Source organism: Pseudomonas sp. R1-18, from assembly GCF_051132095.1.
Classification (GTDB): domain Bacteria; phylum Pseudomonadota; class Gammaproteobacteria; order Pseudomonadales; family Pseudomonadaceae; genus Aquipseudomonas.
Window position 1 is genome coordinate 4,588,747 of the sequence record NZ_CP071658.1, and the last position, 57,671, is coordinate 4,646,417.

The 57,671-nt window shown below is 61.1% G+C and carries 47 protein-coding genes and 1 tRNA gene (2 of these 48 only partly in view); 31 read left to right on the plus strand and 17 right to left on the minus strand.

Features of this window, described 5'->3' with window-relative positions; all coding sequences use genetic code 11:
* The 7 genes from J3P77_RS20815 to J3P77_RS20845 form a co-directional block, all read left to right on the plus strand.
* Window positions 1-1,253: the 3' portion of a glycogen/starch/alpha-glucan phosphorylase gene (locus J3P77_RS20815; protein WP_434678453.1), read on the plus strand. The gene continues 1,198 nt to the left of window position 1, outside the view; 1,253 of the gene's 2,451 nt are visible here — the last part of the coding sequence; its start codon lies off the left edge, out of view; it ends in the stop codon at window positions 1,251-1,253.
* Window positions 1,254-1,596: 343 nt separating this feature from the next.
* On the plus strand, window positions 1,597-4,464 hold the full coding sequence (locus J3P77_RS20820; protein WP_434678454.1) for a DUF2339 domain-containing protein: 2,868 nt from the start codon (window positions 1,597-1,599) through the stop codon (window positions 4,462-4,464).
* Between the two features lie 29 nt (window positions 4,465-4,493).
* Window positions 4,494-5,852 (plus strand): DUF3999 domain-containing protein, encoded by a 1,359-nt coding sequence (locus tag J3P77_RS20825; RefSeq protein ID WP_434682088.1) that lies wholly within the window; start codon window positions 4,494-4,496, stop codon window positions 5,850-5,852.
* Window positions 5,853-5,997: 145 nt separating this feature from the next.
* Complete coding sequence (locus tag J3P77_RS20830; protein ID WP_434678455.1) at window positions 5,998-7,008, plus strand: class 1 fructose-bisphosphatase; 1,011 nt, start codon at window positions 5,998-6,000, stop codon at window positions 7,006-7,008.
* Window positions 7,009-7,011: 3 nt separating this feature from the next.
* Window positions 7,012-7,614 (plus strand): DUF924 family protein, encoded by a 603-nt coding sequence (locus J3P77_RS20835; RefSeq protein WP_434678456.1) that lies wholly within the window; start codon window positions 7,012-7,014, stop codon window positions 7,612-7,614.
* 132 nt (window positions 7,615-7,746) lie between these two features.
* Window positions 7,747-8,004, plus strand: coding sequence for an outer membrane protein assembly factor BamE domain-containing protein (gene bamE, locus J3P77_RS20840; protein ID WP_434678457.1), 258 nt, complete (start codon window positions 7,747-7,749; stop codon window positions 8,002-8,004).
* 2 nt (window positions 8,005-8,006) lie between these two features.
* Window positions 8,007-8,576, plus strand: a complete 570-nt coding sequence (locus J3P77_RS20845) for a lipocalin family protein (protein WP_434678458.1) — start codon at window positions 8,007-8,009, stop codon at window positions 8,574-8,576.
* Window positions 8,577-9,026: 450 nt separating this feature from the next.
* Here the strand turns inward: J3P77_RS20845 and J3P77_RS20850 are convergent, their stop codons facing one another.
* Window positions 9,027-10,388 carry a formimidoylglutamate deiminase gene (locus J3P77_RS20850; RefSeq protein ID WP_434678459.1) on the minus strand — a complete coding sequence of 454 codons (1,362 nt, stop codon included), beginning with the start codon at window positions 10,386-10,388 and terminating at the stop codon, window positions 9,027-9,029.
* Between the two features lie 187 nt (window positions 10,389-10,575).
* Between J3P77_RS20850 and hutC the strand changes: the two genes are divergently transcribed.
* From hutC to hutG, 15 genes are all read left to right on the plus strand, one after another.
* Entirely contained in the window at window positions 10,576-11,286 is a 711-nt protein-coding gene (gene hutC / locus J3P77_RS20855; RefSeq protein WP_434682089.1) for a histidine utilization repressor, read from the plus strand.
* On the plus strand, window positions 11,283-11,879 hold the full coding sequence (locus J3P77_RS20860) for a HutD/Ves family protein (RefSeq protein WP_434678460.1): 597 nt from the start codon (window positions 11,283-11,285) through the stop codon (window positions 11,877-11,879). The genes hutC and J3P77_RS20860 overlap by 4 nt, the downstream gene beginning before the upstream one ends.
* Before the next feature lie 50 nt (window positions 11,880-11,929).
* Complete coding sequence (gene nhaA, locus J3P77_RS20865; RefSeq protein WP_434678461.1) at window positions 11,930-13,105, plus strand: Na+/H+ antiporter NhaA; 1,176 nt, start codon at window positions 11,930-11,932, stop codon at window positions 13,103-13,105.
* A gap of 104 nt (window positions 13,106-13,209) precedes the next feature.
* Window positions 13,210-13,743 (plus strand): DUF3455 domain-containing protein, encoded by a 534-nt coding sequence (locus tag J3P77_RS20870; RefSeq protein ID WP_434678462.1) that lies wholly within the window; start codon window positions 13,210-13,212, stop codon window positions 13,741-13,743.
* A 100-nt stretch (window positions 13,744-13,843) separates the two neighbouring features.
* Window positions 13,844-14,401, plus strand: a complete 558-nt coding sequence (locus tag J3P77_RS20875) for a sigma-70 family RNA polymerase sigma factor (protein ID WP_434678463.1) — start codon at window positions 13,844-13,846, stop codon at window positions 14,399-14,401.
* Entirely contained in the window at window positions 14,398-15,102 is a 705-nt protein-coding gene (locus J3P77_RS20880) for an anti-sigma factor (RefSeq protein WP_434678464.1), read from the plus strand. The genes J3P77_RS20875 and J3P77_RS20880 overlap by 4 nt, the downstream gene beginning before the upstream one ends.
* Before the next feature lie 411 nt (window positions 15,103-15,513).
* On the plus strand, window positions 15,514-17,211 hold the full coding sequence (gene hutU, locus J3P77_RS20885) for a urocanate hydratase (RefSeq protein WP_434678465.1): 1,698 nt from the start codon (window positions 15,514-15,516) through the stop codon (window positions 17,209-17,211).
* 80 nt (window positions 17,212-17,291) lie between these two features.
* Window positions 17,292-18,260: an ABC transporter substrate-binding protein gene (locus J3P77_RS20890; protein WP_434678466.1), complete on the plus strand. Its 969-nt coding sequence runs from the start codon at window positions 17,292-17,294 to the stop codon at window positions 18,258-18,260.
* A 72-nt stretch (window positions 18,261-18,332) separates the two neighbouring features.
* On the plus strand, window positions 18,333-19,184 hold the full coding sequence (locus tag J3P77_RS20895) for an ABC transporter permease (protein WP_434678467.1): 852 nt from the start codon (window positions 18,333-18,335) through the stop codon (window positions 19,182-19,184).
* The gene (locus tag J3P77_RS20900) at window positions 19,181-20,011 is read left to right on the plus strand and encodes a quaternary amine ABC transporter ATP-binding protein (protein ID WP_434682091.1); all 831 of its coding nucleotides are present in this window, start codon (window positions 19,181-19,183) and stop codon (window positions 20,009-20,011) included. Before J3P77_RS20895 ends, J3P77_RS20900 begins: the two co-directional genes overlap by 4 nt.
* A 12-nt stretch (window positions 20,012-20,023) precedes the next feature.
* Complete coding sequence (gene hutH / locus J3P77_RS20905) at window positions 20,024-21,643, plus strand: histidine ammonia-lyase (RefSeq protein WP_434678468.1); 1,620 nt, start codon at window positions 20,024-20,026, stop codon at window positions 21,641-21,643.
* Between the two features lie 23 nt (window positions 21,644-21,666).
* The gene (gene hutH / locus J3P77_RS20910) at window positions 21,667-23,190 is read left to right on the plus strand and encodes a histidine ammonia-lyase (protein WP_434682092.1); all 1,524 of its coding nucleotides are present in this window, start codon (window positions 21,667-21,669) and stop codon (window positions 23,188-23,190) included.
* A 103-nt stretch (window positions 23,191-23,293) separates the two neighbouring features.
* Complete coding sequence (locus J3P77_RS20915) at window positions 23,294-24,670, plus strand: amino acid permease (RefSeq protein WP_434678469.1); 1,377 nt, start codon at window positions 23,294-23,296, stop codon at window positions 24,668-24,670.
* 15 nt (window positions 24,671-24,685) lie between these two features.
* Window positions 24,686-25,891, plus strand: a complete 1,206-nt coding sequence (hutI, locus tag J3P77_RS20920) for an imidazolonepropionase (RefSeq protein WP_434678470.1) — start codon at window positions 24,686-24,688, stop codon at window positions 25,889-25,891.
* Window positions 25,892-25,901: 10 nt separating this feature from the next.
* The gene (hutG, locus tag J3P77_RS20925) at window positions 25,902-26,705 is read left to right on the plus strand and encodes an N-formylglutamate deformylase (protein WP_434678471.1); all 804 of its coding nucleotides are present in this window, start codon (window positions 25,902-25,904) and stop codon (window positions 26,703-26,705) included.
* A 61-nt stretch (window positions 26,706-26,766) separates the two neighbouring features.
* Here the strand turns inward: hutG and J3P77_RS20930 are convergent, their stop codons facing one another.
* Complete coding sequence (locus tag J3P77_RS20930; protein WP_434678472.1) at window positions 26,767-29,010, minus strand: heavy metal translocating P-type ATPase; 2,244 nt, start codon at window positions 29,008-29,010, stop codon at window positions 26,767-26,769.
* Between the two features lie 83 nt (window positions 29,011-29,093).
* Here J3P77_RS20930 and cadR point away from each other — a divergent pair, with 83 nt between their 5' ends.
* The 3 genes from cadR to J3P77_RS20945 all read left to right on the plus strand — a co-directional run bounded on the left by cadR (window position 29,094) and on the right by J3P77_RS20945 (window position 32,049).
* Window positions 29,094-29,540 (plus strand): Cd(II)/Pb(II)-responsive transcriptional regulator, encoded by a 447-nt coding sequence (cadR, locus tag J3P77_RS20935; RefSeq protein WP_434678473.1) that lies wholly within the window; start codon window positions 29,094-29,096, stop codon window positions 29,538-29,540.
* Window positions 29,541-29,640: 100 nt separating this feature from the next.
* Window positions 29,641-30,690: a LacI family DNA-binding transcriptional regulator gene (locus J3P77_RS20940; protein ID WP_434678474.1), complete on the plus strand. Its 1,050-nt coding sequence runs from the start codon at window positions 29,641-29,643 to the stop codon at window positions 30,688-30,690.
* A gap of 198 nt (window positions 30,691-30,888) precedes the next feature.
* Window positions 30,889-32,049, plus strand: coding sequence for an L-talarate/galactarate dehydratase (locus J3P77_RS20945; RefSeq protein ID WP_434678475.1), 1,161 nt, complete (start codon window positions 30,889-30,891; stop codon window positions 32,047-32,049).
* 72 nt (window positions 32,050-32,121) lie between these two features.
* On the opposite strand, the gene J3P77_RS20950 is transcribed toward J3P77_RS20945, so the two are convergent.
* Together J3P77_RS20950 and lgt are read right to left on the minus strand one after the other, a co-directional pair.
* Window positions 32,122-33,093, minus strand: coding sequence for a thymidylate synthase (locus J3P77_RS20950; protein WP_434678476.1), 972 nt, complete (start codon window positions 33,091-33,093; stop codon window positions 32,122-32,124).
* Window positions 33,094-33,143: 50 nt separating this feature from the next.
* Window positions 33,144-33,956, minus strand: coding sequence for a prolipoprotein diacylglyceryl transferase (gene lgt, locus J3P77_RS20955; protein ID WP_434678477.1), 813 nt, complete (start codon window positions 33,954-33,956; stop codon window positions 33,144-33,146).
* A 236-nt stretch (window positions 33,957-34,192) separates the two neighbouring features.
* On the opposite strand from lgt, the gene J3P77_RS20960 reads away from it, so the two are divergent.
* Window positions 34,193-34,939: an NRDE family protein gene (locus J3P77_RS20960; protein ID WP_434678478.1), complete on the plus strand. Its 747-nt coding sequence runs from the start codon at window positions 34,193-34,195 to the stop codon at window positions 34,937-34,939.
* Window positions 34,940-34,983: 44 nt separating this feature from the next.
* On the opposite strand, the gene J3P77_RS20965 is transcribed toward J3P77_RS20960, so the two are convergent.
* From J3P77_RS20965 to dibA, 6 genes are all read right to left on the minus strand, one after another.
* The gene (locus J3P77_RS20965; RefSeq protein WP_434678479.1) at window positions 34,984-35,973 is read right to left on the minus strand and encodes a sulfate/molybdate ABC transporter ATP-binding protein; all 990 of its coding nucleotides are present in this window, start codon (window positions 35,971-35,973) and stop codon (window positions 34,984-34,986) included.
* Between the two features lie 3 nt (window positions 35,974-35,976).
* Entirely contained in the window at window positions 35,977-36,849 is an 873-nt protein-coding gene (gene cysW, locus J3P77_RS20970; RefSeq protein ID WP_434678480.1) for a sulfate ABC transporter permease subunit CysW, read from the minus strand.
* Between the two features lie 10 nt (window positions 36,850-36,859).
* Window positions 36,860-37,681 carry a sulfate ABC transporter permease subunit CysT gene (gene cysT / locus J3P77_RS20975; RefSeq protein ID WP_434678481.1) on the minus strand — a complete coding sequence of 274 codons (822 nt, stop codon included), beginning with the start codon at window positions 37,679-37,681 and terminating at the stop codon, window positions 36,860-36,862.
* A gap of 247 nt (window positions 37,682-37,928) precedes the next feature.
* Window positions 37,929-38,936, minus strand: coding sequence for a sulfate ABC transporter substrate-binding protein (locus J3P77_RS20980; RefSeq protein WP_434678482.1), 1,008 nt, complete (start codon window positions 38,934-38,936; stop codon window positions 37,929-37,931).
* Between the two features lie 143 nt (window positions 38,937-39,079).
* Complete coding sequence (gene oscA, locus J3P77_RS20985) at window positions 39,080-39,262, minus strand: sulfur starvation response protein OscA (protein ID WP_434678483.1); 183 nt, start codon at window positions 39,260-39,262, stop codon at window positions 39,080-39,082.
* A gap of 283 nt (window positions 39,263-39,545) precedes the next feature.
* A complete protein-coding gene (gene dibA, locus J3P77_RS20990; protein ID WP_434678484.1) occupies window positions 39,546-41,477 on the minus strand; it encodes a phosphodiesterase DibA in 1,932 nt (643 codons plus the stop codon).
* Window positions 41,478-41,633: 156 nt separating this feature from the next.
* On the opposite strand from dibA, the gene desA reads away from it, so the two are divergent.
* Together desA and J3P77_RS21000 are read left to right on the plus strand one after the other, a co-directional pair.
* Window positions 41,634-42,818, plus strand: coding sequence for a delta-9 fatty acid desaturase DesA (desA, locus tag J3P77_RS20995; protein WP_434678485.1), 1,185 nt, complete (start codon window positions 41,634-41,636; stop codon window positions 42,816-42,818).
* 147 nt (window positions 42,819-42,965) lie between these two features.
* Window positions 42,966-43,961 carry a GGDEF domain-containing protein gene (locus tag J3P77_RS21000; RefSeq protein ID WP_434678486.1) on the plus strand — a complete coding sequence of 332 codons (996 nt, stop codon included), beginning with the start codon at window positions 42,966-42,968 and terminating at the stop codon, window positions 43,959-43,961.
* A 225-nt stretch (window positions 43,962-44,186) separates the two neighbouring features.
* Here the strand turns inward: J3P77_RS21000 and J3P77_RS21005 are convergent, their stop codons facing one another.
* The 3 genes from J3P77_RS21005 to gabD form a co-directional block, all read right to left on the minus strand.
* On the minus strand, window positions 44,187-45,536 hold the full coding sequence (locus J3P77_RS21005) for an HDOD domain-containing protein (protein ID WP_434678487.1): 1,350 nt from the start codon (window positions 45,534-45,536) through the stop codon (window positions 44,187-44,189).
* A gap of 159 nt (window positions 45,537-45,695) precedes the next feature.
* Window positions 45,696-46,976, minus strand: coding sequence for a 4-aminobutyrate--2-oxoglutarate transaminase (gene gabT, locus J3P77_RS21010; RefSeq protein ID WP_434678488.1), 1,281 nt, complete (start codon window positions 46,974-46,976; stop codon window positions 45,696-45,698).
* A 183-nt stretch (window positions 46,977-47,159) separates the two neighbouring features.
* Window positions 47,160-48,602 carry an NADP-dependent succinate-semialdehyde dehydrogenase gene (gene gabD, locus J3P77_RS21015; protein WP_434678489.1) on the minus strand — a complete coding sequence of 481 codons (1,443 nt, stop codon included), beginning with the start codon at window positions 48,600-48,602 and terminating at the stop codon, window positions 47,160-47,162.
* 330 nt (window positions 48,603-48,932) lie between these two features.
* Between gabD and J3P77_RS21020 the strand changes: the two genes are divergently transcribed.
* Both J3P77_RS21020 and J3P77_RS21025 read left to right on the plus strand, forming a co-directional pair.
* Window positions 48,933-49,009: transfer RNA gene (locus J3P77_RS21020), tRNA-Arg, on the plus strand.
* Window positions 49,010-49,243: 234 nt separating this feature from the next.
* Window positions 49,244-49,687 (plus strand): GFA family protein, encoded by a 444-nt coding sequence (locus J3P77_RS21025; protein ID WP_434678490.1) that lies wholly within the window; start codon window positions 49,244-49,246, stop codon window positions 49,685-49,687.
* A 293-nt stretch (window positions 49,688-49,980) separates the two neighbouring features.
* Here J3P77_RS21025 and J3P77_RS21030 read toward each other — a convergent pair whose 3' ends face one another.
* The 3 genes from J3P77_RS21030 to J3P77_RS21040 form a co-directional block, all read right to left on the minus strand.
* Complete coding sequence (locus tag J3P77_RS21030; protein ID WP_434678491.1) at window positions 49,981-51,501, minus strand: tripartite tricarboxylate transporter permease; 1,521 nt, start codon at window positions 51,499-51,501, stop codon at window positions 49,981-49,983.
* Between the two features lie 11 nt (window positions 51,502-51,512).
* A complete protein-coding gene (locus J3P77_RS21035) occupies window positions 51,513-52,004 on the minus strand; it encodes a tripartite tricarboxylate transporter TctB family protein (protein WP_434678492.1) in 492 nt (163 codons plus the stop codon).
* 63 nt (window positions 52,005-52,067) lie between these two features.
* Entirely contained in the window at window positions 52,068-53,042 is a 975-nt protein-coding gene (locus tag J3P77_RS21040; protein ID WP_434678493.1) for a tripartite tricarboxylate transporter substrate binding protein, read from the minus strand.
* Window positions 53,043-53,623: 581 nt separating this feature from the next.
* On the opposite strand from J3P77_RS21040, the gene J3P77_RS21045 reads away from it, so the two are divergent.
* On the plus strand, window positions 53,624-55,042 hold the full coding sequence (locus tag J3P77_RS21045) for an FAD-binding oxidoreductase (RefSeq protein WP_434678494.1): 1,419 nt from the start codon (window positions 53,624-53,626) through the stop codon (window positions 55,040-55,042).
* A gap of 82 nt (window positions 55,043-55,124) precedes the next feature.
* Here the strand turns inward: J3P77_RS21045 and J3P77_RS21050 are convergent, their stop codons facing one another.
* Window positions 55,125-57,671: the 3' portion of a hypothetical protein gene (locus J3P77_RS21050; RefSeq protein ID WP_434678495.1), read on the minus strand. The gene runs 336 nt beyond the window's last position; only the last 2,547 of its 2,883 coding nucleotides appear in the window; its start codon lies beyond the right edge, outside the window — the gene reads right to left on this strand; its stop codon occupies window positions 55,125-55,127.

Genomic DNA, 57,671 nt, shown 5'->3' on the forward strand with positions numbered 1-57,671 from the left:
GCGCCAAGGGCATCCACGATTTCGACGTGCTGCGTGCCGTGTCGCTGATCGAAGAAGACAACGGACGCCGCGTGCGCATGGGCAACCTCGCTTTCCTCGGATCGCACAGCATCAACGGGGTGTCCGCGCTCCATACTCAGCTGATGCGCAAGACGGTATTCGCCGAGCTGCACAAGCTGTATCCCGAGCGGATCAACAATAAAACCAACGGCATTACCTTCCGCCGCTGGCTGTTCCAGGCCAACCCGCGGCTGACCCAGATGCTCGTCGAGTCGTTAGGCGAGGACGTGCTGGACAATGCCGAGACACGGCTGGTCGAACTGGAGCCTTTCGCCGACAAGAGCTCGTTCCGCAAACAGTTTGCTGACCAGCGCTTGCACAGCAAGCGCGCGCTGGCGGCGATCATTCATGAGCGCCTGGGCATCGTGGTCAACCCGGCGGCCATGTTCGACGTGCAGGTCAAACGCATCCATGAGTACAAGCGTCAGCTGCTGAACCTGTTCCACACCATCGCGCTGTATCAGGCGATCCGTGCCGAGCCGGGTACCGACTGGGTGCCACGGGTGAAGATCTTTGCCGGCAAGGCGGCGGCCAGTTATCACTCGGCCAAGCTGATCATCAAACTGGCGAACGACATCGCCCGCACGGTCAACAATGACCCGACGGTGCGCGGTCTGCTCAAAGTGGTTTTCCTGCCCAACTACAACGTCAGCCTCGCGGAAAGCATCATCCCGGCGGCGGACCTTTCCGAGCAGATTTCGACTGCGGGTCTGGAAGCCTCGGGTACCAGCAACATGAAATTCGGCCTGAACGGCGCGCTCACCATTGGCACACTGGACGGCGCCAACGTGGAGATGAGCGAACAGGTCGGACTGGAGCACATGTTCATCTTCGGCATGACATCGCAGCAAGTCGAAGCGCGCAAACAGGCCGGTGATTTCAGTGCGCTGGCCGACGTTGCGGCTTCGCCACGCCTCAACGATGTGCTGATGGCGATTCGTGGCGGCGTGTTCTCGCCGGATGACCCGAATCGTTATGTCGGGCTGGTCGATCAGTTGATGGCCTACGACCGTTTCCTGGTCTGCGCCGACTTCGATTCGTACTGGGCGGCGCAGGCCAAGGTCGAAGAACGCTGGCACGATTCCAAGGAATGGTGGCGCTCGGCGGTCCTCAACACCGCCCGCATGGGCTGGTTCTCGTCCGACCGCACGATTCGCGAATACGCCGGGGAAATCTGGAAGGCGCTGGACTGAGGGCTTTTTGACCAAGGCTAGCGTCCAAGGGACTTGGGGGACCTTGGTCGCGAAGAGACCGGCCTTGGCGTCAGATATCTCGCGTTGTTGCCGCCGCCTTCGCCAGCAAGCTGGCTCCCACATGTTCTGGGTACAACTTGAATCTGTGGGAGCCAGCTTGCTGGCGAAGAGGCCTGAACAGTCACAGCCTATGTGACGGCGGGCTGCTGTCGCGGGCAAGCGCGCTCCTACGGCAAAAACACCGCAGCAAAATGACCTGCCCGGCACCCATCTGTTTCCCGTTTCAACACCCCTATATACTGCGCACCGATAAACCTTCACACATCGAAAAGGATGTCGTCGCGTGCTATGGATTTGTCTGGTGGTGGGCGGAGCTGTGCTGGGTTACTCGTTCAGCTACGACGAGTGGGAAGGCACGCTCGTTGGCGCCGCCTTCGGTTGGGCGATGTGCACCGGCATCCGTCTTTACACCCTGCGCAAGCGCTCGCTTGAACAGGCACAAGAGCTGGAAGCGACCCGCAAAACCGTGGAATCGCTGCAACAGCGCCTGACGCTTCTTGAATACCCACCTGTCTCGAATATCCAGCCGACAACGCCTGCGCAGGACGCAGCGCCGCTGCCGGCAGATCCTGTCGTGGTGACGGCGCAGACCGACGGCCCCGAGCTGATCTGGGATTTGCCGGACGAGGAGCCAGCAGCCACCTCGACCACAGAACCTGCCTGGCCTTCGAGCAATGCTTCCGGCCAGCCTCGGCCCACGCCCGAAGCCGCCGCTCCCAATCTGGTCGACAGGGCGATAACGGGTGCCAGAAACTGGCTGCTCGGCGGCAATACGGTCTTGCGAGTCGGCGTGGTCCTGCTGTTTCTCGGCCTGGCCTTCCTGCTGCGTTACGCCACAGAGGGCATGGTCGTGCCGCTTGAAGCCCGCTATGCGGCAGTCGCGGCCTGCGCGCTGGGCTTGCTCGGGGCTGGCTGGTGGCTGCGGCACCGCAACGGCCAATACGCGCTGATGATCCAGGGCGCTGGAGTCGGCGTGCTGTACCTGACGGTGTTCGCGGCGATGAAGCTGCATCCGCTGCTCGATCCGTCCATGGGTTTCGCCCTGCTGGTGGCCGTCACTGCATTTTCCGCGATTCTGGCCGTAACCCAGAACTCTCTGGCCCTCGCGTGTGCGGGCGCGCTCGGCGGTTTTGCGGCGCCGTTGCTGGCGTCGACCGGTGAAGGCAGCCATGTTGCGCTGTTCAGTTATTTTGCCCTGCTCAATGCTGGTATTTTTGCCATCGCCTGGTTCAAGGCGTGGCGCGTGCTGAACCTGATCGGTTTCTTCGGCACCTTCGGCATCGGCTTCGCGTGGGGGCTCAACAGCTACACACCCGCCATGTTCTGGAGCACCGAGCCTTTCCTGATTCTGTTTCTCCTGATGTACCTGGCCATCGGCCTACTGTTCGCGCGGCGCAAGTTGCTGGAGCCAGACACCGCTGCCGCTGACGATAACGACGAAACGCTGTTACGCCGCGCGGCGCGCCAAGGAGATTACGTCGACGGCACGTTGCTGTTCGGCACGCCCATTGTCGGTTTCGGCCTGCAATACGCAGTGGTGGAACACCTTGAGTTCGGCGCGGCATTCAGTGCGCTGGGGCTGGGCCTGATTTACATGGCCGTGGCACGCTGGCTGGCGGCACGAGCGCCCGGACGCGCTTCGCTGCTGATGGAAGCCTGTCTGGCATTGGGCGTTGTATTCGCCACGCTGGCGATTCCGCTGGGCCTGGGCTCGCAATGGACGACTTGCGCCTGGGCTGTCGAAGGCGCGGCCGTGTTCTGGCTGGGCATCCGCCAGCAGCGCGTGCTGGCGCGAGGTTTCGGCCTGTTGCTGCAACTGGGAGCCGGCGTGACGCTGCTCGGCGAACTGGACCTGTCCTACAGCTCGCTGTGGGCAAACGGCGATTACTGGACGCCGATGATCATGGCAATCGCCGCGCTGACCAGCGCGTGGTGTATTCATCGATTCAAGGGGCTGACGCTCGTCGACGCGGGTCTGGCGACAGCGCTGCTGCTGGTCTGGGGCGCGGCGTGGTGGGCGTTTTCCCTGGTCTGCAGCGTGCTGCTGTTCGTGCCGGACCCGATTCAACCAACGCTGCTGCTGATCGCCGCCGCAGCCAGTGCCGCGCTTTGGGCTGCCATCTCGCTTCGCCTGCGCTGGTCTGACCTGGCAGTGCTTTGCACCGCTCTGACGCCTGTTGCGGGAATGTTGCTGATCGGTTCGCTGCGTATCGATTACCACCCCGCCGAACATTGGGGCTGGCTGGGCTGGATCGCCGTAATCGCCGTGCATCTGCTGACGTTGCGCAAGCTGGCGGCGCTGCTGCCGACGATTGCCAACAGTCTGGCCCATGTCCTGGGCTGCTGGTTGATCATTGCCGTGCTGGCGCTGGAGTTGCGCTTCGGTCTGATGGAGCTGTCCGAACATCACAACGCCTGGCGCTGGCTGGGCTGGGCCTTGCTGCCAAGCCTTTACCTGGTGGCGATGACCAACCCGCGCAACTGGCCGTGGCCGATCTCGGCCCAGCCGCGAGAATACCGCGTATGGGCCGCTGCACCGTTGGCGGCGCTGATGCTGGCGTGGTTCTGGCTGGCGAACTTTTTCAGTGACGGCGCGGCTGCTCCGCTGCCTTACATCCCTCTGTTCAACCCGCTGGAGATCGGCCTGCTCTTCGCCCTGGCCGGAATCAGCCTGTGGATGCATCGCTATCTGTCGCAGGCAGGCATTTCGCAAATCACTGCGCGACGCAATGCCTTGCTGGTCAGCGGCGCTTCATTGTTCGCACTGGTCACCGCGACAGTGATGCGCACTGCCCACCACTGGAGCGACGTTCCCTGGCAGCTCGACGACCTGCTGGCTTCGATGCGGGTTCAGGCCAGTCTGTCGATCGTATGGACCCTCATGGCCTTGGCGCTGATGATCGGTGGCCATCTGCGGATGCGACGTGAGGTGTGGATCGCCGGAGCGGCGCTGATCGGCGTGGTGGTTGCCAAGCTGTTTTTCGTGGAGCTGAGCGATCGTGGCTCCATGGCGCGCATCGTCTCGTTTATAGGTGTTGGCATCCTGCTACTAGTGGTGGGATATTTCGCACCACTACCACCGAAACATTCTGACAAAATAGCTGACGAAGAACCCGGCCTGCCTTCAGATGCAGAGCTACGTCAGCCATGAGGAACCTGCTCTTGAGTCGTCCGTTCATGTTGAGGATCGCGGTGCTGGGCGCCGCCTTGTGCACGGCGATGATCGCGCATGCCCAGGGCAAGCCTGCGGACTTTGCCAGCCAGACCCCTCTGTCCGTAGCCGGTCAGGGCCCCTGGTACCGCATCGAGCTGCCACTGGCGGTGCAACTCCATGCCCGCGATCCTGGCCTGGGCGACCTGCGTGTGTTCAACCGCGAGGGTCAGCCCCAGGCCTATGCCCTGGTGCAGCAGGCACCCGCTCAAGAGCGGACGTCGACGCCGGTGAAATGGTTTCCGCTATACAGCACCGCCGAAGCAGGCGACACGGTGCCGGTCATCCGCATCGAGCGCTCGGCCAGCGGCAGCGTGCTCGAAGTCCAGCCGCAGAGTGACATCGAAGCCGGTGAAGAGATTTTGCGCGGCTGGCTGCTGGATACCAGCGCCATCGACGCTCCCCTGGAACAGCTGGTGATCGACTGGAACACCGAACGTGAAGGCTTCCAGCATTTCAGCATCGAGGCCAGCGACGACATGCAGCATTGGCGCTCGTGGGGCGAAGGACAGGTTGCGCGGCTGTCATTCTCGGACGAGGTGGTCGAGCAGCGGGAAGTCGGCTTGCCGGGGCATCGCGCTCGCTACCTGCGCCTCCTGTGGCGCTCGCCGTCGAATGCGCCGACGCTGACTTCCGCGCATCTGCTCAGCGCGTCTTCCGACAGTCCGCCGTTGCCTTTGACCTGGTCGCCCGCGGTGGCCGGCAAGTCCGACAAGCCCAACGAATACCAATGGCAACTCCCGGTCGGTCTGCCGCCGGTCGAGCGCGTGAAAATAGCCATCGCGCAACCCAACAGTCTGGCCCCCGGCACGCTGTATGGACGTTTCGACGATCAGCAGCCGTGGCAGGTCGTCAGCAGTGGTTTGCTGTATCGCCTGACGCAAGGCAGCGGCGATGCGGTTCAGGACCAATTGCAGCTTTCCGGCCAGGTTGTCCGGCAGCTGAAACTTGAGGTCGACGACCGTGGCGGCGGTCTGGGCGCGCAGGCACCGGAGCTCAGCGTCGCGGTGCAGGCCACGCAGGTTGTGTTTCTCGCGAGGGGCGAGGGCCCTTTCACGCTCGCTGTGGGCAATGCCGAGGCGAAGGCGGCGAACCTGCCACTGAATACGCTGATCCCGGACTTCGTGCCGCAACGGCTGGCGACTCTTGGCACCGCGCAACCTACCACCGCGCCGGTCGCGGACATGGCGGCAGCGGCGGTAATGGTTGCACCCGCCAAAGGCGTCGATTTGAAACGTCTGGGTCTGTGGGCAGTGCTGGTTTCAGGCGTACTGCTGCTGGGCTGGATGGCCTTCAGCACCTGGCGCGCCTCGACCGCCAGACACTGACTCCGGCAGTTGTCGGCAGGACTTTTGCAGCTACGCTGTGGCAGGGCGTGAACTCAATCGGCCCGGCGCCAGTCTCATAGCAGCATTACATCGCCACTCGCGTTAAACTGCGCGGGTTTATCCTCCCCCATTTTCGGAGCACTCCATGTCCCGCGTTACACTAAGTCGCTATTTGATTGAGCAGACCCGCAGCAACAATACCCCTGCCGATCTGCGCTTCCTGATCGAAGTGGTGGCGCGAGCGTGCAAGGAAATCAGCCATGCGGTCTCCAAGGGCGCACTGGGCGGCGTACTCGGCAGCATGGGCACCGAGAACGTGCAGGGCGAAGTGCAGAAGAAGCTCGACGTTTTGTCCAACGAAATCCTGCTCGAAGCCAACGAATGGGGCGGCCACCTGGCTGGCATGGCGTCTGAAGAAATGGACAACGCCTACCAGATCCCCGGCAAATATCCGAAAGGCGCGTACCTGCTGGTCTTCGACCCACTGGACGGTTCTTCGAACATCGACATCAACGCGCCGGTCGGCACCATTTTCTCGGTGCTGCGTTGCCCGAACGAATACCTGAGCCAGAACGAAGCGCTGAACGAAAAAGCCTTCCTGCAGCCGGGCACCGAGCAGGTTGCCGCCGGTTACGCGATCTATGGTCCGCAGACCATGCTGGTCCTGACCCTGGGCCATGGCGTGAAGGGTTTCACCCTGGACCGTGAAATGGGCAGCTTCGTACTGACCCACGAAGACATCACCATTCCTGAAACCACTCAGGAATTCGCCATCAACATGTCCAACCAGCGCCACTGGGAAGCTCCGGTACAGCGCTACGTCGACGAGCTGTTGGCTGGTGAAGAAGGCCCGTTGAAAAAGAACTACAACATGCGCTGGGTTGCCGCGATGGTTGCCGACGTGCACCGCATCCTGACCCGTGGCGGCCTGTTCATGTACCCGCGCGACAGCCGCGAGCCTTCCAAGCCGGGCAAGCTGCGCCTGATGTATGAAGCCAACCCGATGTCGTTCCTGGTCGAGCAGGCAGGCGGTGCTTCCACCGACGGCCGCCAGCGCATCCTCGACATCCAGCCTGAAGGCCTGCACCAGCGCGTAGCGGTGTTCCTGGGCTCCAAGCAGGAAGTCGAGCGCGCCACGGCGTACCACAAGGAATAAACCATGTCCGCTCCGTGGCTTGCGCTGCTCGAATGGTGGTTTGGCTCAGGCCAATCTCCTGCCGAAGTGGTGAAAGCCAGGGAGAAGCTGTGGTTCGGCAAGCGCAAGGCCAACGACGCCGAGGCGCGCGAGCGCTTCGGTAATCTGGTCGAACAGGCCCTCGCCGGGAAACTGCGTGAGTGGACCGAGCAGCCACAAGGCTGGCTGGCCGTCGTGCTGTTACTCGATCAACTCCCGCGCATGATCTACCGCAATACGCCCAAGGCGTTCGCCGGTGATCAGCGCGCGCAGGCGCTGGTTCAACATGGATTGAAGCTGGAGCGTGACCGGCACCTCGATCCGTTGCAGCGAACTTTCATCTATCTGGTGCTTGAGCACAGCGAAGATCTCGCCGTGCAGGATCAGGCGATTGCCTGTTTCACTCGCCTGCTTGCGCTCATGCCACCCACCGATCGCGACTATTTGAACCAGAGCCTCGACTACGCACGGCGTCATCAGAAAGTCATCGCCCGCTTCGGGCGCTTCCCCCATCGCAACGCCATTCTTGGCCGCGCTTCAACCGACGAAGAAATCGAATTTCTGAAGAAACCGGGCTCAAGCTTCTGACGGGCTTGAGAATTGCCGGCCGCCTTCGGGAACCAGAACCCCTTTTTCTCTTCTAAGCTTGCGGTATCGCGCCAGCGTCGGCCCGGTGGCGGTCGTTGCGACGCAGCCCCCTTCCGTTCAGGAGCTTCATCCATGTCGTCGTTGCGCTCTCTTGCGTTACTGTCTTTTTGCGTACTGCTCGCCGCCTGCAGCAACGTCAATCAGGAAAACTACTCGAAGCTGTCGGCCGGCATGCCCAAGGCTCAGGTCGAAGACCTGCTCGGCAGCCCGACCGAATGTTCCGGTGCCCTGGGAATGTCCAGCTGCACATGGGGCGACCAGAAATCCTTTATCAGCGTGCAGTATGCCGGTGACAAGGTGCTGATGTTCTCGGGTCAAGGTCTGAAATAACTATGATCAAGTTACTGCTGCGATTCGGAATCTTCGTCATGGCCGGCTTCCTGGCTATCGGCTTCGCCCATTCCGCTGACAATCTCGAACCCCGTACCGCCGACAACGTAGACCTCAAGCAGTACCAGGGCACCTGGTACGAGCTGGCGCGTCTGCCGATGTTCTTTCAACGCAACTGCGCGCAGTCCGAAGCCCGTTACCAGCTCAAAGACGACGGCAATGTAGCCGTGACCAACCGCTGCCGCACTGCCGAAGGCGAATGGAAAGAGGCCACCGGCACCGCCTCCCCGCAAGTGCCCGGCAAGACTGACAAACTATGGGTGGTCTTCGATAACTGGTTCTCGCGTCTGCTGCCGAGTGTTGCAAAAGGTGATTACTGGATTCTGAACGTCAGCGAAGGCTACAAGACAGCAGTGGTCGGCAATCCGGACCGCAAATACCTGTGGCTGCTGTCGCGCACACCGACAGTCAGCGAGTCGGTCAAACAGGAAATGCTCAGCAAGGCCCGCCAGCAAGGCTACGACACCAGCCGCCTGATCTGGCGCGAGGATGATTCGAAGATCGGGAAATAGCTGCCTTTAGCGCCAGCATCCCGCCCTCGCCAGCAAGCTGGCTCCCACACGATCGTGCCAGGCATGTCCGTACCTGTGGGAGATTTTATGTTTGGGGGGTAGCCCTAAACCGCCCTTGGGCAGAAACTCCTGGTGCCGCGAATCCGCTTTTGATCCTGCCCGCAGGGCGTGGGAGTGACCGGGCGGCGATCCGCTTGCTCTGGGCGGCAATTCGACGATCTGGCGCGTAGCGGCAGTAATCCTGGCGACCCTGTTTATACCGCATGAACCATCTTGCTGCCGGTTCCCGGCAGATCGCAGGCAAGCCAGCTCCTACAGTTCGTGCAGCGCTGCGGTTCTTGTGCCAGCTTGCTGGTGAGGAGTATCTGAAGCGACGTGGATGCGTCGTTTGTACCGGCTACTTCGTGGACAAGCGGAGCGCCGCCCGACGGTTCGCCGCCCGGTCAGCTCCTACAGAAGATCGCGTAATACCTGAGCGAAAGCCTGGTTGCTTTGCTCTTCTTCAGCATGGCGGCCATCGCGCACGGTCCAGCGTCCATTCACCATCACGTCGCGAATCTGCCGGTCGGCGCCCGCGAACAGCCAGCGGTTGAGAATGCCATCGCCGCTGGCAGTCGCGATGTACGGGTCGGTGCCATCAAGCACCAGCCAGTCGGCCCGCTGACCAACCGCCAACTTGCCGACCGGTTGACCCAGCGCCTGGGCGCCACCGGCCAATGCGGCGTCGAAAAGAGTCCGTCCGACCATAGGCTGGTCGCGGCGATACAGACGATTGCGACGCTGATCGCGCAGGCGCTGACCATATTCCAGCCAGCGCAGCTCTTCCACCACGCTCAACGAAACGTGGCTGTCTGAACCAATTCCCCAACGTCCGTTCTGGGCCATGTAATCCACCGCCGGGAAAATCCCGTCACCCAGATTCGCCTCGGTGGTCAGGCACAAACCGGCAACCGCGCCACTCTGCGCCATCAGCTGCACTTCATCCGCTTCGGCGTGGGTCGCGTGTACCAGGCACCAGCGCTCGTCCACGGGCACATTTTCATACAGCCACTGCAACGGGCGTCGGCCGCTCCACGCCAGGCAGTCCTCGACTTCCTTCTGCTGCTCGGCGATGTGGATATGGATCGGGCAAGCTGAATCGCCAGCAGCCAGCACTTCATCGATCTGCTGCTGCGTAACCGCGCGTAACGAGTGAAAACACAGCCCGAGCCGCTGCGCCGGTTGCGACGCAAGCGCGGGCCGCAGGCGGTTTTGCAGGTCCAGATAACTGTCGGTGCTGTGGATAAATCGTCGTTGCCCGTCACTGGGCGACTGGCCGCCGAAACCAGAGTGGCTGTAGAGCACCGGCAATAAGGTAAGGCCGATACCTGCCGAGCGGGCGGCCTCGCTGATCTGCAAGGCCAGTTCAGCAGGGTCGGTGTATGGCCGGCCCGCCGGATCGTGATGGACATAATGGAACTCGGCGACCGACGTGTAGCCGCCCTTCATCATTTCGATATACAGCTGTCGTGCGATGACACCCAATTGCTGTGGGCTGATCTGCCCGACCAGACGATACATGAGGTCGCGCCAGGTCCAGAAACTGTCGTTCGGATTACCCGCGACTTCCGCCAGCCCGGCCATCGCGCGCTGAAATGCGTGGGAATGCAGGTTCGGCATGCCCGGAAGCAACGGACCGGCTACGACTTCAGCGCCCTGGCGGTCGGAATCGGCCTCGACACGAGTCAGACACCCCTGCGAGTCGACTTCCAGACGCACGTTGCTGGCCCAGCCGTCAGGAAGCAACGCACGCTCGGCAAAGAAGGCTGACATTGACTTCGCACCTCATCACTGTAATTTGTATATACATATACAGACGATCAACCGCCTGGTAAACCACCGGTAAGCTTGCCGCCAGACGACTGAATGGTTAGCTTGAGCGCCTCTGCGCCGCGAATCTCCTAGAACGAAGGACTTATCAGTGCCCACGCCGCCCGCCTCCTCGCCTTTGGCAGCCCAGATGGGCGAAAGTCCTGCACCGCTTTATGCCCGCGTAAAGCAGATGATTGCTCAGCAGATTCAGACCGGCACCTGGCCGCCGCACCATCGAGTGCCGTCGGAAAGCGAACTGGTGACCGAGCTGGGCTTCAGCCGCATGACCATCAACCGTGCGCTGCGTGAACTGACCGCGGAGGGCCTGCTGGTGCGCATGCAGGGCGTCGGCACTTTCGTCGCGGAGCCCAAGACACAGTCGGCGCTGTTTGAAGTCCACAACATCGCCGATGAAATCGAGGCGCGCGGGCATCGCCATCGCTGCAAGGTGATCATTCTTCAGGAAGAATCCGCAGGCTCCGAGCGCGCTCTGGCGCTGGACATGCGCGAAGGGCAGAAAGTGTTCCATTCGCTGATCGTGCATTTCGAGAACGACGTGCCCGTGCAGATCGAGGACCGCTTCGTCAACGCTCAGGTCGCGCCTGACTACCTCAAGCAGGATTTCACCCGGCAAACGCCTTACGCCTACCTGTCGCAGGTCGCTCCGCTGACCGAGGGCGAGCACGTGGTCGAGGCTATTCTGGCCGATCCCGAGGAGTGCCGGTTGTTGCAGATCGATGCCGGTGAGCCGTGCCTGCTGATCCGCCGCCGTACCTGGTCGGGTCGCCAGCCGGTGACCGCGGCGCGCCTCATCCATCCCGGTTCGCGTCATCGTCTGGAAGGGCGATTCAGCAAATGACCCACACCCGGATTCTCCGCGCCGCCGATTACCCGCGCATGCCATGGAAAAACGGCGGCGGTAGCACTGAAGAAATCACCCGCGATGCGGGTGACAATCTGGATGGCTTCGGCTGGCGGCTATCGATTGCCGATATCCAGAGCTCCGGCGAGTTCTCGGTGTTTGCCGGCTACCAGCGGATCATCACGGTTCTGCAAGGCGCCGGCATGATCCTCGATGTGGACGGCGCGGCCAGCCCGCCGCTGCTGCCGTCCGACCCGTTTGCGTTCAGCGGTGACAGCAAGGTCAACTGCACGTTGCTGGACGGCCCGATACGCGACTTCAATCTGATCTATGCTCCGCAACGCTATGCCGCTCGCTTGCAGTGGCTGGACGTGCGTCAGGCGCAACGGTTTTTCAGCTCGGCCACTACGCTCGTGCTGTTCAGCGCGGCGGAGCAACTGGCGGTCAGCATCAATACCAGTCTGTGGGACATCCTCGGCAAGCACGACTGCGCTTGCGTCGATAACCCGGGCGGTCTGATGGAGATCGAGCTGCTTTCACCCGGCGCCAGCCGTTGCTGCCTGATTGAGCTGACCCCGACCGCCGGTTAAAGGTATCCTTCGCGATCCACCTGCAACAAGATCAACCAGCAAGGACGACCATGACTCAGATCCAACGTCAGGAGACGCCGCGCGCCGTCGCCATTCTCGCCAGCTTCCTCGCTTCGGAGTCCGCCGGCGGTATCGTTCTGATGGTCGCCGCGCTGGCTGCCTTGATTGTCGCCAACTCCCCGCTGGCCGAGGGTTACTTCTCGATTCTGCATAGCGTCGGCCTCGGACTGTCCGTCGAGCTATGGATCAACGACGGCCTGATGGCGATTTTCTTCCTGATGGTCGGCCTCGAAATCAAACGCGAAGTGCTGGCCGGCGGGCTCGCCACCTGGGGCCAGCGCGCGCTGCCCGGCTTTGCGGCAGCAGGTGGCATGCTGGTGCCAGCGCTGATCTACATCGCGATCAATATGGGCAACCCGCAGACCATGAGCGGCTGGGCCATCCCGGCGGCGACCGACATCGCCTTTGCCCTGGGTGTGCTGTCGCTGCTGGGCAACCGCGTGCCCGCCTCGCTGAAAGTCTTCCTCGCTGCCTTGGCAATTCTTGATGATCTGGGTGCGGTGACCATCATTGCCTTCTTCTACAGCTCGGGCCTGAACCTGCCGATGCTGGGTGCGGCATTCGCGACCCTGGCGGTGCTCATTATTCTCAACCGCCTTAACGTGCGGCGTCTGTTGCCGTATCTGTTGCTTGGCGCATTGTTGTGGTTCTTCGTGCTGCAATCGGGTGTGCATGCCACGCTGGCTGGCGTTGCGCTCGCGCTGTGCATCCCGCTGGGCACACTGGAAGAAGAATCCCGCTCGCCCTTGTTGTTTCTCGAAGAAAAGCTGCATTACTGGGTGGCGTTCGCCATCGTGCCGATTTTTGGCTTCGCCAATGCCGGCGTGTCGCTTTCCGGGATTTCCATGGAAAACCTCGTCGACCCGGTTCCGCTGGGCGTCGCGCTCGGCCTGTTCGTCGGCAAGCAGATCGGCGTCTTCGTCGCCGCCGTGCTGGCGATTCGCGCCGGGTTGGCTGTGCTGCCACAAGGCAGCAACTGGGTGCAGCTCTATGGCGTGGCGATCCTGTGCGGCATTGGCTTCACCATGAGCCTGTTCATCGGCAACCTCGCCTTCCCCGGCGCGGCGCACTTGGTGGATGAGGTCAAGGTCGGCGTTCTCATGGGCTCAGGCGTTGCAGCGCTGGCCGGGGTATTGCTGCTGCGCAGCCGTTTCAGCCGGCACTGAAAATATATTTGCACGGCAGTGCATCCAGATTGTTTTCCCGCGGGTAGTACTTACAGCAGCCATCCGGCTTGCTGAGCGCGGTTAAACATTCTGGAGATTTCTGCATGAACGCAAAACGCTTGCTCTGCCTTGCAGGTAGTACCCTGGCTTTCGCTTGCCTGGCCCCGGTCGCCATGGCTCAGGCCAACCTGCCCGAATCGGTCCGCGTGCCTGCCGGACATAAAGTCAGCATGGAAACCACAGGGGTAGGCGAAATTACTTACGAATGCCGCGCCAAAGCCAACTCCACGACCGAGATGGAGTGGGCGTTCGTCGGCCCCAAAGCGGTACTGAATGACCGCAGCGGCAAGCAGGTCGGCACCTATTACGGCCCCCCTGCTACATGGGAAGCGAAGGATGGCTCGAAACTGACCGGCACCCAGGTCGCCGTGGCACCGTCGAGCGCCGGCAATCTCCCGTATCAGTTGGTCAAAGCCAACCCGGCTGACGGCAAAGGCGCGATGACAGGTGTCGCGTACATCCAGCGCGTGGCGCTCAAAGGCGGTGTGGCACCGACCACGGCCTGTGCGGCCAGTAACAAAGGCGCGAAGGAAGTCGTCAAATACCAGGCCGACTATCTGTTCTGGTCTAGCAACTGATCCAGCGACGCGTTGGGGCGCCGCGCAGCAGGTGCGCTATGCTGCTGCGCAGCCTGCCTCCTCGATCGAGGCTGCACTTTTCCACTGATGGCAGACCACTTTGTCTTCGCACGAATTTCCTTTCGACTACGAAGCCGCCCTCCACGCTTGCGCGCGGGGCGAGCGACAGGCCCTGCATCGCCTTTATCAGCAGGAAAGCGCCCGGCTGCTTGGCGTGGCGCTGCGGATCGTACGGGACAGCGCGCTGGCCGAAGACATCGTGCACGACGCTTTTCTGAAGATCTGGACGGCGGCTGGCAGCTTCGATGCCGCGCGTGGTTCGGCACGTGGATGGATCTTCAGCGTGACCCGCCACCTGGCCCTCAACAGGTTGCGCAACAGCGCCCGCGAAGTACATGTGGACGACGACATCGACCCAGAGCAAGCGACGCTGGAAGGCTGGCAGGAAACCGGCGACGCTTTCGACTGGCGGGTGAATGCCGGACGCATCCAGTCATGTCTGGAGCAACTTGAGCCAGTGCGACGCAACTGTGTGTTTCATGCTTACGTCGACGGATATTCGCATCAGGAAATTGCGCAGAAGATTGGCGCGCCACTGGGCACCGTCAAGGCCTGGATCAAGCGCAGCCTCAAGGTTTTGCGGGAGTGCATGGGATGAGTAGCGTCTCGGACGAAAACATTCAGGACCTGGCGGGCGAATACGTGCTCGGCACTCTGACTGCTCAGCAGCGACTTGAAGTCGAGCGACGCTTGCCCGACGAGCCCGCGTTACGAGCGGCGATCGACGCTTGGGAAGCGCGCCTGTTGCCGCTCACTGCCCTGGCCGAACCCGTTGCCCCTTCTGCCGGACTCTGGAACCGTATCGAGCGCAGCCTGGCGCTACGCGATCCGCACCCTGCCCGGGCCGCGGGCTGGTGGAACAGTCTTTCGCTGTGGCGTGGACTGGCGGGCGCTGGTCTTGCGGCCTCGCTGGTACTGGGGATGACCCTGCTGACCCAGGCACCTGCCCCGCCTTCTTATCTGGTTGTACTGGTTGCGCCTCAGGACAAGTCGCCAGGCTGGGTCGTTCAGGCCAGCGATCCCAGGGAAATCCAGCTGATCCCGCTCGGCATCACCGAGGTGCCCGCCGACAAGGCGCTTGAGTTCTGGACCAAGGGCAATGATTGGCAAGGCCCGGTGTCGCTTGGTCTGGTCAAACCCGGCCAGACGCTCTCGATCCCCGTCGACAAACTGCCGCCGCTGCAGCCCGACCAACTGTTCGAGCTGACGCTGGAAGCATCCACCGGCTCGCCAATCGGCAAGCCAACCGGACCGATCCAGTTCATCGGCCGAGCAGTGAAGGTGGGCGTCAGCCTGTAGGAAAAGACTCGCCGGTTCACGCGGTGTACCTGAAAAAACTAGGTCGCCCGGTTTACTGCCGCTTCGCGCCAGATCGCAGGCAAGCCAGCTCCTACGCCCTCCGGGCAGAAACTCAGGGTGGGCGCAAAGCCGTGAAGAGGCCCCACTAACACCACACTGTCCACAGCTGACTGCGGGCAAGCTCCCTCCCGCATGAACCGTGTGCATCCGCGCACCACCTTGTTACTCAATGCCCCAGCATGGCTCAAGACGCTCGCGGCGTAACATCGCCTCTTGCCTGTCAGGCGGTCTCGAACGCCTGAAAATGCGTGCCTTTACCCTCCAGCGAAAAGTTGGTCCTCCAATTGCATATGCTTGTATGTACAAGTAGAGACAGGCTCCCGTTGCCTGCCCGCACATGGAGGATTTGTTGTGACCGAGACTCATCAAGCACCCGAACAAGACTGGACTCGCCATCGCGACATCACCGTGCGGGCCGCGCGCGGCAGCCAGTTGACGGCCAAGAGCTGGCTGACCGAAGCGCCGCTGCGCATGCTCATGAACAACCTGGACCCTGAAGTCGCCGAGAACCCGAACGAACTGGTGGTCTACGGCGGCATCGGTCGCGCAGCGCGTAACTGGGAGTGCTACGACAAGATTGTCGAAAGCCTCACTCAGCTCAACGACGACGAAACCCTCCTGGTGCAGTCCGGCAAGCCGGTTGGCGTGTTCAAGACCCACAGCAACGCGCCACGGGTGCTGATCGCCAACTCCAATCTGGTGCCGCACTGGGCCAGCTGGGAACATTTCAATGAGCTGGATGCCAAGGGCCTCGCGATGTATGGCCAGATGACCGCTGGCAGCTGGATCTACATCGGCAGCCAGGGCATCGTTCAGGGCACCTATGAAACCTTCGTCGAGGCGGGTCGCCAGCATTACCAGGGCAACCTCAAAGGCCGCTGGGTCCTGACCGCAGGTCTGGGCGGCATGGGCGGCGCCCAACCGCTGGCCGCCACGCTGGCTGGCGCGTGTTCACTGAACATTGAGTGCCAGCAGAGCCGCATCGATTTCCGCCTCAAGACCCGTTACGTCGATGAACAGGCTTCGGATCTGGATGACGCGCTGGCGCGCATCGCGCGGTACACCGCCGAAGGCAAAGCTATTTCCATCGCCCTGTGCGCAAATGCCGCCGATATTCTTCCGGAAATGGTGCGCCGTGGCGTACGCCCGGACATGGTGACCGACCAGACAAGTGCCCACGATCCGTTGAATGGCTACCTGCCCAAGGGCTGGAGCTGGGAGCAGTACCGCGCCCGTGCCCAGAGCAAACCGGCCGACGTGGTGAAAGCCGCCAAGCAGTCGATGGCCGAACATGTCGAGGCCATGCTCGCTTTCCAGAAAGCCGGCGTGCCAACCTTCGATTACGGCAACAACATTCGCCAGATGGCCAAGGAAATGGGCGTCGCTAACGCGTTCGATTTCCCCGGCTTCGTTCCCGCCTACATTCGCCCGCTGTTCTGCCGAGGCGTCGGTCCGTTCCGCTGGGCTGCGCTGTCCGGTGATCCTCAGGACATCTACAAGACCGACGCCAAGGTAAAAGAGCTGATTCCCGATGACGCTCACCTGCACAACTGGCTGGACATGGCCCGCGAGCGCATCAGCTTCCAGGGCTTGCCGGCACGTATCTGCTGGGTCGGCCTGGGTCAGCGGGCCAGGCTGGGCCTGGCGTTCAACGAAATGGTGCGCAGCGGCGAGCTGTCCGCGCCGGTGGTGATCGGTCGCGACCACCTGGACTCGGGTTCGGTCGCCAGCCCCAACCGCGAAACCGAAGCCATGCGCGATGGCTCCGACGCGGTCTCCGACTGGCCGTTGCTCAATGCACTGCTCAACACCGCCAGCGGTGCGACATGGGTTTCGCTGCACCACGGCGGCGGAGTCGGCATGGGCTTCTCCCAGCATTCCGGGATGGTAATCGTCTGTGATGGCACTGACGAAGCCGCCGAGCGCATCGCCCGCGTGCTGCACAACGACCCAGCCACCGGCGTGATGCGCCATGCCGATGCCGGTTACGAGATCGCCATCGATTGCGCCAGAGAGCAGGGCCTCAACCTGCCAATGATCGGACGTTAAATGCATCGCCGGTCGCCTCGGCGGCCGGCCAACTGTTTGAAGCTGCCCTCACCCCTTTTCCAGGCTTAGGAGCATCAACCATGAAAACGAAGACGGCCCTGCTGACCACATTGATTTCAGCCGGCCTGCTCGCCGCCAGCGGCGCGAGCCAGGCAGCAGGCTGGTGCGAGTCGGGCAAGCCGGTGAAATTCGCCGGTTTGAACTGGGAAAGCGCGATGCTGCTGACCGACATTCTTCAAGTGGTGTTCGACAAAGGCTACGGCTGCAGCGTGGACGCGCTGCCAGGCAACTCTATCGCCATGGAAAACGCCCTGAGCACCAACGACATTCAGGTATTCGCCGAAGAATGGGTTGGCCGCAGCGAGGTGTGGAACAAGGCGGCGGCAGCCGGGAAGGTCGTCGGTGTCGGTGCGCCGGTGGTAGGCGCGGTTGAAGGCTGGTACGTGCCACGCTATGTGATCGAAGGCGATGCAAAGCGCAAGCTGGAAGCCAAGGCACCGAACCTCAGGGCGGTCAGTGACCTGCCCCAATATGCAGCGGTGTTCAAGGATCAGGAAGAACCCGGCAAGGGCCGTTTCTACAACTGTCCGGCCGGTTGGACCTGTGAGCTGGAAAACAGCGAAATGCTCAAGACCTACGGTCTGGAAGGGAAATTCACCAACTTCCGGCCGGGCACCGGCCCAGCGCTGGATGCGGCTATCCTGTCCAGCTACAAGCGCGGCGAGCCGATCCTCACCTATTACTGGTCGCCGACGCCGTTGATGGGCCAGGTCGACCTGGTGCGTCTGGACGAAAAGCCGGGCGTGAACAAGACGATCGATATCAAGGTCGGCGTGTCGAAAGTGTTCCACGACCAGGCGCCAGAGCTGATCGCCGTTCTCGAAAAGGTCAACCTGCCCATCGACTTGCTGAACCAGAACCTGGGACGCATGGCCAAGGAGCGGATCGAGTCGCCGAAGCTGGCCCGGATCTTCCTCAAGGAGCATCCGGAAGTCTGGCATAAGTGGGTCAGCGAGGATGCCGCGAGAAAAGTGCAAGCCTCGTTGTAACGCGCGCAGGCCGCCCGACGCTCGCCGGGCTGCCAGTGCGAAGGCCCGCCACACCTAACCTGAGAGCCGCTTATGTTTCCCGAAAGTTTCACGTTCTCGATCGCCAACTGGGTGAACGACGGGGTCGACACCCTGGTCACGCAGTACGGTGACGTGTTCAGACATATCTCCGACACGCTGCTCTGGGCGATCGTCAATCTCGAAGGCCTGCTGCGTATGGCGCCCTGGTGGCTGATGCTGCTGATCGTCGGCGGTATCGCCTGGCACGCCACCCGTAAGGTCTTCACCACGCTGGTGATCGTCGGCCTGCTGTTTCTGGTGGGTGCCGTCGGGCTTTGGGACAAGCTGATGCAAACCCTGGCGCTCATGCTGGTGGCAACGTTCATCGCGGTGCTGATCGGCATTCCGCTGGGCATTCTGTCGGCGCGCAGCAATCGCCTGCGTTCGGTGCTGATGCCGCTGCTGGACATCATGCAGACCATGCCCAGCTTCGTTTACCTGATTCCGGTATTGATGCTGTTCGGCCTGGGCAAGGTGCCGGCGATCTTCGCCACGGTGATCTACGCCGCACCGCCCCTGATCCGCCTGACCGACCTGGGGATCCGCCAGGTCGACGGCGAGGTCATGGAGGCTATCAACGCGTTCGGCGCCGACCGCTGGCAGCAGCTGTTCGGCGTGCAATTGCCGCTGGCGCTGCCGAGCATCATGGCGGGTATCAACCAGACCACCATGATGGCGCTGTCGATGGTGGTGATCGCCTCAATGATCGGCGCGCGCGGCCTGGGCGAAGACGTGCTGGTCGGCATCCAGACCCTCAACGTCGGTCGCGGGCTTGAGGCGGGCCTGGCGATTGTCATTCTCGCGGTAGTTATCGACCGCATCACCCAGGCCTACGGCCGTCCACGACACGAGGCGAACAAATAATGGACGCGCAAGCGAACAAGATCGTGGTGCGCAACGTGTACAAGATCTTCGGCAATCGCGAAAGCGAAGCGCTGAGCATGGTCCGTGACAACAAGACCAAGGATCAGGTGTTGGCGCGGACCGGCTGTGTTGTCGGCGTCAACGACCTGTCACTGTCGATCGCCAGCGGCGAGATCTTCGTGATCATGGGTTTGTCCGGCTCTGGCAAATCGACCCTGGTTCGTCACTTCAACCGGTTGATCGACCCTACCAGCGGCGAGATTCTGGTGGATGGCGAAGACATCCTGCGCTATGACATGGAAGCGTTGCGCCAATTTCGGCGCCACAAGATCAGCATGGTGTTTCAGAGCTTCGGCCTGCTGCCGCACAAGACCGTGCTGGACAACGTCGCCTATGGCTTGAAAGTTCGCGGCGAGAGCCAGGCGCTGTGCCGCGAGCGGGCCTTGCAGTGGATCACCACAGTCGGCCTGAAGGGCTACGAAGAAAAGTACCCGCATCAGCTGTCCGGCGGCATGCGGCAAAGGGTCGGTCTGGCCCGGGCCCTGGCGGCCGACACCGACATCATCCTGATGGACGAAGCCTTCAGCGCGCTCGATCCTCTGATCCGCGCAGAGATGCAGGACCAACTGCTGGAGTTGCAAGCCAGCCTGCACAAGACCATCGTTTTCATTACCCACGACCTCGATGAAGCCGTACGCATCGGCAATCGCATCGCGATTCTCAAGGACGGGCGTCTGATCCAGGTCGGTACGCCGAAACAAATCCTTCACTCGCCCGCCGACGAATACGTTGATCGTTTCGTCCAGCGGCGCGTGGCGACCCTTTAAGGACCATGACAGATGTCGCAAGCAGAAACGGTTGTCATCGGCAATGCGCCGCTCACCTGGCAGGACGTCGCCCGCGTAGCACGACAGGGCGTGCAGCTGGCTCTAAGCGACAGCGCCTGGGCACGTATCGACAACGCTCAGGCCATCGTCCAGCGCGTGGTTGCCAGCGGTGAGCGCGCTTACGGGGTGAATACCGGGCTGGGCGCGCTGTGCAGCGTGTCGCTGGAAGGAGAACAGCTAAGCCGACTGTCGCGTAATACTTTGCTGAGCCACGCCTGTGGAGTCGGCACGCCGTTACCGGACGAGCAGACGCGGGCGATCATCTGCGCAGCGATCCTCAATTACAGCCAGGGCAAATCGGGCATCCATCGGCAAGTCGTCGAAGCGCTGCTGACCCTGCTCAATCGCGGCATCACCCCCCAGGTGCCATCCCAAGGCTCGGTCGGCTATCTGACCCACATGGCGCACATCGGCATCGCCCTGCTCGGCGTCGGCCAGGTCACCTATCGCGGGCAGACCGTTGCCGCCTCGCAGGCATTGGCAGCTGAAAGCCTGTCGCCAGTGCAGTTGGGCGCGAAGGACGGACTGTGTCTGGTCAACGGGACTCCGTGCATGACCGGTCTGGCCTGCCTGGCCGTCGCCGACGCCCAGCGTCTGGTGCAATGGGCCGACGTCACCGGCGCCATGAGCTTTGAGGCATTGCGCGGCCAGCTGGATGCCTTTGACGAAAGCATCCTCTCGCTCAAGCCGCATCCGGGCATGCAACAAGTCGGCAGCCATTTGCGCAGCCTGCTCGCCGGCAGTGAAGTGCTTGCCGAGGCGCAAGGCATTCGTACTCAGGACGCACTAAGCATCCGCTCGATCCCACAGGTGCATGGCGCTACCCGTGATCAGCTCGCCCACGCTATCCGCCAGATCGAGACCGAGCTGAATTCGGTCACCGATAACCCGTTGTTGTTGGGTACGCCGGACGCTTACCGCGTGGTGTCCCAGGCCAATCCGCACGGGCAATCGGTGGCGCTGGCGGCGGACCTGATGTGCATGGCGATGGCCGAACTTGGCTCGATTGCCGAGCGCCGTCTGGATCGGCTGATCAATCCGTTGGTGAGCGGCCTGCCGCCGTTTCTGGTGAGCCAGCCGGGGGTCAACTCGGGAATGATGATCGTCCAGTACGTGGCCGCTTCGCTGTGCGCTGAGAACCGTCAATTGGCGCAACCGGCGGTGGTCGACAACTACGTCACCTCCGGCTTGCAGGAAGACCACTTGAGCATGGGCACCAACGCCGCGCTGAAACTGCACAAGGTGCTGGCGAATGTCGGCCAGGTACTTGCCATCGAATACCTGCTCGCCGCCCAGGCTTTTGAATTTCTCCAGGACCGCCGCTTCGGCGTCGGCACGCAGACCGCGTGGCGTCTGCTGCGCGAGCACGTTCCGCCTTATCACGAGGACCGCTGGCTGGCGCCGGATATCGCCCGCAGCGTGGAAGTACTCAAGGATCCTCAAGCGCTGGAAACGATCTTCCAGCGCAGCCGTGAAGCGGCCCATCAAGACTACAGTCGGCGCTCAAGCGGCGAAACAGCCGTCAATGCGATATGCCCGACCGACATCACCACAGGAGTAGCTGCATCGTGACCCTTTCCCAATCTGCCGAACATCTGAACCTCCTTCCCGGTGAACTGACGCTTGCACAACTGCGTGCCATTTACCGCCAGCCGGTCACGCTGACTCTCGACCGCAGCGCCGACCAGCCCATCGACGACAGCGTGGCCTGTGTCGAGCGCATCCTGGCCGAGAACCGCACGGCCTATGGCATCAATACCGGCTTCGGCCTGCTGGCCTCGACACGTATCGCCAGCCACGACCTGGAAAACCTCCAGCGCTCGCTGGTGCTTTCCCATGCGGCGGGTGTCGGCCAGCCAATCAGCGATGCGCTGGTGCGGCTGGTCATGGTGTTGAAGGTCAACAGCCTGAGCCGGGGTTTTTCCGGCATTCGTCGAGTAGTGATCGATGCCCTGATCGCGCTGATCAACGCCGAGGTCTATCCGCACATTCCGCTGAAGGGCTCGGTCGGCGCATCCGGCGATCTGGCGCCGCTGGCTCACATGTCGCTGGTTCTGCTGGGCGAAGGGAAGGCACGCTACAAAGGCGAATGGCTCAACGCGGTCGATGCGCTGGCAGTCGCCGGCCTGCAGCCGCTGACCCTCGCGGCCAAGGAAGGCCTGGCGTTGCTCAACGGTACTCAGGTCTCCACCGCGTATGCATTGCGCGGCCTGTTCGAAGGCGAAGACCTGTTTGCCGCCGCCATGTCGTGCGGCGCGCTGACCGTTGAAGCGGTGCTCGGCTCGCGTTCGCCGTTCGACGCACGGATTCATGCCGCGCGTGGTCAGCGCGGGCAGATCGACGCCGCGGCCTGCTACCGCGACCTGCTGGGCGAACGCAGCGAAGTCTCCGAATCCCACCGCAATTGCGACAAGGTTCAGGATCCGTACTCGCTGCGCTGCCAGCCGCAGGTGATGGGAGCGTGTCTGACCCAACTGCGTCAGGCCGCCGAGGTGCTGGAAATCGAGTCGAACGCGGTGTCGGACAACCCGCTGGTTTTCGCCGCCGAAAACGAGGTGATTTCCGGAGGCAACTTCCACGCCGAGCCGGTCGCCATGGCTGCGGACAATCTGGCGCTGGCGATTGCCGAGATCGGTTCGCTGAGCGAACGGCGCATTTCGCTGATGATGGACAAGCATATGTCGCAGTTGCCGCCGTTCCTGGTGGCCAACGGCGGCGTCAACTCCGGGTTCATGATCGCTCAGGTCACCGCCGCGGCGCTGGCCAGTGAAAACAAGGCTCTGGCGCATCCGCACAGCGTCGACAGCCTGCCGACTTCCGCTAATCAGGAGGACCATGTGTCGATGGCGCCGGCTGCCGGCAAGCGGTTATGGGAAATGGCAGAAAACGTTCGGGGGATTCTTGCCGTAGAATGGCTGGCTGCGTGCCAGGGTCTGGACTTGCGTGACGGTCTGAAAACGTCGCCCAAGCTGGAACAAGCCCGTTCCATCCTGCGCAGCAAAGTACCGTCCTACGAAAAGGACCGTTTTTTCGCACCGGACATCGAAGCTGCCAGCCAGCTGTTGTCCTCAACTTGCCTGAACCAGCTGGTTCCTGCACGTCTGCTACCCAGTTTGTGATGCGCCGCGAGCCTGGCAGGGCTCGCAATGGCGATCGCTGCGGGAAGCCGGATGCAGGCGTTCTCGCAGCTTTTGCCATACCCAGTAATGAAATGGACCAGAAATGACGTCACAAGATGGTTTGAAACGCGGGTTATCCGCCCGCCACATTCGCTTCATGGCCCTGGGCGCTGCCATCGGCACGGGACTGTTTTACGGCTCCGCTGCCGCCATCCAGCAGGCCGGACCGGCGGTGTTGCTGGCCTACCTGATCGGTGGTGCGGCGGTTTACATGGTCATGCGTGCCTTGGGCGAAATGGCAGTGCATGACCCGGCCGCGGGCTCTTTCAGCCATTACGCCACCCGCTACCTCGGCCCGCTGGCCGGTTTCGTGCTGGGTTGGACCTATGCCTTCGAAATGGTCATCGTCTGCCTGGCCGACGTGACCGCGTTCGGGCTTTACATGGGCTTCTGGTTTCCGGAAGTGCCGCGCTGGATCTGGGTGCTGAGCATCGTATTCCTGATCGGCGCGCTCAACCTGTGCAACGTGAAGGTGTTCGGTGAAACCGAGTTCTGGTTGTCTCTGCTGAAGGTCGGCGCAATTATCGCCATGATCGTGGCAGGTTTCGGCATCATGCTGTTTGGCATCGGCTCCTCGACCGGCGACAACGTGATCGGTATCAGCAACCTCTGGACACACGGCGGCTTCATGCCCAACGGCGTCGGCGGGCTGATCGCTTCGTTCGCGGTGGTGATGTTCGCCTTCGGCGGCATCGAAGTCATCGGCATCACCGCTGGCGAGGCCAAGGATCCACAACGCACCCTGCCGCGTGCGATCAACGCCGTACCGCTGCGTATTCTGCTGTTCTACGTGCTGACCCTGTTCGTGCTGATGTGCATCTATCCCTGGCAGCAGATTGGTACCCAAGGCAGCCCGTTCGTGCAGATCTTCGATAATCTGGGCATCGCCTCGGCAGCGACTATTCTCAACATCGTGGTGATTTCGGCAGCGGTATCGGCCATCAACAGCGACATTTTCGGTGCCGGTCGCATGATGTACGGCCTGGCCCGCGACGGACAGGCTCCAGCCAGCTTCGCCAGGCTCTCGCCTCAGGGCGTGCCGTGGATGACCGTGCTGGTAATGGCAATCACCCTGCTTGGTGGCGTTGTGCTGAACTACCTGATCCCCAAGGACGTGTTCTTGCTGATCGCATCGCTCGCCACTTTCGCAACAGTCTGGGTCTGGTTGATGATTCTGCTGACCCAGGTCGCCATGCGCCGCTCGTTGAACGCCGAAGAGGCCGCACAGCTGAAATTCCCGGTGCCGTTCTGGCCTTACGGACCCGCCGCCGCCATTGTTTTCATGCTGTTTATCTTTGGCGTACTGGGTTACTTCCCGGATAACCGCGCCGCGTTGATCGTCGGAGCAGTCTGGATCGTACTGCTGGTCGTCGCTTATCACTTTTGGATCACGCCCAAGCTCGTCAAAAACATGAAATGACCCTGGAGGCCCCGGATGAGAACACTCTGGAAGAACTGTCACATCGCAACAATGGCGCAAGGGCGTTACTCGATTATCGAGGACGCTGTCATCGTGACCTCTGGAGAGCTCATCCACTGGATCGGGCCTCATGCTCATCTGGGCGAGTCCGCGCCTGACTGCACGGTCGATCTGGGCGGAGCCTGGGTCACGCCGGGGTTGATCGATTGCCACACGCACACGGTGTTCGGTGGCAATCGCAGCGGCGAATTCGAACAGCGCCTGCAAGGCGTGAGCTACGCGGAAATCGCAGCGGCAGGCGGCGGTATCGCCAGCACGGTGCGCGCTACCCGCGCCGCTACCGAGGATGAGCTATATGACACAGCCGAACGCCGCCTCAAGCATCTGCTCAAGGAAGGCGTTACGACGGTCGAGATGAAGTCCGGGTACGGGCTGGATCTGGAAAACGAGCGCAAACTCTTGCGCGTGATTCGTCGCCTCGGCAATACCCAGCCGGTGACCGTGCGCAGTACCTGTCTGGCCGCCCATGCCCTGCCCCCGGAATACGTCGACCGCGCCGACGACTACATCAATCACGTCTGCGGCGACATGCTCCCGGCGCTGGCGGCCGAAGGGCTGGTCGATGCCGTGGATGCGTTCTGCGAACATCTGGCCTTCTCGCCGGCGCAGGTCGAACAGGTGTTCATCACCGCTGGCCAATTGGGGCTGCCGGTCAAGCTTCACGCCGAACAGCTTTCCGCGCTGGGCGGCTCCAGCCTTGCGGCGCGGTATCAGGCGCTGTCAGCCGACCATCTGGAGTTCATGACCGAAGCCGACGCCATTGCCATGGCCGCCGCCGGTACGGTCGCCGTGCTACTGCCGGGCGCCTATTACTTTCTGCGCGAAACGCAGCTGCCGCCACTCGATGCGTTGCGCCAGCATGGCGTGCCGATTGCGCTTTCCACCGACATGAACCCCGGCACCTCGCCGTGTCTGTCGTTGCGGCTGATGCTGAACATGGCCTGCACGCTGTTTCGCATGACGCCCGAAGAAGCTCTGGCGGGCGTCACCATCAATGCCGCGAAGGCACTGGGGCTGGGCGAGAGCCACGGCTCGCTGGAAGTCGGCAAGGTCGCGGACTTCGTTGCCTGGGACATTGAACGACCCGCTGATCTGGCCTACTGGCTGGGCGGCGACCTCGACAAGCGCATCGTGCGCCACGGCGTCGAATCACAGATCTGAGGAAAGCATTGTGGATAACGTTCTGACCTTCAGCCGCGGCCGCGTGCCGCTGCTGATCAGCATGCCCCATGCGGGCCTGAAACTGACCCCGGCCGTGCAAGAAGGGCTGGTCGACGAAGCCCTGAGCCTGCCGGACACCGACTGGCATATTCCCCGACTGTACGACTTCGCTGCGGAGCTGGGTGCCAGCACGCTGGCGGCCGAGTATTCGCGTTTTGTCATCGACCTGAACCGGCCGGCGGACGACAAGCCGCTGTACGCCGGGGCAACCACCGGGCTGTTTCCATCGATCCTGTTCGACGGCGTGCCGTTGTTCAAGGAAAGTCGCGCACCCAGCGCCGAGGAACGGGCAACTTACCTTGAGCAGATCTGGCAGCCATACCACCAGACGCTGGAGCAGGAGCTTGCCCGGCTGCGTGAGGAATTCGGCTATGCGCTGCTGTTCGACGCGCACTCGATTCGCGGCCACGTTCCCCACCTGTTCGATGGCCGGCTTCCGGATTTCAACCTGGGTACTTTCAACGGGGCCAGTTGCGACACGCAGCTGGCCAACCGGCTCGACCGCGTGTGCGCGGCGGCCGGCCAGTACAGCCATGTGCTGAACGGGCGATTCAAGGGCGGCCACATCACCCGTCATTACGGCAATCCGGCCAACCATATCCACGCTGTGCAGCTGGAGCTGGCGCAAAGCACCTACATGGATGAATTCGCCCCGTTCCACTACCGCCCGGATCTGGCAGAGCCCACGCGAGTGGTGCTGAGAGAGCTGCTGGAAACCCTTATAGTTTGGGGCCAGGAGAGGTTCGGCCGGTAATCGCAAAATGGCCGTCGCGGGCAAGCGCGCTCCCAAACTCCCGGGAGCGCGCTTGAGCTGATCATTTCTTGATCAATCGCATCCCGTTGAAAACCACCAGCAGGCTCACGCCCATGTCGGCGAAGACGGCCATCCACATGGTCGCCATGCCCGCAAAGGTGATGCCGATGAACAGCACTTTGGTGACCAGCGCCAGGGCGATGTTCTGTTTGAGCACTGCCGAAGTCTGTCGAGAAAGGCGAACAAACGCCGGAATTTTGCGCAGATCGTCGTCCATCAGGGCGACGTCCGCTGTTTCGATGGCCGTGTCGGTTCCGGCAGCGGCCATGGCGAAACCGATCTCGGCACGCGCCAGCGCTGGCGCATCGTTGATACCGTCTCCCACCATCCCGACCCGATGCTTGTCGGCGTATAGCGCCTCGATAGCGGCCAGTTTGTCGCCCGGCAGCAGATTCCCCTGCGCATGGTCGATACCAACCTGTTCGGCAATTGCCTTGGCGGTATGCGGATTGTCGCCGGTCAGCATCAGCGTCTTGATACCAAGCTCGTGCAACTGGGCGATAGCTTCACGGCTGGATTCCTTGACCGTATCGGCAACGGCAAACAGCGCCAGTGGTCTGGAATCGTCCAGCAACAGGACCACACTCTTGCCCTGCATTTCCAGAGCATCCAGTCGAGCTTCCAGGTCAGGCGAGCATAGCCCCAGCTCCTCGACCAGCCGGTGATTGCCCAAGTGGTAAACCTGCCCGCCGATCCTTCCCTTCACGCCGCGTCCGCCCAGCGCTTCGAACGCCTCGACCTCATGCAGCGTGGTGCTCTGCTGCGCAGCCTTGGCAATGGCTTGCGACACCGGGTGATCGGAACGTGCCGCCAGACTGGCGGCTATAGCGGGGACGTGGTCGGCTACTGTCGGGTCAAGCACCACGAAATCGGTCTGCACCGGTTTGCCGTGAGTCAGCGTGCCAGTCTTGTCGAGGGCCAGGTAATCCAGCTTCTCGCCCATTTCCAGATATACGCCGCCCTTGATCAGAATGCCTTTGCGCGCCGCCGCCGCCAGGCCGCTGACAATGGTCACCGGCGTGGAAATCACCAGCGCACAGGGGCAAGCCACGACCAGCAGCACCAGCGCGCGGTAGATCCAGTCGAACCAGACGCCGCCGAAGAACAGCGGCGCGACGACGGCCACTGCCAGTGCAACGATGAACACCGCCGGTGTGTAGATACGCGAGAAGCTGTCGACGAACCGTTGAGTCGGCGCCCGCGCGCCCTGAGCAGCTTCGACCGCGTGGATAATCCGCGCCAGCGTCGAGTTACTGGCCGCTGCGGTAACCCGATACTCCAGCGAGCCAGCCTGGTTGATGGTGCCGGCGAACACCTTGTCACCTTCGGTTTTCTCCACCGGCAGGCTTTCCCCGGTAATAGGCGCCTGGTCGACGGTCGAGTTGCCAGCGACCACCTCGCCATCCAGCCCGATCCGCTCGCCGGGCCGAATCCGCACAATGGCACCGAGCTCGACATGCCGGGCTTCGGTCTCGATCCAGCTGCCATCCGACTGTTTGACAGTCGCCAACTCGGGAGCCAGTTGCATCAGGCCGCTGATCGCGTTGCGCGCGCGATCCAGCGACCTGGCCTCGATCAGCTCCGCGACGGTGAACAGAAACATCACCATCGCGGCTTCCGGCCATTGCCCGATAAGCACGGCACCGGTCACCGCGATGCTCATCAGCGCGTTAATGTTAAGGTTGAAGTTCTTGAGCGCGATCCAGCCTTTTTTGTACGTTCCGAGTCCGCAACTGAAGATCGAAACCATCGCCAGCATCGCCACAACCCAAGTCGGCCCGAGCGAAGCGAAATGCACAGCCTCGGCCCCCAGCGCGGCTACGCCGGACAGCGCCAGCGGCCACCAGTGTTTTTTGGTGGCAGGTGCGGCAGCAACAGCGGGATCAGCGCCTTCTTCAACAGGATCGGCTTGCATACCAAGCGAACCGATGGCCTCGCGAATCGGGTCGGTAGAAGGCAAGTCGTGCCAGACACCCAGCAGCCGGTTTATCAGGTTGAATTCCAGCTTCTGAACACCAGCGAGCTTGCCAAGTCGGTTCTGGATCAGCGTCTGTTCGGTCGGGCAATCCATTGCCTCGATGCGAAAACGGCTCAGACGCGCGCCGGTGGCTGGCGTCTCGGTAAATTTCACGACCTGGGGCGCGGCCTTGGCCGAACAGCAGCCGTGCGCGTGCGGTGCAGCGCTGTGCTCGTGCGAATGCGCGGCGTGGTTATGCTTCTCGGTAACAGGGGTGAATTGGCTCATCGTTCTCCCTCCTGGAGTCTGCTGTTGCCAAGTGAACACCCTGTAGCCACTATAGGGTCAAGCACTGAATACTGGTGAAGCACATGAAGATCGGTGAACTGGCCCGCCTCACGGAGTCTCAGGTCGAAACCATCCGCTATTACGAACGCGAGGGCCTTCTGCCTGCCCCGGCTCGTACTGAGGGTAACTATCGGACGTACACCCAGGCGCACGTTGAACGGCTTTCATTCATCCGCAATTGCCGAAGCTTGGACATGACACTGGAAGAGATTCGCAGTTTGCTTCGCTTGCGCGACAGCCCCCGTGATCAGTGCGAGAGCGTCAATGCCTTGATCGACGAACACATTGAACACGTCAACGCGCGGGTCGCCAGTCTGCAAGCGCTACAGCAGCAGCTGCTCGACCTGCGCCGCCGCTGCGCCGATGGCGCTGCCGACCACTGCGGGATACTGGAGCGGCTGGAAGTCACCGGCGCGGTGGCGGCTCCAGAAGGCGAACCGTCTCATGTGGGCCGCAGCCACGGGCATTGATGCTGATTGTGCGCATGTTGGACAGCTTTGCTAAATTGCGCACCGCGTGCCTGTTCGAGCAGGCTGTTGCGTCCTTTCCCTGATCGATTTCGAGTAACGCATGCCCAAAAAACCCGGAAGGCCCGCAAAGTCTGAGTCCTGCCTGCCGGGCCAGAAGGCGGCGCTGACGTTAATCGATGTGGCCAAGGTCGCCGGCGTATCGCCGATCACGGTATCGCGGGCTCTGCATCGGCCTGATGTGGTGACCAAGGAAACCCGAGAGAAAGTGCTCGAAGCGGTGCGCAAGACCGGCTACGTATCCAACATGCAGGCCGGGAGCCTGGCGAGCAACAAGAGCCGGCTGGTGGCGATCTTCCTGCCGACTATCGCCAACTCGATCTTCGCCGACACTGTCCAGGCGCTGATGGACCGACTGACCGAGGCCGGCTACCAGACACTGCTTGGCCTGACCGGCTACTCTGCCGAACAGGAAGAAAAACTGCTTGAAGCGGTGCTGGGCCGCAGGCCCGACGGCATTGTGCTGACTGGCACGCTGCATACCGAATCCAGCCGCTTGCGCCTGGCTCAATCGGGCATTCCGGTGGTGGAAGCCTGGGATCTGGGCGACAACCCGCTGGACATGCTGATAGGCTTCTCTCATGAAAAAGTCGGCGAGGCCACTGCCCAGCATTTATTGGCCAAGGGCTACAAACGCTTCTCGGTGGTGACCTTGGGCGACCCTCGGGGCTTGCGCCGCAGCCATAGCCTGATCGCCGAATTGGCACGTCATGGCGTCGAGGCCGTTCCGCTTCAGGTCCTGACGCCGCCCGCCACGCTCAAAACTGGCCGCGACGGGCTTTGCCAGTTGCTGGAACAAGGCGCGACGCCTGAAATCGTCATCTGCAGCTCAGACACCATCGCCCAGGGCGTACTGGCGGAAGCGGCGAGCCGCGGCATGAAGATCCCAGACGATCTGGCCATCATGGGCTTTGGTGATCTGAGCAGCGCAGCGCAGGTGTATCCGGCCCTGTCCACGGTTCGGGTGGACGGCCAGGCGATTGGCCTGCAAGCCGCAGAGGCGCTGCTGGATCGTTTCAAATCACCGGAAACGGCGCAAAATCCGATCAAGATTGATACCGGGTTCACTATGATCGATCGACAAACCACCTGAATCACTTTTTCCGGATCCGACGAACGCGGGATTGAATGATTGCGCAATCAGCGTAGCATCCGACGAGGCTTGGCTCCACACCGCCTTTTTTCCAGACGGAAATGATTGCGCAATCAAACCCCGTGCCCAGCGCACAATTGCGAAGATATCCACAGCCTCGCTTCGACTGAAGTTAGCCATCACCTCAAGGAGAGCCACATGGTTGAACAACAACAAAACCGCACCTCTTCCGATAACGACCGCATCGCCTGGGTCAAAATCTCTTCAGTGTTCCTGCCGTTGGCCAATCCCATCAGCGACGCCAAGGTGCTGACCGGTCGGCAGAAGCCCATGACCGAAATTGCCATGCTGTTCGTCGAGATCGAGACGGTCGATGGCCTTGGCGGGTTGGGTTTCAGCTATTCGAAACGCGCCGGCGGGCCGGGTCAGTTTGCCCATGCCAAGGAAATCGCGCCCGCCTTGATCGGCGAGAATCCCAGTGACATCAGCAAGCTGTGGACCAAACTCTGCTGGGCCGGCGCTTCGGTGGGCCGCAGTGGGCTGTCGACCCAAGCCATCGGCGCGTTCGACGTCGCGCTGTGGGACCTCAAGGCCAAGCGCGCCAATCTTTCCCTGGCGCGACTGCTCGGCGCCCAGCGTGATTCGGTACGTTGCTACAACACTTCGGGAGGTTTCCTGCATACGCCGTTGGACCAACTGTTGAAAAACACCGACCTGTCCCGCGAAAAAGGGATCGGCGGCATCAAGCTCAAGGTCGGCCAGCCGGATAGCTCGGTCGATATCGAGCGCGTCAGCACGGTGCGTAAGCATCTTGGCGAGCAATTCCCACTGATGGTCGATGCCAACCAGCAATGGGACCGCCCCACCGCGCAGCGCATGTGCCGGCAATTCGAGGCTTACAATCTGGTGTGGATCGAAGAACCGCTGGACTGCTACGACGCCGAAGGCCATGCCGCGCTGGCGCTGCAATTCGACACGCCGATCGCGACCGGCGAAATGCTCACCAGCGTCGCCGAGCATGCGGAATTCATCAAGCTACGGGGCGCCGATTACCTGATGCCGGATGCGCCACGAGTTGGCGGCATTACACCGTTTCTGAAGGTTGCCGCGATGGCCGAGCAGGCCGGCGTGATGCTCGCGCCGCACTTTGCGATGGAGCTGCATATTCATCTGGCGGCGACTTACCCGACCGAACCTTGGGTCGAGCATTTCGAGTGGTTGGAACCGCTGTTCAACGAACGCCTGGAAACCCGCGACGGCCGCATGCTGGTGCCGACGCGCCCTGGCCTGGGCTTGTCGTTGAGTGACCGGGTCAAGCCATGGACCGCGCAGAAAGCCGAGGTCGGCACCCGGCCGTGATTTGCATGGCGAAATCACGCCGAACCTGCAGGAGCGCGCTTGCGGACAAGTCCGCTCCCGCAGGGGTTGCGCTTACACAGCCATCGGCGCAGTCATTGCGGGGTGGTGCTGGTAGCCTTCGAGCGAGAAGTCCGACGGTTCGATCAGCTCCAGCCACTCAGGCTGGTAAACGCCGGTCTTGGCGAACTCGGGGACGCGATCGGATATTACTAGCTTCGGCATCGGATACGGCTCGCGGGTAAGCTGTTCGTTGAGCATGTCGAGGTGGTTCTCATACACATGGGCGTCGCCGATGAAGTAGGTGAACCAGCGTGGCGTGTAGCCGGTCAGGCGGCCGATCAGGCTGAGCAATGCTGCGCCTTCGGTCAGGTTGAACGGCGTCCCTAGGCCCAGATCGTTGGAGCGGATATACAACGTCAGGGAAATCTCGCGGGTTTGCGGATTCGGGTGCAGTTGGTACAGCAGATGGCATGGTGGCAAGGCCATTTCATCGAGCTGCGCGCAGTTCCAGCCGTGGAACAGGATACGGCGGCTGCCGGGATCGTTGATGATGGTGTCTACGCACTGGCGGATCTGGTCGATGGCCTTGTACAACACCACAAACGACTCGCCGTCTTCTTCAGACTCGGCAATCTGGCGGTAGCCCTGGCTTAACGCCAGTTCAATGGCCGCCTTGTTGCCCACGGCGATGCGCTTGTAGGCCGGCCACTTGCGCCACTGCACGCCGTAGATTTCGCCCAGGTCGTCTTCACCCTGGCGGAACGGGTTGTTCAGCCACTGCGCGTTTTCGTTGGCGTTCTGGTCCCAGACCTTGCAGCCCAGTTCGCGGAACTCGGCGGCATTGTTCACGCCGCGCAGAAAGCCGACCATTTCGCCGATGGCGGACTTGAACGCCATGCGCCGCGTGGTGATCGCCGGAAAACCTTCCTGCAGGTCATAACGCAGCATCGCGCCAGGGAAACTGATGGTGTTCACGCCGGTACGGTTGGCCTGCAAGGTCCCATGCTTTATCACATGGGCGACGAGTTCCAGATATTGCTTCATAAATCACCTGCATCGTTGAAAACGCCGGGCGTTGACCCGGCGCTTCAGTGTTAGACCGCTGCCTTGCCGGCAACCGGAGCGCGCTTGTAGGCCAGCCAGATCATGGCCAGACCGGCGATGATCATCGGCAGACTGAGGATCTGCCCCATGGTGACCCAGCCCCAGGCCAGGTAGCCGAGCTGCGCGTCGGGAACGCGTACGAATTCGACCACAAAGCGGAAGATCCCGTAGAACAGCGCGAACATGCCGGAAACGGCCATGGTCGGACGCGGTTTGCGCGCGAAAAGATTAAGAATGATGAACAGTGCCACGCCTTCCAGCGCGAACTGATATAGCTGCGACGGGTGGCGCGCCAGTTGCGCCGGGTCGCTGAACGGCGGGAAGACCATCGCCCAAGGCACATCGCTTGGCTTGCCCCACAGCTCGGCGTTGATGAAGTTGCCGATGCGACCCGCGCCCAGGCCGATAGGCACCAGCGGCGCGACAAAGTCCATAAGCTGGAAGAAGCTCTTGCCATTGCGCTTGCCGAACCACCAGGCCGCGAGCATCACGCCGACGAAACCACCATGGAACGCCATGCCGCCCTTCCATACCTCGAAAATCAGCAGCGGGTTGGCCAGGTAGTTGGACAGATCGTAGAACAGCACATAACCCAGACGCCCGCCGACGATCACGCCCATGGCCAGCCAGAAGATCAGATCCGAGAGCTTTTCCTTGGTCCAGGTCGGATCGAAGCGGTTCAGGCGACGCGAAGCCAGCAACCAGGCTCCGCCGATACCAACCAGGTACATCAACCCGTACCAGTGGATTTGCAGCGGGCCAATAGCAACGGCTACCGGGTCAATCTGCGGGTAAGGCAGCATTGCGACTCCTCAATTGGGACGCTCACAGGAGCGATTGAAACTCGGGCAGCAGACTATGCGACGGCAGAGCGGAACGCCGCCAGCGCAAAATCATGAAATTTTCTTGCATCGCCGGGCACAAATACCCGGACGCTTCGCCGGTCGGGCATGTTACCGGAGCGAGGCTTGATGCTCTAGCAGCGCGCGATGGATGTGCAGGCGTCGGGTGCGTACAGTGAGCGAAAAAGGAGTACCGCATGTGCCTGATCGTTTTCGCCTGGCGCCCTTCCCATCCGACTCCGCTGATCGTGGCGGCCAACCGGGACGAATTCTATGCGCGCCCGACTCTGCCACTGGCCCGATGGCCTGATGCGCCGCAGGTTTACGCCGGGCGTGATCTTGAAGCTGGTGGCACCTGGATGGGCATCAGCGATGACGGACGTTTCGCCGCGCTGACCAATATTCGTGACCCCAACCAGCCAATCGGTCTGCGTTCCCGCGGCGATCTGGTTGCCCGGTATCTGAGCGGCACGCAGTCGCTGGAGGACTACCTTGCTGAAGCCGCCGGGCGAGCCTCTGAATACACGGGTTTCAATCTGTTGGCGGGTGACGCGCAGCGTCTGTACTACCTCAATTCGGCGGACCCTGTGCCGGTACCGCTCGAAGAGGGCATCTACGGGGTCTCGAATGCCGGCTTGAATACGCCGTGGCCCAAGCTGCTCAAGGCAAAAGCCTCCCTGGCCGGGCAGCTGGGCGACCCGCAGCCTTCAACTCTGCTGCAGCTGCTGCACGACCCGACGCCGGCCGCGCAAGCCGAATTACCCAACACGGGCGTCGGCCTGGCGACCGAAGCCCTGCTTTCCAGCGTGTTCATCAGCAGTCCGAATTATGGCACTCGTGCCAGTACGGTGCTGATCGTCAATGCTGACGGCAGCCGTCGGATGATCGAACACAGTTTCGGGCCTTCTGGCGCGCGGTTGGGGCAGGTTGAACTGACGCTCTGAAAAAAACGCCCTCATCGAACGTAAGGGCGTTTACTCATCACAGGTCAGACATTCGGCACTTTCTGCCAGACCTTGGGCTTGAAGAACAGCGTTTCGCCACGCGCCAGCCCGATCAGGCTGTCGTGATCCTTGACCACTTCGGCTTCGATCAGATCGCCCTGGCCTTCCACTTTCAGCGTTACGCGGGTTGTGGCGCCCAGAGGTCGAATATCGCGAACCTCGGCGGCGTGGTGATCTTCCAGTTCGTGACGCGACAGGGACACCTCGTGCGGACGGAACAGCACATGGCCATCACCGCCCAGACTCAGGCGATTGGAGTCGCCAAGGAAGTGGTAGACGAAGTCGTTCGAAGGATTCTCATAGACCTCGCCAGGCGAGCCAATCTGCTCGATCACGCCTTTGTTCATCACCACGATCCGGTCAGCCACTTCCATGGCTTCTTCCTGGTCGTGGGTCACGAACACGGAAGTCAGGTTGATATCTTCATGCAGCCGAGCCAACCAGCGGCGCAACTCTTTGCGCACCTTGGCATCCAGCGCGCCGAAAGGCTCGTCGAGCAGCAGTACTTTGGGTTCCACCGCCAGGGCGCGAGCCAGGGCGATACGCTGACGCTGGCCGCCGGACAACTGTTCAGGGTAACGGTCTGCCAGCCAGTCGAGCTGCACCATGTTGAGCAGTTCGTGGACCTTCTCGGCAATGCGCGTCTCGCTCGGGCGCTGGTTCTTGGGCTTCATGCGCAGGCCGAACGCGACGTTGTCGAACACAGTCATGTGCCGAAACAGCGCATAGTGCTGGAAGACGAACCCCACGTTGCGGTCGCGTACATCGTGGCCGGAGACGTCTTCGCCGTGGAACACGATACTGCCGGCATCCGGCGTTTCCAGGCCGGCAATGATGCGCAGCAAGGTGGTCTTGCCGCAGCCTGACGGGCCAAGCAAGGCGACCAGCTCACCGCTCTGGATGTCCAGGCTGATGCTGTTCAGTGCCTTGAAGGCGTTGAAATTCTTGCTGACATTACGGACTTCGATCGACATGTATTATTCCTCCGCCGCGCTTTGGCGCAGACGGTTAATGCGGGATTCGCTCCACTGCTTGAGCAGCAGGATGAACAGCGCCAGGATCAGCAACAGGCTCGCCACGGCAAAGGCTGCCACGTGGTTGTACTCGTTATAGAGAATTTCGACATGCAGCGGCAGCGTGTTGGTAACGCCGCGAATGTGGCCGGAGACCACCGAGACCGCACCGAACTCTCCCATCGCCCGCGCAGTACAGAGCACCACGCCGTAGATCAGGCCCCATTTGATGTTCGGCACAGTGACGTGCCAGAACATCTGCCAGCCATTGGCGCCCAGCAGCCGCGCCGCCTCTTCCTCTTGCGTGCCCTGCTCCTGCATGAGCGGGATCAGCTCACGGGCCACGAAAGGTACCGTAACGAAGATGGTCGCCAGCACGATGCCCGGCAAGGCGAACACGATTTGAATGTCGTGATCCTGCAACCACGGCCCGAACAGGCCCTGCGCGCCGAACATCAGCACGTAGACCAGACCGGCGATGACCGGCGACACCGAGAACGGCAGGTCGATCAAAGTCACCAGAATGCTCTTGCCGCGAAACGAGTACTTGCTCACGCACCACGCCGCACTCACCCCGAAAACCAGATTGAGCGGCACCGAAATCAGCACGGCGATGACGGTAAGTTTCAGCGCGGACAACGCATCGGGCTCAAGAATCGCCGACATGAAAGCGCCAATGCCGTTTTTCAGACCTTGCGACACCACGATAAACAGTGGGAGCCCCAAAAACAGGGCAAAGATCAGCCAGCCGAGACCGATCAGAATACGACGCGCCACAGCGTTGCCACGACGAGCGTCGTTGGCGGAGACAGCGGCGGTAACCGATGAACCAGACATGCGCGCCTCCTCAGGCCGGGGTTTCGATGCGCCGCTGCAGCAAGTTGATCAGCAGCAACAGGATGAAAGACACCACCAGCATCATCACGCCGATAGCGGTCGCGCCGGTGTAGTCGTACTGGTCGAGCTTGACCATGATCAGCAGCGGCAGGATTTCGGTTTTCATCGGCATGTTGCCGGCGATGAAAATTACCGAACCGTACTCGCCAACGCCACGGGCGAATGCCAGAGCGAAACCGGTCAGCCAGGCGGGCAGCAAGGCAGGCATCAGGATGTGGCGAAACACTTGCAATGGACGAGCGCCCAGACACGCGGCAGCTTCCTCGACCTCACGCGGAATGTCGGCGAGCACCGGTTGCACCGTGCGCACCACGAACGGCATGGTGACAAACGTCAGCGCCAGAGTGATGCCCAGTGGCGTGTAGGCGATCTTGAAACCCAGGTCGGTCGCGAACTGCCCGACCAGACCGTTAGGCGCGTACAGCGCGGTCAGTGCGATACCGGCTACGGCGGTGGGCAAGGCAAACGGCAGGTCGATCATCGCATCGATGATCTTGCGGCCGGGAAAGGTATAACGCACCAGCACCCAGGCCAGCAGCGTACCGATCACGCCGTTGATCAGGGCCGCGAAGAACGCGGTGCCGAAGCTCAGTTTCAGAGCGGCAATCACTCGCGGCGCGGTGATGACGGTCCAGAACTGATCCCAGGTCAGCTGCGCGGCGTGCACGAACATCGCCGCCAGCGGGATAAGCACAATCAGACTGAGGTACACCAAGGTGTAGCCCAGCGTCAGCCCGAAGCCGGGTATGACGGGAGAGATACGACGCGACATAAAGATCCTTCGGACTTCCTGAAAACTACTGCGCTCGGCACTACTGCGTTAAAAACAGGCGCGGAATGCTCATTTAGGCCCACTAAAGTCGATCGCGACCCCGGCCGTTCCACGCCTGTTTTTGCCTTGTTTTGCCTTCGCTCGCTACGTTTTCATAAAGTCCTGGCTTGATACATCAAAGCCCGGGCAATCAGCCCGGGCCACGAGACCAGATAAAAGACACCGCGCCAGGCGGTGTCGTCGCAGATTACTGCGCCTGGTAGATCTGGTCGAACACGCCGCCATCGTTGAAGAATTTCGGCTGGGCAGTTTTCCAGCCGCCGAAGTCTTTGTCGATAGTCAGCAGGTTCAGTTTCGGGAACTGTTTTTCATACTTCGCGGCGATTTCGGCATCACGCGGGCGATAGAAGTTCTTCGCCGCGATTTCCTGGCCTTCCTTGCTGTACAGGTGCTTGAGGTACTCGTTCGCGATTTCGGTGTTGCCCTTCTTTTCGGCATTCTTGTCGACTACCGCTACAGGCGGCTCGGCCAGAATCGACAGCGAAGGTACGACGATGTCGAACTTGTCCGCGCCGCCGTCTTCTTTCAGCGCCAGGAAGGCTTCGTTTTCCCACGCCAGCAGCACGTCACCCTGACCGTTGTTGACAAAGGTAATGGTCGAACCACGTGCACCGGTATCGAGGACCGGAACGTGCTTGAACAGCTCCTTCACGTACTCCTGCGCCTTGGCGTCGCTGCCGCCGGTCTTCAGGCCATAGCCGTAGGCGGCCAGGAAGTTCCAGCGCGCGCCGCCGCTGGTTTTAGGGTTCGGCGTGATGACCGACACGTCTTTCTTGATCAGGTCGCCCCAATCCTTGATGCCTTTGGGGTTGCCCTTGCGCACCAGGAATACGATGGTCGAGGTGTACGGTGTGCTGGCCTCCGGCAGGCGCTTCTGCCAATCCTCGGGCAGTGTCTTGCCTAGCTTGGCGATCTCATCGATGTCACCGGCCAGCGCCAGAGTAACCACGTCGGCACGCAGACCGTCGATCACACCGCGAGCCTGCTTGCCCGAACCACCGTGGGATTGCTTGATGGTGACGCTGTCGTCCGGATGAGCCTTCTTCCAGTGGCTGGCGAACTCGGCGTTGTATTCCTGATACAGCTCGCGAGTCGGATCGTACGACACGTTGAGCAGCTCATAATCCTTGGCGACAGCGGACCCTGCGAAAACCGCACTGGCCAGTGCAGCCAGAGCAAAACGGCGAATGGACATAGGTGAAGCTCCTGGAAAATCTGTGGTGTTGGCTTTTTGATTTTTCTTCGCGTGTCAGTGCCGCATTCGGCCCGGCGCGCTGCTTTTAAGGGATGTATCAGGAGTCAAATTGAAGCCCTCCGGTTAACCAGTCGGGTAAAGCGTCAGTTCGGCTTGGGGCCGGAGTTTTGCAAACGAAACTTTTCCTTGCGCTCGATCTGCACCACTTGAGCGTTATGCACGGTGATTTCAACGGCGCCAAAACGCAGGTCACGCAACGCACTCTGAATCTCACGCAGAATCGCTGCTTCGTCCTGACCGTCAACACTACGTAGAGATGCGCTCATAATCGTATTCCTTGAAATTTGAGAAGCCTGCCCTCGCGACTGGGAAGCGAGGGGCGCTGGCGGTGAGGCAATAGTAGTGATGCCGGGATATTCTTAAAAAGACTATTTAAGAATGCAGATATAACCAAAAGGCCTTAATAACAGCAGAGGCCTCGTAGGAGCGCGCTTGCCCGCGACTGGATCGTTCAGGCGTCAAGACCGTTGCGCGCAAGCCGACGCTGTCGCAGGCAAGCGCGCTCCTACAGCTCGCCTCTTTGCAAGCGGGCTGGACCTTGCGCAGTGGTCAGGGTGCCGGGATCTGAAAATCCGGCGCGCCGGACCAATCGATCTGTTCGGCAGGCATCGGTCGCGCAAACCAGTAGCCCTGCGCCAGTTCACAGCCGTTTTCAAGAAGAAACGCGGCCTGATCGGCCTCCTCGACGCCTTCGGCCAGCACTCGCATCCCCATGCTTTGCGCCAGCGCGATGATCACGCGCACGATGGAAATATCGTCTTCGCCATCGGGCAGCCCGGCAACAAAGCCCTGATCGATCTTCAGCTTTTGCACCGGCATGCGCTTGAGGCGCAGCAATGACGAATAACCGGTGCCGAAATCGTCAATGGCGAGACTGACGCCCAGCGTGCGCACCTGGTGCATCTGTTCGATGGCTTGCTCAGGGTCATCCATCACCGCGCTTTCGGTGATTTCCAGCTCCAGAAAAGCCGGATCAAGCCCGCTGTCCTGAAGCGCCCGCGCAACCCTCCGGTCCAGATCGCCATTCCTGAACAATCGACTGGAAACATTGACCGCCACGAAGGCAATCTGAACGCCTGCTGCCAGCCAGTTCTGCATCTGGCGACAAGCCGTGTTCAGCACCCAGCCATCAATATCGGCGATCAATCCGCTCTGCTCGGCGATAGGGATGAATTCCGCCGGCGAGACCATTCCGCGCCGGGGGTGCTGCCAGCGGACTAGTGCTTCGACGCCTTTGATGCGACGCGTAGTGAGGTCATGCACAGGCTGGTAGAAAACCCGCAACTCCTGCTGCTCGATAGCGCGGCGCAGCTCCGTGGCCAGCTCGACTCGCTGCTGGGCATGAGCGGTCAGCTCTTCGGTGTACAGCGCATAGCCTTCGCGCCCGTCGCTCTTGGCCTTGAACAGGGCGGAATCGGCATTTCGCAGCAGTTGCCCGGCCGACTGCGCATCACCAGGGAACAGGCTGATGCCGATACTTGCGGTGATAAACAACTGATGCCGGTCCAGCTGGAAGGGTTCTTTGAAAGCGTCCACGATCCTTTGCGCCAGCCCCGCGGCCTGCACCACTTGCTGGCAATCCTTGGCCAACAGACCGAATTCATCGCCACCCAGTCGGGCCAGGGTCAGGTCGCCATCGAATAAAGCGCGCAGGCGATCTGCAGCGGCCTTGATCACCTCGTCGCCAAGGGCATGGCCAAGACTGTCGTTGATGTTCTTGAAGTGATCGAGATCGATCAACAACAACGCGCAGCCACGCTTGGTTGCATGGGCAGAAGTCAGCGCCTGAGCGGTCCGGTCGGTGAACAGCAGGCGATTGGGCAACTGGGTCAACGCATCGTAATGCGCCAGCTGGATCAGCTCCTGCTCGGAACGCTTGATGGCGGTCAGATCGGAGAACACCGCCACAAAATGCTTGAGCTGCCCGGCGTCATCGTTGATGGCACGAATACTTTGCCACTGTGGGTAGACCTCGCCGCTTTTGCGCCTATTCCAGATCTCACCGCTCCACTGGCCCGCACTGAGGATCGAGCTGTACATCTCCCGGTAGAACTCCGGACCATGACGGCCGGACTTGAACTTGCTCGGGTTGAAGCCCAGCACTTCCTCGGGCTGGTAGCCCGTGATCTCCACGAAAGCTCGGTTGACATGGACAATCTTCCCGGTGGCGTCGCTGACCAGCACGCCTTCGCGGGTGCTGTCGAACACCGCCCAGGCCAGGCGAAGACGCTCGTGATCATCCTGTTGCCTGCGCAGTTGCGCGTCATCTGTCTTGCAGCGCGCGAGACGGTGGCGCGCATTGAAGATCATGGCGGCGCTGAACAACAGCCAGCCCAGACCGCTTATCCGGTTCGAGAACACCAATCGAGCCGGATCGTCGATCAGTATCGGCAGCAGAACCTCATTGGCGGCCAGCCATATGACGGACAGCGCGCCGTACAAAATGGCCGTACGCAGCGCACTACGAGATGAATCTGTCATAAGAAAACGAAAAGCCTTACAAAAAGAGCGGATTATAAGGTAAGAAACATCCTGCGACGCTTATCTATAAGCACGACTGGTTTTCTGTGCAGGCTCAGAGATAATGCTTTGGTTACATTTTTCTTCACGAGTGTTTTCTCGAGGGCCCAACAGCCTATGTGGTACAACGGTTTGCTCGACCTTTCTGTCTGGCAGGTAGTCGCGGTCACGCTTGCAATGACCCATGTGACTATCGTCGGCGTTACGGTCTACCTTCATCGCTATTCGGCGCACCGCTCTCTGGAGCTGAACGCCGGGCTCAAGCACTTTTTCCGCTTCTGGCTGTGGCTGACCACGGCACAGAACACTCGCGAGTGGACAGCCATCCACCGCAAACACCACGCTAAATGCGAAACCGTTGACGACCCGCACAGCCCGGTCGTAAAAGGTTTGTCCACCGTGCTGCGCAAAGGTGCCGAGCTTTATCGCGAGGAAGCGCAGAATACGGAGACGCTGCGGATCTACGGCAAGAACTGCCCCGAAGACTGGATCGAGCGTAATCTTTATTCTCGCTACAAGATGCTGGGTATCGCCCTGATGGCGGTCATCGACCTGGCGCTGTTCGGCGCGCTCGGTATCACGGTCTGGGCCGTGCAGATGATGTGGATTCCGTTCTGGGCCGCCGGCGTGGTCAACGGCCTGGGTCACGCAGTCGGCTATCGCAATTTCGAATGCCGTGACGCCGCCACCAATCTGGTGCCGTGGGGCATCGTGATCGGCGGCGAAGAGCTGCACAACAATCACCACACCTACCCCAACTCGGCCAAGCTGTCAGTTAAGCCGTGGGAGTTCGACATGGGTTGGGCGTGGATCAAGCTGTTCAGCTTCCTGCGTCTGGCCAAGGTCCAGCGGGTCGCGCCGATTGCCCATCGGATCGAAGGCAAGGGCAGCATGGACATGGACACCGCCATGGCGATCCTCAACAACCGCTTCCAGATCATGGCGCAGTACCGCAAGCTGGTCATCGCTCCGCTGGTTGCCCAGGAGCTGAATAAGGCCGATGCGTCGGTCCGCCATCAGTTCCATCGGGCCAAACGCCTGCTGTCGCGCGAAACCAGCCTGCTGGATGACAAGCATCACATGCGCATCCAGACCATGCTGGAGCACAGCCATGCCCTGAAAGTGATCTACGAGAAGCGGCTTGCGCTTCAGCAGATCTGGGCCAAGACCAGCAGCAATGGCCACGACATGCTCTCGGCCATCAAGGACTGGGTTCACGAAGCCGAAGCCAGCGGTATCCAGTCGCTGCGCGATTTCGCCGACCAGCTGAAAACCTACTCGCTGCGCCCTGCTCAGGCCTGATACGCCGCTAATCAGCGCGCTCCACAGGGGCGCGCCTGATCTGGAACTTCCCCCCGTAAAACCTATCTCATCAGCTTAATCATCAGCTTACCCATAATCGTGTGGGGGGCGCGGCAGCGGTGGCTGCGCGTCGTTGAGATCCGGGCCATGGAAAAACAGACAGCAAACCCAACTGCTACTCCGATGACCGAGATGCCGGCTGCCGCGGAGACCCTGCTGGCGTTGATGCATGCCCAGGCCGAAGTGGCGCGCCTGAGCGAACGCGAACAGCTGTTCAGCTCGTTGCTGGTCAGCGTCAATGCGGTGTTGTGGGCATTCGACTGGGAAACCCAGCGCATGGTCTATGTCAGCCCCGCGTATGAGCGGATTTTCGGGCGGTCGGCAGGTCTGTTACTGGCCGACTACAGCGAATGGCGCGACAGCATCTACCCGGACGACCTCAACTACGCCGAGCGCAGCTTGAGCGAGGTGATCGAGAAAGGCTCGGTCGAAGACCGCGAGTACCGGATCATCCGCGCCGACGGCGAAGTGCGCTGGCTGAGCGACAAGTGTTTCGTCAGCCATCGCGCCGATGCCAGCCAGCGCTTGATCGTGGTCGGCATCGCCGAGGACATCACGGAGAAGAAGCATCTCGAAGACGAGCTTCAACGCCTGGCGACGACCGACGTCCTGACGCAAAGCAGCAACCGTCGGCATTTTTTCGAATGCGCCCAACGCGAGTTCGAACTGGCCCGCCTCAACGGCACGCCGTTGGCGTTCCTGCTGCTGGATATCGATGACTTCAAGCTGGTCAATGACACCTATGGTCACCAGGAAGGCGACACCGTGCTGCAGCGTATTGCTGAAAGCGGCCGTTCGGCATTGCGCCGTGGCGATCTGTTCGGGCGCATTGGCGGCGAAGAGTTTGCGGCCGTGTTCCCCGGCTGCGCTCCGGAAATGGCCATGCAGATCGCCGAAAGGCTGCAACGCGAGATCCAGCGTCAGCAGTTTCAGTGTGGAGATATCACCTTTGGTATCACTGCAAGCATGGGCCTGACCAACCTCGGCAAGGACGACGCCAGCCTCGAAGCACTGTATGGCCGAGCCGACGGCGCGATGTACCAGGCCAAGCGACAGGGCAAGAACCAGATCGTATTGGTTTAAGTTTCGGCTGCCTGCCACAGCTCTGGACGATACATGTAGGAGCGGAATGGTCCGCGATCTGCCGCCCAGCACCAGCTCTGTCCCAGTCGTCGCGCTGTGGCGGATGTACCGGCCTCATCGCCAGCAAGCTGCCTCCCACGGGTCAGGACGATACATGTGGGAGCGGACTTGTCCGCGATCTGCCGCGCGGCGGCAGCAAGGTCTACGGACAGCATGCGGCTATGACTACGCCTTCGGTTCCTGCTCTGGCATTTCCGGTGCCAGATCCAGCAGATCGGGCTCCTGCTCCGCATTGATCTCTTGCGCCTCAACAACCGGCTCCACCACCACCGGTGCCAACAGGCTCGGATCTGTCACGCCCGTCAGTTTCTTGCGCAACCGCTGCAAGTCGCCGACGCTCAGCTTCAACAGCTTGGCGGGCTTGCTCTTGATGAGTGCGGTGACACTTTCCTGCTCGCCTAACCGCGCCATCTGTCCCGCAAGGTTTAGGGCCAGAACTTCTCGCGTGTAGACCCCGGTGTTGTATTGATACACCGCCGCGATCAGCTCGCGCAGTTCGAGCGGCAGACGCCAGCGAGTACGCAGCGCCGAACCAAAGGCGGCCGAATATTGCTCAAGCATCTGATTGACCACTGTTTCGTTCAGCTCGCCGCCAGCCACCAGCCACTCCTGCAGACAGCCCAGTACCGCCAGATCGCCAAGTGACTGCAACAGTCCGGCGCAAAAGCACCGATCAACATCCAGTTCCAGCATCCCGGCAAGAATGCGCGCGTAGTCAGCTGTGCGTTGGGAAAGCGCCCAGAACTGGCTGGCCCTGGCGAGCAATACATCGTCAGTCAGCACGGCCATGCGCTTTTTGGCCAGCCCCGACGCGATATTCGCGCTTTGTGCGGCACCCAGTACCGACACTGCTCCGGCCAGCGTCTGCACCGGCTTGCCCAAGTGCTGGGCTGCACTGTTTGCTGAGGCAATCAGCACCGCGGTGACGTGCGGATCGTTGCGCAGCTCTTGCTCCAGCAGGGTGGCGTCGATGCCTGCTGTGCTCTGGGTGAGCTTCAGCGCTGTGGGGACATCAACGAAAAGCGGTGCCCCGTCGGCAATGTCCCGCCGTTTTTCCAGAAACTTGCTCAGGGTCTGGGCTGGGACCCGCGCGGGCACTTCGCCTGATGCAGGCGCGCGACGGTCGAGCAGCAGGCCTTCGAGGCGCTGGCGCAGACCTTCAGTGTTCAATGGCTTGGTGAGGTAGGCGGTCGGCGCAAGAGGCAGGACTTCACGCACACTGGCGCTGTCGTTGCGATTGCTGATCAGGATGAACGGAATTGCGGGCTGACGGCGCAGGCTGCGCACGCCACGCAGCAGGCTCAGACCGTCGATACCCGGCAGCTCCCGAGCGGCAATAACCAGATCGGGCACCTGCTTCTTCAGCCACTCGACTGCCTGCTTGCCATCGTTGCACATTTGCAGTTCGACATCGGCACGCACGCCCAGCACCAGGTCGCTCAGCGTTTCACGGACCCAGGGATCGGACTCGGCAATCAATACGCGCGGGATAGCAGGCAAAGCTGCAGCAGTCATCAGGGCTCTCCGACATCGATGCGTTCACCTTAGCCAAAGCCTTCGTTCGGATATAGCCAAAAGAACGAAATACCCCCATCCAGACGAAAAAAAACCCGCCGAAACGGGTTTTTTCTGGTCGTTTGGTCACAAATTAATCAATTTGCGACCGGGCGGTTTTCAGCCGATTTCAGCGAAGCACTCTTCGATGATCGCCAGACCTTTGTCCAGCAACGCATCCTCGGCGGTCAACGGCACCAGCACGCGCAGCACGTTGCCGTAAGTGCCACACGACAGCAGGATCAAACCCTTGTCACGCGCTTTGGCGACCACCTGAGCGACGGCAGCGGCGTTTGGCTTGTGCGGGTCGCCGCCTTCGAACAGCTCGACAGCGATCATCGCGCCAAGCGCACGTACGTCGCCGATCACCGGGTGCTTGGCCTGGATCGCCTTGAGGCCGGAAACCAGACGCTCGCCGACAGCCTTGCAGCGGTCGAGCAGGCGCTCTTCCTCGAAGACTTCCAACACCGCCAGCGCCGCTGCGCAAGCCACCGGGCTGCCCGCATAAGTGCCGCCCAGGCCGCCGGGCGCGATGGCGTCCATGTACTCGGCCTTGCCGCACACGCCCGCAAGCGGGAAGCCGCCGGCGATGGACTTGGCAAACGTGGTCAGGTCGGGAGCAACGCCCATCTGTTCCATGGCGAAGAAGGTACCGGTACGGCCAGCGCCAGTCTGTACTTCGTCTGCGATCAACAGAATGCCGTGCTTGTCGCACAGCTCGCGCAGACGCAGCATGAACGCCTTGGGCGCGACGTAGAAGCCGCCTTCGCCCTGCACCGGTTCGATGATGATCGCGGCGATGTCCTTGGGCTCGGCGTCGTTCTTGAAGATGCGCTCGATGCTGGCAATGGAATCATCAACGCTCACGCCATGCATCTCGCATGGATACAGCGCACGGAAGATACCGCCCGGCATCAGGCCCATGCCGGCCGAGTAAGGCACGACTTTGCCGGTCAGGCCCAGGGTCATCATGGTGCGGCCATGGTAAGCACCGGTGAAGGCGATCACGCCGGCACGGCCAGTGGCGGCACGGGCGATCTTGACGGCGTTTTCAACCGCCTCGGAACCGGTGGTGACCAGCAGGGTTTTCTTGTCGAAATTGCCCGGCACCTTGGCGTTGATCTTTTCGCACAGCTCGACGTAGGGCTCGTAGGCCAGCACCTGAAAGCAGGTGTGGCTGAGCTTGGTGAGCTGCTCTTGCACCGCCGCGATGATCTTCGGATGCAGGTGGCCGGTGTTGAGTACTGCGATGCCGCCAGCAAAGTCGATGAACTCACGACCTTCGACGTCCGTCACGGTGGAATTCTTGGCCGAGGCGGCGAAGATCGGGTGGATCTGGCCAACGCCGCGTGGAACGGCAGCCTGGCGGCGTTGCATCAAGGATTCGTTGGTATTGCTCATGTTTTCCTCATTCGCCGCTCATCGGTCGGCGTGGTTCAAGGATCAAGCGGCCCGAGCCAACTGCAACAGCATACGATGATCGACTGCTGCAGCCTTCAAGCCACCAAGAAGTTGCGGATGCTGCAAAAGGCCGATGACACGTCGCTCTCGCGCGCCATCGGCTGCAATACCTCTACTTGCGGGTCAGACCGACAGGCAGAGGTATTTGATTTCCAGATAGTCTTCGATGCCGTACTTGGAGCCTTCGCGGCCCAGGCCCGACGACTTGATGCCGCCAAACGGCGCGACTTCATTGGAGATCAGGCCAGTGTTGATACCGACCATGCCGTACTCCAGCGCTTCGGCGACACGGAACACGCGGCTCATGTTCTGGGCGTAGAAGTACGACGCCAGGCCGAACTCGGTGTCGTTAGCCATGGCGATCACTTCTTCTTCATCCTTGAAGCGGAACAGCGGCGCCAACGGGCCGAAGGTTTCCTCACGGGCCACGGCAGCGTCCTTGGAGACGTTGACCAGAATGGTTGGCTCGAAGAAGTTGCCTTCCATACTGTTGCCGCCAGCCAGCACTTTCGCGCCTTTGCCGACTGCGTCTGCAATGTGCTCCTTGACCTTGGCCACGGCCTTTTCGTCGATCAGCGGGCCGGTAGTAGTGCCCTCTTCCATCCCGTTGCCAATCTTAAGCTTGGCGACTGCCGCTTTCAGCTTCTCGGCGAACGCGTCGTAGACACCGTCCTGCACATAGATGCGGTTGGCGCAGACGCAGGTCTGGCCGTTGTTGCGGTACTTGGAGATGATCGCGCCGTCGACCGCCTTGTCCAGGTCGGCATCGTCAAACACGATGAAGGGCGCGTTGCCGCCCAGTTCCAGCGAGACTTTCTTGATGTCGTTAGCGCACTCGGCCATCAGTTGGCGACCGATTTCGGTCGAACCGGTGAACGACAGTTTGCGCACGATCGGGTTGCCGGTCAGCTCGGCACCAACTTCGCCAGCGCTGCCGGTCACTACGCTGAACACGCCAGCCGGGATGCCGGCGCGCTCGGCCAGTTCAGCCAGGGCCAGGGCCGAATACGGAGTCTGCGAAGCGGGCTTGAGGACCATGGTGCAGCCAGCGGCCAGCGCGGGGCCGGCCTTGCGGGTGATCATCGCCGCAGGGAAGTTCCACGGCGTAATGGCGGCCGTCACGCCAATCGGCTGCTTGAGCACGATCAGGCGCTTGTCGGGCTGGTGGCCCGGAATCACGTCGCCGTAGACGCGCTTGGCTTCCTCGGCGAACCACTCGATGAAGGACGCCGCGTAAGCGATTTCACCCTTGGACTCAGCGAGCGGCTTGCCCTGTTCCAGGGTCATCAGCTGGGCCAGGTCGTCCTGGTTTTCGATCATCAATTCGTACCAGCGGCGCAGCTTGTTACCGCGCTCTTTGGCAGTCAGTGCGCGCCAGGCCGGCAAGGCCTTGTCGGCCGCTTCAATGGCGCGACGGGTTTCCGCTGCACCCATCTTGGGTACGCTGCCGAGAATCTCGTTGGTTGCCGGGTTGTTGACCTTGATCGACTGACCACTGTCCGCATCCAGCCATTGACCATTGATGTAGGCTTGCTGGCGGAACAGTCTGGAATCTTTGAGCTGCATGTCGGCCTCCTAAACAGCACCGCGCGTGGGCGGAGCGAACTATCGGTTTCGATGAACCTCTTTGGAGGCCACCACCAGGAAAACATTCATCGGCCCTGCGACGCACATCGCAAATAGCGGAAAACCCGAACATGAGCGTTTGAAATGTCAAACGAATCCTAGGGACTGCTGGGCGAAAGGACAATAGCCCGTTCGAAAAAAAGAACGCAGCTTTCCTTGAGCGACTGGCAACAGATCAAAGCGCGCCCGAACGAAAAACGTGCAAATCAACAACAGCCGCTCGCCAGCATGGACGCCCGCACCCCAGATGAGTATTATGGCGCCCGCGTTGCACCCGTAGCTCAGCTGGATAGAGTACTGCCCTCCGAAGGCAGGGGTCGTGGGTTCGAATCCCGCCGGGTGCGCCATCTTCTTTCCCTTTGGTCCCAAAGGGCTGCCAATACTCAAGAACCCTCCGGGTTCCACCAGCATTCCGGCACCGCGCAAAACTCCTGAATTCAATCTCCCGTACCAGACGCATATCGCTGCTGCTGTCGATATTCGCCCAGCCAAAGCCTGCCTTGAGCCGGATGGCCGAGCTATGCTGATTCGGCCGGCTGGCGTAACCGAACGCTGGCGCATTTCGATGGAGGACAGATCCCATGAGCAGCGAACAGGGCCACTGCCTGTGCGGCGCCGTGAAATTCGAGGTAACGCTGGAAAACCATCAGGTTGGTGTTTGCCACTGCGACATGTGTCGCAGATGGGGCGGAGCATCGATGATGGTTGAAACTCATACTCCGCCTCGCTTCGAGGACTCAAGCCAGGTGCGGGTCCACGCTTCTTCGGACTGGGCCGAGCGCGGATTCTGTGCACAGTGCGGAAGTCACCTGTTCTACCGTTTGAAAAGCGACAGTTTCTACGGCATCCCGGTCGGGTTGTTTGATGACAACGGCCAGCCGTGGGCGTTGGCTATGGAAGTCTTTATTGAGGAAAAGCCAGGCTTTTACAGCTTTGGCGGTGACGCCCGCAAGCTGACGGGAGCCGAGCTGTTCGCCCAACACGGAGCTGAGGGTTCAGGTAGCAACGCACCGTCCGATTCCTGACCCGTACGCGGGCGCGCCGAACAAGCAAGTCTGGGCAGGCACAGATCAGCCCGCCCGGATTTCATTCCGAGGTTACACGTCCAGCTTTTTCGCTTCTTCAACGCCGTCGCTGGTCAGCTTGATGGAATATTGCGGCGCCGGGTCCGGCTGACCGCCGGCATTGCCTTGAATAAAGTCTGTTCCTGGAAATGCTTGATCACCTCCACACGGCTTCATGGTGTTCGTTGGGGCAGATGCAAAAGGCCCCAAGCACTCTGCTCGGGGCCTTTCATTTTCAGATGCATCAAGCGGGATCAGGAACGCAGGATCTCGTCGATTGCACTCTTCTTCGGACGCATCGCGCTGACCACCTGCCAGACGATGAAGGCCGCAGCCAATCCAAGGAACGATGCGGCGATAGGGTTCGCCAGGAAGGCCATGAAATTGCCATCCGACAGCATCAGTCCACGACGCAGGTTGGTTTCGGCCATCGGCCCGAGGATGAAGCCGATGATGAAGGGCGCGGCTGGCATGCCTGCCTTGACGAACGCATAGCCGAGCACGCCGAACACCAGGATCGACCAGACATCGAACAGGCGGCTGGACAGCCCGAAGGCACCGACTACGCAAAGCACCAGGATGATCGGCAGCAGAATGTGCTTGGGTACATCCAGCAGTTTGATAAACAGGCGCAGCCCGTAGAACTCCATGAACAGCATCATGAATGTGGCGACGATCAGAGCGGCGAAGATGGTATACACCAATGGCCCTTGGCTGATGAACAGCAAGGGACCTGGCTGGATGCCGTGAATCAGGAAGCCGCCCAGCATGATCGCGGTCACGGTGTCGCCGGGAATGCCCAAGGTCATCAACGGCATCATCGCCCCGCCGATACCGGCGTTGTTGGCTGTTTCACTGGCGACCACACCGCCGATATTGCCTTTGCCGTAAGACTCCGGGTCCTTGGCGCGTTTCTTGGCAATGATGTACGCCACCAGGTTCGAGGTGCCGGCGCCAATGCCCGGCAGAATGCCGATGCCCAGCCCGATCAGGCCGGAGCGGAACGCGTTGGGAATTTGTTCACGAAACTCTTTGAGCGAAAATCCGAAGCCCTTGATGTTCTTCATGCTGACCGAACGCGCCTTGCCTTGAGTGGCGTGGCGACCGCTTTCAGCAAGCTTGATGACCTCGGCCACGGCGAACATGCCAATCATGACCGTGAGCATGGAGAAGCCGCCGTTGAGCTCGGCGAAACCGAAGGTAAAGCGGCGAATCGCTTCCACCGGCGCAATGCCCACGGTGGACACGGCAAAGCCCAGGGCACCGGCGAATAGTCCTTTGGCCATGGAGCCGGCGGACAGCGTGGCAATCAGGGTCAGCGAAAATACCGCGATGGCGAAGTATTCGTGCGGGCCGAATCGCAAGGCGACCTTGGCAAGCTGCGGAGCGATGGACATTAACGCCGCGATGCTGAACAGAGTGCCCAGGAACGAAAACACAATGCCGATACCCAGCGCCTTGACGCCGTGGCCCTGCTCCATTAACGGGCCGCCGTCGAACACCGTGGCGATCGAGGAAGGCGTTCCGGGAATTTTCAGCAGGATCGCCGAGATCAGTCCTCCCGAGGTGGCGCCGATGAACAACGCTACCAATAACGAAAGCCCTGCCTCAGGTCCCATAGTGAAGGTCAGCGGCAAGCACAACGCCACCGCCATGGTGGCGGACAGCCCCGGCACGGCACCGAAGACGATACCCACGGCCACGCCAATGGCCATCACCAGCATGATGTTGAGTGAGAAGACGTTACCGAAGCCTTGCTGCAACAAGTCGAGCATGGTCGATACCCCTAGAAGTTCGTCAGGCCGGCGGGCAGCATCAGATCGAAGGCCTCGCGGAAGAGTAGATAAATGGCGACGGAGGTCAGTACCGCAATCGCGGCATAGCTCAGGTGTCCGACCTTGTGATCAAGCGGCGTCAGAACGATGAACTGCAGGTACAGGTAAATCGCCGTCATGATTGGGAAACCTACCGGATTCATCAGCGCGATATAGCCCACGATCAGCGCCAGCGTCTTGACCACGGTGGGCACGTCGACTGCGCTGCGCGGGGCCTCGTCATCGACATGCGGAACACCGTCCGCCGGTGCCTGCGGCGTGCCGAATGCAGTGAAGATCTGAATGCCGGCAAGCAGGCAGAGCATCACCGCCAGCAGCATTGGAACGAACGCCGCGTCGATGCCGGAGTGTCCCGGGAGTTTGAGCGTCATCAGCAGATAGCCGAGCGCGGTGCCGAGCATGACAAACCCGACAATCAGCTCTTTTTTCTTATAGGTAGCCATGGGGAACCTCTTGGAATAGGCCGGGTGATGCTGACCGGCCTCCCGCCGGCCAGCATCGGGGTCTTACTTGGCGCGCAGAGCGTCCTTGAACTGCATAAAGTCTTCGCGGGTCTTGGCAAGGATTTTTCTGGACTCATCAGTGCCGTAGTAGGCGACCGGCTGTTTGAATTTCTTCAATTCCTCGGCGTATTCGGGCATTTCGCTGATCTGCTTCATGATGTCGGCCATCTTGCCCACGATCGCGGCGTCAGTGCCCTTCGGGAAGGCAACGACGTAAGGCTTGTCGATGGTGAAGTCGACGCCCTGCTCCTTGAAGGTCGGGATGTCGCCGAGCATGGCGTTACGCTCGTTGTTGGGTTGACCCAGCGCGACCATCTGGCCGCCGTTGACGTAATCCTGAACCGAACCGTAGCTGATCGCGCCCAGGTCGATACGGGCGCCCAGTAGCGCCACGACTTTTTCCGAGACGGTGCCAGCGTCGACCATCTTGAGTTTGACGCCGGTGATCTTCTCGAACATCAGGCCCTGGATATGAGAAAAGTTACCCATCTCGGTGCCGTAGGTGACGCTTTCCGGCTTGGCCTTGGCCTTGGCGATCAAGTCCTTGAGGCTGGTAACACCGGACTGCGTAGAGGCCACGAACACCGCGCCTTTATCCACGCCGGCGATGCACGCTACGTCGAAGGCTTCGAAGCTGTCATCGGACAGTCCGGCAACCTCGTTGACGATCAATTGCCCCGGGTGTGTGAACAGAATTGTGTTGCCATCCGCCGCTGCGCTTTTGACCTGTTCTGCGGCCAGCGTACCGCCGCCACCGGCAACGTTGGTCACGACCATGTTCTTGCCTGTGATCTTGTTGAAATACTTGGCCATCATGCGTGCGTTGAAGTCGGTGTCACCGCCTGGATTGGCGATCACAACAACCTGCACGGGCCGGGTCGGCCATTTAACGTCAGCAGCTGATGCGACATTGTGTGAGGCGATGGCCCCGACGCCGACAACGGCAGAAAGGAGGGAGGCGCGAATTGTTTTTATCATCTGAGTGCTCCGGGGTTGGGAAAGCTGACCGAACTCATGGTTGGGCAGAAACTGCTGGTTTTCACGTCATCGGATAAACCGGTGGCGAAGTGTTTCAAGGTGTGTTTCACGACCGATGTCGCAAGATTCAACCGAAGACCGGCCGAGCGAAAGCGTAGCTGCCGCGAAGGTGTGCGAAGCGTCGTTTTCTGGAAGAGGGGCACTGATAAAGGCGCGCCGCGCCGGGGCTGTGTAGACCAAATGGCTGAAAGCCTTGGCCCATATAGTCGCGGGAGAGGGCGATGAGAACTTTGAAGATATGCACAGAGGGTCGTCAGCATTACTGAGCCTCGGTTTTTATTATTGTGATGTCATATGTTGTCGTATGACTTCGCTAGGTTTTACCAAGCGCCCCAAACGGTGTCAATGCGGATCAGACGTGCGCTCTGGTGTTCGGTCGAGTGAGCCAGTCGGTGACATTGGCCGTAGTCGTACGATAACTTAGCCAGTAAATACAGTACGGGTGCCAAACAGGTTCCGCTCAAATGGGCGCTGATCCCGCCTCTGTCTGATTGATACCAAAAACAAGAAAGGAGCGTGTCATGAGCCATCTCAGCGAAGCATTGACGCAGGCACTCGAACGAGTCGTTGGCCAAGCCGGCCTGATCCACGATCCGGAGCGGATGCAGAGCTACTTGACTGACTGGCGTAACGCCTATCGCGGACAGGCTGCGCTGGTGGTGCGTCCGGCGAACACCGACGAAGTCGCGCAGGTAGTGCACCTGTGTCGAGAAGCGGGTGTGGCGCTCGTACCTCAGGGCGGCAATACCGGTTTGTGCGGCGGCTCGATCCCGGATGACTCAGGCGATCAGATTGTGCTGTCCTTGACGCGCATGACCGCCATTCGCGCCATTGACCCGGCCAACGAAACCATCACCGTTGAAGCTGGCTTGATCCTGCGAAATTTGCAGAAGGCCGCCGCCGAAGCGGGCCGCCTGTTCCCGCTGTCGCTGGGTGCGGAGGGCAGTTGCACCGTCGGCGGCAACCTGGCGACCAACGCTGGGGGCACTGCGGTGTTGCGCTATGGCAACATGCGCGATCTTACCCTGGGGCTGGAAGTGGTGCTGGCCGACGGTCGCGTCTGGGATGGCTTGCGGGGGTTGCGCAAAGATAATACCGGCTACGACCTCAAGCATCTTTTCATTGGCTCGGAAGGTACGCTGGGCATTATCACTGCCGCAGTGCTCAAACTGTTTCCAGCCGTTCGCAGCCTGACCACCGCGTGGGTGGCCCTGCCCTCGCCACAAGCCGCAGTCGACCTGTTCAGCCGCATGCGCGCGCTGTGCGGCGACCGCTTGACGGGCTTCGAGCTGATGTCGCGGCAAAGTGTCGAGTTCGTGCTGCGCCATGTCACCGGATGCAACGATCTTTTCGATACGCCTCACCCCTGGTACGTCTTGATCGAACTCAGCGATACCCTGGCCGACGCGCCGCTGGCGCAAATGCTTGAGGACGGTCTGGGCGTTGCGCTCGAACAGGGCGAAGCACTCGACGCTGTCGTCGCCAGCAACGAAACCCAAGTCGCCGCGCTGTGGGCATTGCGCGAAGGAATATCTGAAGCGCAGAACCACGAAGGGCCAAGTCTCAAGCACGACATCACTGTGCCGGTCAGCCAGATCCCGACCTTTATCGAGACAACCGACCGCAAACTGCTGCAGACCTTCCCGGACGTGCGTATCGTTGCCTACGGCCATGTGGGCGACGGCAATCTGCATTACAACATCAGCAAACCGGTAGGCACCGACGATGCGCCGTTCAAAGTACAGGCCGAAGCGATCACGAACGTTATTTACGAGGCCACGGTTGGGTTTGCAGGCAGCATCAGCGCCGAACACGGGCTGGGTCAGGCCAAGCGGGATGCCGCGCAGCGCTACAAGGCCCCGCTGGAACTGGAGTTGATGCGCACCCTCAAGCAGGCGCTGGACCCTGACGGTTTGATGAACCCGGGAAAGGTGCTCTGAGCGCAGTTATGTCGGGGCAGGTGTTGTGCCCCGACGTCAGGCCGGCCGCCAGGTTTTTACCTGGCCGGTCTGTTGGTGAAACCTAACTCATCTGCGTATCCAGATTCGCACCGTCGCCTTCGAAATCATGGTGTGCGACCTTGTCGAAGCCTTCCTCGGGCAGGTGGCCTTCGTTGGCGTAGAACTTGTATTCATCGCCACGGTACTCGAACACGCTCTTGTCATCCGGCGCGTCGCGCTGGCCGTAGTTGTACATGTACTCGTCGAGGAATTCGAAGCGCTCCAGGCCATCCTTGGTCAGCAGCCCTTGAGCGTCGAGTTCCTTGAACAGCTTCTCAAGGTCGTCACGATGCGCGTCCATGCGATTGTTGTGCTTGATGTCCTCGACGATCAGGAACGGGGTCAGTGCGACGGTCAACGCAGCACCGGCCCACAACAGCGGCCCCGCGAAGGCGCGCGCGGCATTGGCACCCATGACCGCGGCCATTTGTGCACCGCCACCCGCAACGTTGAAGGCCCCCGCCGCCACGGTAATTGCGCCCTGTGCCACGGCCACCTTGTCGTTGCTGGCCAGCCCGGACTTGATCTTCAGGCCGCCCAGCACCAGGTCGGCGACGCCGGTAAAGGTGTTGGCGCCGGCATCCATGACCCGCAAGAACGCCGAAACGCCGCGCGTGGTTGGCGTGCTGCCGTTGAGCCCAGGGTTCTTGGCAAACCCGTCACGGAATCCTTCGTTGAGCTTGGTCCATTGCTCGGGTGTGAGGTCCAGTTTGCTGGCGAGCTTTTCCTTGTCCGCGACCGGCGCGGCATCGATGGCGGTGTTGAAGCCTTCGAAAATCTTCTTCAGGTCGCCTTCCACCAGGCTCATGTTCCTGCCGGAACCTTCCGGAATGTCCTTGCCGAAAATCTGCGGCAACGACTTGTCCAGGCCCAGCATCTGGTTGACGTTGGTGCCGTTCACCTTGTCGAAGATAGTGCTGCCCAGATTGACGAAATGCTGACCGGCGCCCAGCACGCTGACGAAGTCCTTGGCGACGGCCAATCGCTCTTCCGGGGTATCGGCGAGCGTGCCGCCTTTGCCGGCAAGCTGGTAAATGCCCGACGCCAGGGAAATCAGCCCGCCGACCGAGCCCAGCGCCCCATTGCCGTTGAGCTCGGTGATGGCCTTGAGCATGCTGCCGTGCGCGCCCTCGCCCAGGGTTTTATAGATGTCCTTGCCCATGACCTTGTCGATGTCGCCCGCGGTGATGGTGCCGTTCTTGGCGAAGGTGGCGCCCAGCTCTTGCAGGGCATCGCCGAAGGCCTTGGCAGTCTGCTTGTCGCCAAGAAACTCCTGAACGAAGCGCTCGGTTTCAACGGTCCGACGGGTCATGTCGATCCCGCCCTTCTTCAGGGCGGTCAGCAGCGTTTTGATAGTGTCCTGAGTCGCCAATGCCGTGTTGTCAGCGCTGATCAGCGATGGGTCGGCCATCAGCTTGTCCAGATCCATGGTTGTGGACGCGACCATCAGGTGCTGCGAAAACTGCGCGGCTTTTTCCGGATCGAACGCAGCCAGTGACGCGTAAGTCTTGGCGATATCCGCTTCGGCCATCTTGGCCTGACCGTTTTCCTTGAGCTCGGCCAGGTAGCGGGAGTACTCCTCGGAAAATGCCATGTTCTCCAGCTTTTCCCGAACGCCGTCCTTGTCGGGCAAAGCGTCTATCGCCTTGCCTTGCTGAGCCTGAAAATCCTTCTGCACACTTTCGGAGCCGAACAGGCTGGCGACCTGTTCGTCGACCTTGGTGCGGTCGATAATTGTGGAGAAATCCTTGCCGGTGGCTTTTTCGGTGCTCTGGCCCATGGAGATGTCCAGCACCACCATGTCCATGCCGTTCTCGCTCGCCGCCTGGGCGCGCAAAGCGTTATAAAGTTTGGCGCGGTCGTCGTCCTTGGAGATGGTGCCGTTGTCGATGCCGGCTTTCCAATCCTTCATCAGGGTCTGCCAAGTCATCTCATTAACCGTCAGCTTGGCATTCTTGTCGTTGGGATCCGCCGTGGTGGTTTCCAGATTACCGATGTCCACCTCGCTCGCTGGCGGCAGCCCGGCTTTCTCGCGGGCGAAATCGATCTTGTCGTCTTCGGTCAGTTCAGGGCCCTTGAGCGATTCGAAGCCGTACTTGCCAAAATCCTGCAAACGACCGGCTTCAGTACCGTGTTTGGCTTCGCCGCCTTTGGTCATGCCGTTGATGCTGCCGTTGCCGACATCGCCACCGGTGAGGACCTTGCCGTCTCCATCGTGGGTTTCGATATGCTCCAGCACCTGGGACGCTCGATAGGCGGCATCCGGATCTTTTTCGAAATCACCGACACGCTCCTTGAGCATGTCTCGCACACCGCTCTGGTTGCCCAGATTCTTCAGCAATGGATCGCCGTCGATGATCTCCTGCGCGGTGCGCTTGTCGTTGACTGGCAGCTCCCAGACGATGCCCAGTTTCTCCGCCTGCTCACGGGCCTTGGTGTTATCCGGCGCATCGCTGATGTGATTGAGTTCGCCCTTGAGATTGGCAAAACCATGTTCACCAAAATCCTTCAGGCGATCGGCTTCACTGCCGTCCTTGGCCTTGCCTTTCTTGTTGAAGCCGTTGATCTG

Bases quoted from the DNA above. Each gene is read 5' to 3' on its own strand.
- J3P77_RS21045 (WP_434678494.1), top strand. From the start codon at position 53,624: ATGAGCCATCTCAGCGAAGCATTGACGCAGGCACTCGAACGAGTCGTT.
- dibA (WP_434678484.1), bottom strand. From the start codon at position 41,477: ATGACAGATTCATCTCGTAGTGCGCTGCGTACGGCCATTTTGTACGGC.
- gabT (WP_434678488.1), bottom strand. From the start codon at position 46,976: ATGAGCAATACCAACGAATCCTTGATGCAACGCCGCCAGGCTGCCGTT.
- hutI (WP_434678470.1), top strand. From the start codon at position 24,686: ATGAGAACACTCTGGAAGAACTGTCACATCGCAACAATGGCGCAAGGG.
- J3P77_RS20860 (WP_434678460.1), top strand. From the start codon at position 11,283: ATGACCCACACCCGGATTCTCCGCGCCGCCGATTACCCGCGCATGCCA.
- nhaA (WP_434678461.1), top strand. From the start codon at position 11,930: ATGACTCAGATCCAACGTCAGGAGACGCCGCGCGCCGTCGCCATTCTC.
- J3P77_RS20850 (WP_434678459.1), bottom strand. From the start codon at position 10,388: ATGTCAGCCTTCTTTGCCGAGCGTGCGTTGCTTCCTGACGGCTGGGCC.
- J3P77_RS21000 (WP_434678486.1), top strand. From the start codon at position 42,966: ATGGAAAAACAGACAGCAAACCCAACTGCTACTCCGATGACCGAGATG.
- J3P77_RS20895 (WP_434678467.1), top strand. From the start codon at position 18,333: ATGTTTCCCGAAAGTTTCACGTTCTCGATCGCCAACTGGGTGAACGAC.
- J3P77_RS20830 (WP_434678455.1), top strand. From the start codon at position 5,998: ATGTCCCGCGTTACACTAAGTCGCTATTTGATTGAGCAGACCCGCAGC.
- J3P77_RS21030 (WP_434678491.1), bottom strand. From the start codon at position 51,501: ATGCTCGACTTGTTGCAGCAAGGCTTCGGTAACGTCTTCTCACTCAAC.
- oscA (WP_434678483.1), bottom strand. From the start codon at position 39,262: ATGAGCGCATCTCTACGTAGTGTTGACGGTCAGGACGAAGCAGCGATT.
- J3P77_RS20890 (WP_434678466.1), top strand. From the start codon at position 17,292: ATGAAAACGAAGACGGCCCTGCTGACCACATTGATTTCAGCCGGCCTG.
- J3P77_RS21025 (WP_434678490.1), top strand. From the start codon at position 49,244: ATGAGCAGCGAACAGGGCCACTGCCTGTGCGGCGCCGTGAAATTCGAG.
- cadR (WP_434678473.1), top strand. From the start codon at position 29,094: ATGAAGATCGGTGAACTGGCCCGCCTCACGGAGTCTCAGGTCGAAACC.
- J3P77_RS20880 (WP_434678464.1), top strand. From the start codon at position 14,398: ATGAGTAGCGTCTCGGACGAAAACATTCAGGACCTGGCGGGCGAATAC.
- hutH (WP_434678468.1), top strand. From the start codon at position 20,024: ATGTCGCAAGCAGAAACGGTTGTCATCGGCAATGCGCCGCTCACCTGG.
- J3P77_RS20940 (WP_434678474.1), top strand. From the start codon at position 29,641: ATGCCCAAAAAACCCGGAAGGCCCGCAAAGTCTGAGTCCTGCCTGCCG.
- J3P77_RS20915 (WP_434678469.1), top strand. From the start codon at position 23,294: ATGACGTCACAAGATGGTTTGAAACGCGGGTTATCCGCCCGCCACATT.
- J3P77_RS21040 (WP_434678493.1), bottom strand. From the start codon at position 53,042: ATGATAAAAACAATTCGCGCCTCCCTCCTTTCTGCCGTTGTCGGCGTC.
- J3P77_RS21005 (WP_434678487.1), bottom strand. From the start codon at position 45,536: ATGACTGCTGCAGCTTTGCCTGCTATCCCGCGCGTATTGATTGCCGAG.
- J3P77_RS20945 (WP_434678475.1), top strand. From the start codon at position 30,889: ATGGTTGAACAACAACAAAACCGCACCTCTTCCGATAACGACCGCATC.
- J3P77_RS20835 (WP_434678456.1), top strand. From the start codon at position 7,012: ATGTCCGCTCCGTGGCTTGCGCTGCTCGAATGGTGGTTTGGCTCAGGC.
- bamE (WP_434678457.1), top strand. From the start codon at position 7,747: ATGTCGTCGTTGCGCTCTCTTGCGTTACTGTCTTTTTGCGTACTGCTC.
- J3P77_RS20960 (WP_434678478.1), top strand. From the start codon at position 34,193: ATGTGCCTGATCGTTTTCGCCTGGCGCCCTTCCCATCCGACTCCGCTG.
- J3P77_RS20980 (WP_434678482.1), bottom strand. From the start codon at position 38,936: ATGTCCATTCGCCGTTTTGCTCTGGCTGCACTGGCCAGTGCGGTTTTC.
- gabD (WP_434678489.1), bottom strand. From the start codon at position 48,602: ATGCAGCTCAAAGATTCCAGACTGTTCCGCCAGCAAGCCTACATCAAT.
- J3P77_RS20965 (WP_434678479.1), bottom strand. From the start codon at position 35,973: ATGTCGATCGAAGTCCGTAATGTCAGCAAGAATTTCAACGCCTTCAAG.
- J3P77_RS20950 (WP_434678476.1), bottom strand. From the start codon at position 33,093: ATGAAGCAATATCTGGAACTCGTCGCCCATGTGATAAAGCATGGGACC.
- cysW (WP_434678480.1), bottom strand. From the start codon at position 36,849: ATGTCTGGTTCATCGGTTACCGCCGCTGTCTCCGCCAACGACGCTCGT.
- J3P77_RS21035 (WP_434678492.1), bottom strand. From the start codon at position 52,004: ATGGCTACCTATAAGAAAAAAGAGCTGATTGTCGGGTTTGTCATGCTC.
- cysT (WP_434678481.1), bottom strand. From the start codon at position 37,681: ATGTCGCGTCGTATCTCTCCCGTCATACCCGGCTTCGGGCTGACGCTG.
- hutC (WP_434682089.1), top strand. From the start codon at position 10,576: ATGGGCGAAAGTCCTGCACCGCTTTATGCCCGCGTAAAGCAGATGATT.
- desA (WP_434678485.1), top strand. From the start codon at position 41,634: ATGTGGTACAACGGTTTGCTCGACCTTTCTGTCTGGCAGGTAGTCGCG.
- J3P77_RS20845 (WP_434678458.1), top strand. From the start codon at position 8,007: ATGATCAAGTTACTGCTGCGATTCGGAATCTTCGTCATGGCCGGCTTC.
- J3P77_RS20930 (WP_434678472.1), bottom strand. From the start codon at position 29,010: ATGAGCCAATTCACCCCTGTTACCGAGAAGCATAACCACGCCGCGCAT.
- lgt (WP_434678477.1), bottom strand. From the start codon at position 33,956: ATGCTGCCTTACCCGCAGATTGACCCGGTAGCCGTTGCTATTGGCCCG.
- J3P77_RS20870 (WP_434678462.1), top strand. From the start codon at position 13,210: ATGAACGCAAAACGCTTGCTCTGCCTTGCAGGTAGTACCCTGGCTTTC.